The organism is Azospirillum sp. CT11-132 (assembly GCF_047302835.1).
In the GTDB taxonomy this organism is placed as follows: domain Bacteria; phylum Pseudomonadota; class Alphaproteobacteria; order Azospirillales; family Azospirillaceae; genus Azospirillum.
On record NZ_JBGLZA010000001.1, the window covers coordinates 55,049 to 110,547 of the forward strand.

The following is a 55,499-nucleotide window of genomic DNA, read 5'->3' on the forward strand; positions in this document are numbered from 1 at the left end:
GAAGATGCCGAAGCACGGCAGGATCAGGATGTAGACTTCCGGATGGCCCCAGATCCAGATCAGGTTCACGTACATCATGGGGTTGCCGCCCATGTCGTTCGTGAAGAAGTGCGTGCCGACATAGCGGTCCAGCGACAGCAGGACCAGCACGGCGGTCAGGATCGGGAAGGAGGCGACGATCAGGACGTTGGTGCAGAGCGAGGTCCAGGTGAAGACCGGCATCTTCATCATGGTCATGCCGGGGGCGCGCATCTTCACGATCGTACAGATCAGGTTGATGCCCGACAGCGTCGTTCCGACGCCCGCCACCTGCAAGGCCCAGATGTAATAGTCGACGCCGACGTCCGGGCTGGCCTCCAGACCCGACAGCGGCGGATAGGCCAGCCAGCCGGTGCGCGCGAATTCACCGACGAACAGCGAGGCCATGATCAGGACGGCGCCGCCGACGGTCATCCAGAAGCTGAAATTGTTCAGGAACGGGAAGGACACGTCGCGCGCGCCGATCTGCAGCGGCACGACATAGTTCATCAGCCCCGTCACCAGCGGCATGGCGACGAAGAAGATCATGATCACACCGTGGGCGGTGAAGACCTGATCGAAATGGTGGGAATTGAGGTAGCCCTCGCTTCCGTTGAAGGCCATGGCCTGCTGGGCGCGCATCATGATGGCGTCGGCGAAGCCGCGCAGCAGCATGATCAGGCCCAGCACCATGTACATGATGCCGATGCGCTTGTGGTCGACGGTGGTGAACCACTCCGTCCACAGGTAGCCCCACAGCTTGAAATAGCTGAGGGCGGCGACCAGCGCGATGCCGCCGAGCACGACCGCGAAGAAGGTCGCGACCACGATCGGCTCGTGATAGGGGAAGGACTCCAGGCTGAGGCGCCCGAAGAGGAAGGTCGTCAGTGTCTCAAGCATGCCGGTGTGCCCAATCAGGGATTGGCCAGCCGCTGCGGTCCGGCCGGGGTGGCGGACGCGCTGATCGGCGTGACGGTGGGGCGCTGCACGGCGCCCGAGTTTGACGCAGCGGCTTCCGCCATCGCGGCCTGGGCGGCCTCGGCGACGGTGCACAGGCCGGTCGCTTGCGTGTCCGGGAAACCGGCCAGCGTGTTGGCCCGCAGGATCGCCTCGGCGGCGGCCTTGCCGCCCGCGTTCAGCCCGCCCGCACGGTCGATGGCGGCCATGTCGCTCATGCACATGGTGCCGGGACGCACGCACATGTTGACGACGGCGTTGAACAGCTTCGGATCGACGCTGCCGTAATGCTGGACCGGAACGGCCTCGCTCGGCTTTTCCAGCGCCAGATAGGCGTTGCGGTCGAGCGACCCGCCGGCCGACTTCACCTTCGAAACCCAGCCGTCGAAATCCTGGTTCGACAGGCCGAGGAAGTTGAAGCGCATGTGCGAGAAGCCGGCGCCGCTGTAGTTGGACGAGAAGCCCTTGTAGGTCCCCGGCTCGTTGATCACGGCGTGGAGCTTCGTCTCCATGCCCGGCATGGTGTAGATCATGCCCGCCAGCGCCGGAACGTAGAACGAGTTCATCACCGTCGAGGCGGTGAGGCTGAAGCGGATCTGCCGGTCGACCGGAGCCGCCATCTCGTTCACGGACGCGATGCCGTATTCCGGATAGACGAACAGCCACTTCCAGTCGAGCGCCACCACCTGCACGTCCAGCGGCTTGGCGCCGGCGGGAACGGGCTTGTCCGCGGCGATGCGGTCGAGCGGACGGTAGGGGTCGAGCTTGTGGGTGGTCACCCAGGTGATGGCACCCAGGCAGATGATGATCAGGAGCGGGGCGGCCCAGATCACCAGTTCAAGCTGCGTCGAATGGTCCCAGTCCGGTTCGTAGCGGGCCGTGCTATTGGACTGACGATAACGCCAGGCGAACAGCACGGTAAGCGCCATGACCGGGACGATGATCAGCAGCATCAGCAGGGTGGAGATGACCACAAGGTCTCCCTGCTGGTTTGCAACGTCGCCGGCCGGGTTCAGCACGACCAGGTTGCAGCCACTCAACGCCGCCATCACTGGCAGCAGGGCGATTGCGCGATAACGGCTCAAGGCAGGACCTGTTTCATAAGGTTTGCTTTGGGGAGACAGCTAGCGGCAATAGCCTAGCTATGACATTGGACAATTTGTCCAATGCCTGACTCCTGCGCGCTTGACAGGTCACCGAAAGTTGGTGCCCCATATTGTATGATCTGCGGATCATCGCAAGCGAAATAACGCAGCCGGAGCCGACATGATGACTTCATCGATTGCGGCCGTTGAACGGGATGCGAGGCTGGTGAACGCGCGGCATCACGGGGTCAACCCCGGAGAAATTGCCATCGGCGTTATCATCGGCCGAACATCCGAGTTCTTTGACTTTTTCGTTTACGCCATTGCTTCCGTGATTGTCTTCCCGAAGCTGGTGTTCCCCTATGTCGATCCGCTGACCGGGACCCTTTGGTCTTTCGCCATCTTCGCACTGGCCTTCGTCGCGCGACCGATCGGCACCTTCATCTTCATGGCCATCGACGAGAGTTACGGGCGCAGCGCCAAGCTGACCATCGCCCTGTTCCTGCTGGGCATCTCCACGGTGGCGCTGGCCTTCCTTCCGGACTACGAGGCCATCGGCGTCGCCGCCGCATGGCTGCTGGCACTGTCGCGCATCGGCCAGGGCATCGCGCTGGGCGGCACCTGGGACGGTCTGGCCTCGCTGCTGGCGATGAACGCGCCGGAGAATCGGCGCGGCTGGTACGCCATGATCCCGCAGCTGGGCGCGCCGATCGGCCTGATCGTGGCGAGCGGCCTGTTCGCCTACATGGTCAACAGCCTGTCGGCGGAGGATTTCTTCGCCTGGGGCTGGCGCTATCCCTTCTTCGTGGCCTTCGCCATCAATGTGGTGGCCCTGTTCTCCCGCCTGCGACTCGTGCAGACGCCGGAGTTCGAACGCCTGTTCCTGAACCGCGAACTGCAGCCGGCGCCCGTGGTGGAAACGCTGCAGATGGAAGGCAAGCGCGTGGTGATCGGCGCCTTCGCACCGCTGGCGAGCTTCGCCCTGTTCCACATGGTCACCGTCTTCCCGCTGTCCTGGATCTTCCTGAATGCGAATCAGGAAACCGGTGCCTTCCTGATCATCGAGGTGATCGCGGCCGCCTTCGGCATCGCGGCCATCGTCGCATCCGGCTACATCGCCGACAGGGTCGGTCGGCGGACGCTGCTCGGCACCTGTGCCGCCGCCATCGCGGTGTTCAGTGGGTTCGCGCCGCTGCTGCTCAACGGCGGGCAGACGGGCGAACTGGTGTTCATGGTGCTGGGCTTCGTCATCCTCGGCCTGTCCTTCGGCCAGTCGTCGGGGTCGGTGGCGTCGGGCTTCAGCCAGCAGTACCGCTACACCGGGTCGGCGATGACCTCCGATCTGGCCTGGCTGTTCGGGGCTGGCTTCGCGCCCTTCGTCGCGCTGTACCTGTCCAGCCATTTCGGGCTGATCGCGTCGGGCCTTTACCTGCTGTCGGGCGCGATCTGCACGCTGGTGGCGCTGCGGATCAACAAGACGCTCTCATCCTGATGGGGTACCCCCGCCCTCCGCCATCCTTGCGGCGGGCGGGCAACCATCATGACTTGTCGGAACCAGCTTGGCCGCCAATCTTGAACGGTGCAACGAACCGGAAAAGGCGGCCCGACCCATGCGATCGTCAACCCATTCCCATCCCGCCTTCCCTGGTCGCGGGCGTCTGCTCGTGGTGACGCTGGCCGCCCTTGCGGGTCTGTCGGCCTGCGCCGGGTTCGAGCCGGAATACCGTAAGCCGGGCGCCCAGCGCCTGACCGGGCCGGAGGTGTCGACACTGCTGGGCGGCCACACGCTGAGCATCGTCAACGCGCGCGGCAAGTCCTACGTGAACCGCTTTTCCAAGGACGGGTCGATCGTCATTTCCGGCGGCAAGGGCAACGAATACGGCCATTGGACGGTGTCGGGCGACCGCTATTGCCTGACGCTGGAGATCGATCCGCGCCAGCAATGCATGGAGATCTACAAGCTTCCCGACGGCCGCTACCAGATGGTCAATGCCGACGGGTCGCTGCGCAACACCTTCACGGTGGATTGACGTCGGAATTCGTGAATTTTCAAATGCCTTCTGAGGGATGCTTCAGGTTCGAAGCCATTCGCCGTGGACCATGTCTTTTGCCTTTCTCAGCCGTCATCCCCGCGACCGCAGGGATGACGGTGAAAAGACGCTGGGTGCGGTGGACGGATTTTTCAAATCAAAGACCGTTTCATTGGGTGCTCTCATGCGATGAGCGTAAAACCGAGGGCTGTATTCACAACGCTTTTGATGGCATCCATTATCGTATCGATAGCTTTCTGTATCACCTGCAAAGTCAAATGTGTCATTGCTACAATAACGCCCATCGTGGCGGTGATCTGCATATTCAATAGAGCTTTTGCGCCTTCGGTTGTGTAAGGCGGATTTGGTTTCATCATGGATTCTTCAATTGCGACGATCTGCATCGCTATTTTTTTTAGCTCTGGCACTGCATATACCTGAATATCATGCCATAAGGTGCCGGCTATATTTTTTCCAGCGGTAATCATCGTGTTGGTCAGCTGGTCCATATCGAGCGCCATTTTTTCCTCCTGCTAAGCCATTACTGCTTCGTTGATACGGAACCACCGCTTTTTTTAGCTATTTCAATCATGATTCCAGATCGCACAAGAGATCCGATCCCACCGACAAGTATGGGGTCATGTGCATCGGCCGGTATGCCTTTTCCTTGCTGTGCTTCATGAAACACTTTCAATTGGTCAAAGCCTTGTCTGATCAAATTCAAGAGAACAACAGAACAATCATTCTCGCCAATCTGCGCGATGACTTGTTGTGGGTCAGGCAATGGGATTGGTGAAGGCTTGGGCAATGGCGGCATCGCTTTGATGACCGCCTGCTTGACCAACTGGACCGAAGGGCAGCTGTTCAGTACCTTGTGGGCCTCTGCCCGGACGACCAATGTCGCCAGCTTCGCGTCCTGCGTAACGTAAAAGTCCTTGTTGGATGAGTAGGTTCCAGCCGGTGTGTTTGCCGCTGCAATCATCCTGTTGGTAAAGGCGGTCAGGTCAGTGTTAAATTGCGTGAGGCCATGATCGATCTGTTCATCATAATCGGATACAAGATGAACGGAGCAGCCGGAAATCAGTATCGAGGAAATAACCGCAAATAATACTGGTAAAATTCTGGTGAGTCGGCTCATGTGCACATCTCCTCATTTAAAGAGTGGACATCACGCGATGATGTGACAGGATGCAGCTTCACGGATTTAACTGATATACAACGGTACGTGAAAATTGCTTGTCGCGTAACTTTCAACGACGAGTAACTTTCAATGACGAAATGTATGCCATAATTTTACTGATGTATAATGCGCGGGTTGTGCATTTTCTTGCACAGAACTCTACGCGACTGGAGGCCATCCAATCAGGCGATGACAGAAAGCTGGACGCGAACACGCCACATCCGTGCAGTCCGCCTCTGCTTTCTTTCCGATGCGCTTCCTTGTCACAATGACATTCATGGTCCACAGATAATCAAGCAAGGACAAGTATAAATCACATAGCCGACAGTCAAAAATTCAGATAATACTATGGTATGCGCGTCAATTCGCGCGTCCTGCCGACCCGGATCGGAACCGGGCTAAGGTTGAGAAAATCAACGCCTCCGACGCAACAGACCGGAGGTCAAATAGGCATTCTCAGTCGGACCCAAGCGCATTGACGGTCAGCCGTCCGGCCGGCCAGGAGCGGATGAGGCCGGCGGCGCGAAGCTCCGGCAGGACGGCGCCGACCTGCTCCGTCGACAGCCCGGTCGCCTCGACGATGGCGGGACAGGTCCGCGGTCCGCTTTCCAATGCCGACAGAACCGCACCGGCGGTCGCGGACAGAGCGTCGGCCGGGCGCGGCGGGGTGTGACTGCGGGCGGCGGCGATCATGACCGCGAGCATGCGCAGCTGACCGAGTCGCTGCATCGCCTTCCCGCCCGGATCGTCCTGCAGGGACAGTGCGGTGTGGCAGCGGGCGGCGGTCCGGGCGAGGGCGGCAAGATCGTCGGTCCGGTCGGCGACGACTGCAGCCACCGCTTCCTGGGCCAGCGTCTCCAGTTCGGCATCCGCGACCGCCCAATCCTCCCGCCCGACGGCATCGAGCAACTCGTCGCCCAATCTCCGCAACGCCTGTTCCAGAGCGCTCATTTGCCATTCTCCTCGGCGGCGCAGGCCTCCTCCGGTTCCGGGTCGGGCAGGGCGGGCCAGTTGGCCGGCGTCCAGCGGGCGCAGGCATAGCCCGGCGCCGGATCGGCGAGCGGCAGGGTCAGGCAGGCGATGCGCGGGGCGCTGGCCTGGCTCGCCCGCGGCTGGAACAGCAGGGCGACGCCGCAAGATTCGATGATCTTGTCCTCTTCGCCGTTGGCGCGGCAGTAGCGGTTGAAGCGGTGCGACAGCGCCATGCTGTTGGCGACGATCACCCGGCAATAGCCGGCGCGCGACGAGGCTCCGCCCTCCTTCGCCTGCCAGCGTTCGGTGGTCAGTCCGCTGTCCATCACCGGGGTGACCAGCCAGTCCACCATCATGCCCGAGGCGATCCAGGCGCTCGGCTCCGTCCGCCCCAGATCCTCGCAGATGGCGACGGCGAGCCGGCCGAGGTCGGGCAGTTCGAACAGGGTGAAGCGGTCGCCGGTCTCGATGTCCTCGCGGGCGCAGTCCAGCAGCCGGCCGTTGCGGTCGCGCAGATCGTAGGAGCGGCATTGGTCGCTGTCGAGGTCCCAGCAATGCAGCTTGGTCTGGTCGGCGACCACCCGGCCGCAGCGGTCGAGCAGGATCGCACGGTTGCGCGGCCGGCCCTCCCCCTCCTCTTTCACGCCCAGCAGGGCATAGCGGATCGGGCCGTCCACCGCCTGGGCGCGCAGCGCCTGCCGGATCGCCGCCAGCGTATCGGGATGGACCGAGACCTCCGGGAACAGCACGAAAGTGGCGCCCTGCTGCGCCAACCCGGCGATGGCGTCGGCGGCGCGGCGGCCAAGCTCGCGCGGGGTGGGGTCGTACCAATCCTCGCCGCCGCGGCGGAACTGGTGGATGGCAAGGTCGTCCTCCGCCTCGGCCAGCGGGACGACACCGACGATTGGCGTCCAGCCGGGGTCGCTGGGGTCCTGATCGGACACCGCGGCGATGCGCCGGTACTCCACCGCGATGCGCCGTTTCGGATCGCCCTCGCGCTCCGCCTCGATGGTCAGGCTGGGCGGCACCGCCAGCAGGTTGGTGAACAGATCGACGGGATCGAACGCCTCGGGATCCGCGCCCGGTGAAAGGGCGTTGGGCGGCGCCGTCTCGCGAATGTTCATCGCCCGGGCGAACAGGCCGGGCCGCAGGATCAGCTGCCCGTCGGCGGCATCGGCATTGAACCGCCCGTCACGGTTCAGGCGGCGGCGCGCCTCCAGCCGCTCGGCCGGAAGCGGGTGGTCGCTCCTGATGTCGTAACGGGAGGCCAGCGGCGCGAACCAAGCGTCGATGGCCTGCGCCGCCGCCAGCATCCGGTCGAGGTCCGATCCGGCCCAATCCGCCAACACCCGGACCCCGTTCCGCAGGCGCTCCGCCGCCTCGTCGGCCAACCGGCCGGCCCGGTCGTGGTCCGCCTCCAGCGCTTCGGCCAGAACGTGGACCCCGTCGCGGCGCTCCTGCAATTGGCGCCACAGACTCATGAACAGGTCGGCCGGATGCATGCGTCAGGAGGCGCCGGTTTGGCCGGTCGCCGGCTGGAACTGCAGGATCTTCGGCGTCCGCATGTCCTCGGCGATCGGGGCGTCGCTGGCCGCACCGCGCATGGCGGAGACGGGGCGGGGGAAGCCGCTGCGGCCGCTGTAATCCGGCACCGGCAGGCTGCGGTAATGGGCCTCCTCCTGGTGCAGCTTCTGGGCGCAGACGATGTCCACCGCCGTCGTCGCCAGCACGGCGCCGAAGGCGATGCCGGCATTCCCGGCGCGCGGATTGTCCCGCATACCCTCCGCCAGCGTCGCCATGTCGACGGCATCGCCGGCGATGCGGCCCCAGATCCAGGGCTTGGGATCGCCGAGAGCCAGCAGGCCGACGCCGGTGGTGATCTCCCGTACGCCATAGGCGCGGATCAGGTTGGTCTTGTCCTCCATCCCCATCCAGCGGGCGATGGTTCGGCCGGCCATCAGCTCGGCGACGCCGAGGCCGATGCTGAACCAGCCCAGTCCGCGGGCGAGGTTGTCTCCGGCCGAGGAGCGGTTGTAATAGGCCATGACGTCACCTCAGGGCTTGAGGACCACCTTGATGCAGCCGTCCCGCTTGTCGCGGAAGGTCTTGTACATCTCGGGTCCCTGATCGAGCGGAACGGTGTGGGTGATGACGAAGGACGGGTCGATCTGCCCTTCCTGGATCCGGTTCAGCAAATCGTCGGTCCAGCGGTTGACGTGGGTCTGGCCCATACGCCAGGTCAGGCCCTTGTTCATCGCCATGCCGAAAGGCATCTTGTCGATCAGCCCGCCATAGACGCCGGGGATCGACAGCGTGCCGGCCGGGCGGCAGACATAGATCATCTCGCGCAGCACATGGGCGCGGTCCGATTCCAGCATCAGCGCCTGCTTGGCGCGGTCGTACATCGAATCGAGCGTGGCGGTGGCGTGCGCCTCCATGCCGACTGCGTCGATGCATTTCTCCGGACCCTTGCCGCCGGTCAGCTCGTTCAGCCGTTCGACGACGCTCTCCTCTTCGAAATTGATGGTGATGGCGCCGCCGGCCTTGGCCATCGCCAGCCGTTCCGGCACGCGGTCGATGGCGATCACCTGCTTGGCGCCGAGCAGGATGGCGCTGCGGATCGTCATCTGCCCGACCGGGCCGCAGCCCCAGATCGCCACGGTGTCGGTCGGCTGGATGTCGCACTGGGCGGCGGCCTGCCAGCCGGTGGGGAAGATGTCGCCCAGGAACAGCACCTGCTCGTCGGTCAGCCCGCTGGGGACCTTGATGTGGGTGCGGTCGGCCATCGGCACCCGCACATATTCGGCCTGCCCGCCGGCATAGCCGCCGGTCAGATGGGTGTAGCCGAACAGCCCGGCGGTGGTGTGGCCGAAGACCTTGTCGGCCAGCGCCTTGTTGCGGTTGGAGCGTTCGCAGACCGAATAGTTGCCGCGTTTGCACTGGTCGCATTCGCCGCACCAGATGGTGAAGGGAACCACCACCCGCTCGCCGACCTTCAGCGCGCTCTTGGCCTCCGATCCCACCTCCATCACCTCGCCCATGAATTCATGGCCGACGATGTCGCCCTTCTCCATGCCCGGCATGAAATGATCGTGCAGGTGAAGGTCGGAGCCGCAGATGGCGCAGGTCGTCACCTTGACGATGGCGTCGCGCGGATGCTCGATCTCCGGATCCGGGACCGTGTCGCAGCGAATGTCGTTGGCGCCGTGCCAGACCAGTGCTCTCATCGAAGTCTCCCCGACTCTTGCCTTCGTTTGGGTTGCGTTCAGCAACAGGACCGGCGGCCGGAGCGTTCCGGTGCCGGTCCTTTATCGGAAGGCGATGGTCAGAGGATCAGTGCCTTTTCGCGGGCGACGCCGCCGGACATGATGGCGGTCTGGCCGTCGTCCAGGCTGTTGCGCAGGGCGGGAAAGTCGATCTCCTCCTCCTGCCGGATATGGCCGTCGATGATGCGCTTCAGGTCCAGTGCCACGGCGAGCCAACGCGGATCGTCCTTCGGCGTCTGTTCCAGGTCGAACAGGTGCATCTTCATCTCGGCATGCTCGCCGTAGAGATGCTTGGCGTCATCCTCCTTGCGCGCCTGATCGTGCAGCAGCGGATAGACGACGTCCTCCTCCGCCATGGCATGGGCGGCGAGCCGGCGCTTCAGGCGCAGCAGCAGCTGGGTGCGGCGGCCCGGCGCGTCCATCGGGGTCTGCACCATCTCCACCAGCAGCGACTGGATGTGGCGGTGGTCGTCGATCAGCGCATCAATGCCGTCGCGCCCGGCGGCGTGGCGGGCGGTGCCGGCCAACTGGGCCACCACCGGCGGCAGCAGCCGGCTCGCCACCAGAGCCAGCGCCGCCCCGCCGGCCATCATCGCCAGCCCACGCGCCGACAGCCAGCCCGTATCGTCTCCGTGCGAATAGCCTGCTCCCGAATACCGTGCCATGACGGGGCTCCTTCCTGCCGGTTGGGTGATCTGGCTCACCAACAGGCGCGCGAGCCCCGGCGTTCCGGCGGGCGTTCCGCTGACCGTCAGGCGGGCCGGGGCGGGGCAGAAGGTTGCCGGGACGCCCGCGGCGTGTCCGCTGTCGTCACCAGCAGGTGCAGCAGCAGCAGGGCGGTGAAGAACAGGTAGGATTGCAGGACGTTGAGGGGGGTATCGGCAAGCCCGTTCAGGGGTTGGAAGAAGTCGTTGCTCACGATCGCGAATCCGATGCCCAGCAGCAGCAGTTTGCCGAGGCCGCGGCGCCGGTCCCGGGCGGCGAGGTCGATCAGGACGAACAGCAGATAGGCGCAGACCGGCAGCAGCACGCCGTAATGCGGGATCCAGGCGATCGGCGTGCCGATCGTGAAGCAGGTGCCGGCCACCAGGAAGGAGGCGATGGGCAGCCGCCGGTTGCTCCCGTTACTGGCCCCATTGCCGCCGCCCGCCCCGTCCCTGATCCGCCACAGCAGGCCGAACAGGACGAACAGGATGCCGGAGACCAGCGTCGCGCCATGGACGAGCGCATTGTAGGCCGGGAAGGCGCTGCCCCGCCATTCGGCCTCGCCGTTGGTGTTCAACAGCAGGTTGGGACCGTTCTGCAGCAGGCGGTGCAGAAGCCCGTTCAAGGTCTGGTTGGCATAATAGCTTTCGCCATGCTGGCCCAGGAACGACAGCACGTCGAGGTAATGCAGCGACGGGCCGAAGCCGTAGAGGGCGCTGGCGGCGGCGAAGCCGGGAATCACCACCGCCGCCCAGCCGATGGCGAACCCCCATTCCCGGCGCAGCAGCGCCCAGATCAGGAAGAGCGACATCTGCGGCTTGATCAGCGTCGATGCGCCGAGCATCACGCCGGCGAGCGCCCGCTGGTCGCGCACGTAGAACAGGGTGGCGAAGACGAAGGCGGCGTTCAGCCACACCTGCATCTGGCCGACGGCGAACGCCTTGACGATCGGGAAGAAGCACAGCGTCGCCACCGCGCCGAGTGCCGCGAGCGTCAGCCGGCTGACCCCGTTGCGCACGGTGTGGTCGAAGCCCATGCGTTCCGCCAGTTCGCGCATCAGCAGCGCCATGCCGCCGGCGGTGGCGACGACCATCAGCAGGTTGATCAGGGCATAGATCCGCAGATGGAGCAGGCCGAGCGCCGACATCGCCTCCAGCACCAGCAGCGAGGTCAGCGGATATTGGAACTTCACATGCTTGGTGAAGAAGATGGCGTCGTAGACGTTGCCCTGCCCATTTTCATGCAGCCAGGTGAAGGCCGTCATCATGGGTTCCCAGGAATCGAGCGGCAGGTGTTCCGGCGACAGGCCGAGGATCAGGAGCAGGACGTCCCAGACCGTGGTGTCGAGCCCGGCATCCAGAAAGGGCCTGAGAACGACGCCGAGCAGCGTGTCGACACTGAGAACGAACAGAAACGCGACGGACAGCATCCAGGCGGCGAAGCGGTGGTTGCCGATGACGCCAACCGCCGCACCGCCACCATTGCCCAACGGCCCGTCCAATGATCCGTCTGCCGCGTTTGCGAATTCCTTCGAGTCCATCGGCGACCACTCCCTGGCGTTGTGCCCGGCTTCAACTGCCGGCAGGTCCGCGAAACTATGCCAGAGCACTGCGGATGGGGAATGTGCCCCGCCCGTGCCGGATGGGAGTAATGCCATTAAACGCCAGGCACCCGCGGCGGTAGCAAGCTACCCCGCCGCGGCGGCGCCGACGCGTTCGGAGGAAGAAAGAAGGGGCGGGAAGCAGGGGGCCTCGCGCGGAATCGCTCAGCCCGGCTTCCCCGCCTCGCGGTTGCGCGGCCGCTTGCCGGCGTCCTCCTTCGGGGTCGGCGGAGCGGCGTGCTGGTCGGGCAGGTCGCGGCGCTGGCCGGTGCCCTCGCCGACGGTGACGGTGGTCGACGGCCCGCCGCCGACGGTGTGCGGAAGGTCGTCGGAACGGCCGGTGCCGACGCCCATGCCCTGGCCGGCGCGGCCGGGAGTGACCGGTCCGCCACCCTGGGCGCCCGGATTGGGGCTGTCGGCGTTGGAGATTTTGCGGTCCTGATCCTGATTCCTGGACTTGTCCATCTGGTTCTCCCGGTTTCGGTTGCCCTTCGGCCAACATCCCGTCCCGGCCGGAGTTCCGGCACGTGCCAGACGGGCAGGGGCCGGAACGCCCGCATGCCGCCACGGTTTTCTGTCGGCGGCGGTCATGGCGACGACGGAACCGCCGCCGCAGACCACGGAGACACCATGTCGGCACAACGCCCGCCCACCTATCCGCCGCCCCAGACCGCCGGTCTCAGCGCGGTGCTGGAGCGCAACATCCAGGCGCTGCAGGCCCGCCGCAAACGGGAGGAGGTGGAGGCGACGCTGCAGGACCGCATCGCCGATACCGTCACCCGCTTCACCGGCAGCATGCGCTTCGTCTATCTGCACCTGATCCTGTTCGGTGGCTGGATCCTGATCAATCTGGGTTGGCTGCCCATCGTCAAGCCGTGGGATCCGTCCTTCGTCGTGCTGGCGATGATCGCGTCGGTGGAGGCGATCTTCCTCTCCACCTTCGTCCTCATCAGCCAGAACCGCATGGCCGCGGTTTCCGACAAGCGCGCCGACCTCGACCTGCAGATCAGCCTGCTGGCCGAGCATGAGGTGACGAAGCTGGTCACGCTGGTTTCCGCCATCGCCGACCATCTGGGGGTGGAGACGGAGGTCGACGCCGAACTGGACGTCATCCGGCAGGATGTCGCCCCCGATGCCGTGCTGGACGAAATCGAAGCGACCCAGGCAAAGAACGAACAGGAGTGAATCGCCGGCCGACGCCAGTCTTCCGGCAACCCGCCGTTGCCGAACGCATGGAGGTTATGCGTTTAGGGAATCCCTTGTTTCTGCTTGAATTATTGTTCTTGGGCCGGAAAGTATTTTAAGGTCAAACTCCCCACAATTTCGGGTCCGGCACAGGAGCCGTCCCGACAGAGACCAGCTTCAGGCCCCGGTGACCCGACGGTGATGGCGTCCTCTCACATAATCGTCGGTGGCGCCACCTGGTTCTACCTGTCGAGCCGGTACGGGATGACCTTCGACGCGGTCGCCTTCGGGGCGGCGATTCTGGGGGCGCTGGCGCCGGACATCGACCATCCGAAATCGACGCTGGGCCAGATGGTCAAGCCGCTGTCCACCGCGATCTCCAATATCTTCGGCCATCGCGGCGTCACCCATTCGGCGCTGGCCATCGCCGGCTGCCTGTGGGTCCTGCACGAACATGCGGCCTATCAGCGCCTGCTGATCCCCTTCATCGTCGGCTATCTCACCCATCTGGCCGGCGACCTGCTGACTCCGGCCGGGCTGCCGCTGCTGTGGCCGATCAAGCGGCGGCGCAATTTCGCCCTGCCGATTTTGAAGACCGGCGGCTTTTCCGAACAATTGGCGGTGACGCTGATGGCGGGCTGGATGATCTCCGGTCTGTTCGCCAACGGCTGGCCGGAATTCCCCCTGCAACGGCCCTGGCGCTCCGTCGTCGCCGCGGCGCAGACCTATCTGGGGGAGAGCGGCATGGAGAAGGCCGCACCGCCGATCCCCGTGCGCAAGCCGCCGGAAACCAGCCGGCCCAAGCCGCTGAAGGGCTGACTCCCGGCCGTTCGGGCATTCGGTCCATCAATCCGTCGAATTTGCGGAATCCTGCCGGACATTCCCCCTATGTCGTCGGCAGGAGGCGATCGCTGCCGACTTTTATTCGGTAAAAACGGATGCTCCTGCCGCTTGGTCCTGAAAACCGGCCGGATGTTCTGAGATTTTGCCGCAGTGCTCGTAATTAATTCTGCGTGAGCGCCTATATTCAGAATTTAAATCGGAGAAATGGCATAAATACCAGTTGGAAAGGATCCCGGAAAATCGGTTAACCTGACAGGCATCGGATCGGCCTCCGCAACCCGCCGGACAGGTGCCGCTCCACGCCCCCAGACCAGAGCCAGCCACGCGATGAACCAGATGACCGACCCGAGCGTTGTCCCCGCCTCCGAGCCGTTCCTGTCCACCGGAACCGGCCCCTTCGCCGCCTTCGCCCCTGTCGTTCGTCCGGCCAGCCCGTTGCGTCAGGCGATCACCGCCGCCTATCGCCGGCCGGAGCCGGAGTGCGTGGCTTGGCTGGTCGATCAGGCGACGCTGCCGGCCGAGGTGACCAATGCTGCGGCCCAGATCGCGCGCTCGCTGATTGCCGCGCTGCGCGCCAAGCCGCAGGGGCGCGGGGTGGAGGGGCTGATCCACGAATACAGCCTGTCCAGCCAGGAGGGCGTGGCGCTGATGTGTCTGGCGGAGGCGCTGCTGCGCATCCCCGACCGCGCCACCCGCGACGCGCTGATCCGCGACAAGATCGCCGGCGGCGACTGGCGCGCCCATCTCGGCAACAGCCCGTCGCTGTTCGTCAACGCCGCGACCTGGGGGCTGCTGGTCACCGGCAAGGTCACGGGGGTTCTGGGCGACGGCTTCGGCGGCGAGCAGGCGCTGTCCTCGGCGCTGACCAAGCTGATCCTGCGCGGCGGCGAGCCGCTGATCCGCCGTGGTGTCGACATGGCCATGCGGATGATGGGCGAGCAGTTCGTCACCGGCCAGACCATCGACGAGGCGCTGTCCAACAGCCGCAAGATGGAGGCCGAGGGCTTCCGCTATTCCTACGACATGCTGGGGGAGGCGGCGACCACCGCCGCCGACGCCGACCGTTATTACGCCGATTACGAGACGGCGATCCACGCCATCGGCAAGGCGTCGGCCGGGCGCGGCATCTATGACGGCCCCGGCATCTCGATCAAGCTGTCGGCCCTGCACCCGCGCTATTCGCGCGCCCAGGCGGACCGCGTGATGGCCGAACTTCTGCCGCGCGTCACCGAGCTGGCCCGGCTGGCCCGCAGCTACGATATCGGCCTGAACATCGACGCCGAGGAGGCCGACCGGCTGGAGCTGTCGCTCGACCTGCTGGAAGCGCTGTGCTTCGATCCGGACCTGAAGGGCTGGAACGGCATCGGCTTCGTCGTCCAGGCCTATGGCAAGCGCTGCCCCTATGTCATCGACTTCGTCGTCGATCTGGCCCGGCGCAGCGGCCACCGGCTGATGGTCCGTCTGGTCAAGGGCGCCTATTGGGACAGCGAGATCAAGCGCGCCCAGGTCGACGGGCTGGAAGATTTCCCGGTCTATACCCGCAAGCTGCACACCGACGTGTCCTATGCCGCCTGCGCCCGCCGGCTGCTGTCGGCGCCCGACGCGGTGTTCCCGCAGTTCGCCACCCACAACGCCCAGACGCTGGCGACCATCTATCAGATGGCCGCGCATCTGAACGGCGCGTTCAAGGTCGGCCAGTACGAGTTCCAGTGCCTGCACGGCATGGGCGAGCCGCTCTATAAGGAAGTCGTCGGCCCGCTGAAGCGGCCCTGCCGCGTCTATGCCCCGGTCGGCACCCACGAGACGCTGCTGGCCTATCTGGTCCGCCGCCTGCTGGAGAACGGCGCCAACAGCTCCTTCGTCAACCGCATCGCCGACAAGAGCGTGTCGATCGACGATCTGGTCGCCGACCCGGTGGCCCAGGCCCGCGCCGCCCTGCCGGTGGGCGAGAAGAACCCGCTGATCGCCCTGCCCAAGGACCTCTACGGCGTGGAGCGGGCGAACTCCGCCGGTCTCGACCTGTCGAACGAGACCACGCTGGCCGACCTGTCCGCCGCGATGCGCGACAGCGCCACCGTCGCCTGGACCGCCGCCCCGCTGCTGGCCGACGGTGAGCGTCGCGGAACCGCCCAGCCGGTGCTGAACCCGGCCGACCACCGCGACGTCGTCGGCCACTGCATCGAGGCCGGCCCGGCCGACATCGCCGACGCCTTCCAGTTCGCTGAGGCCGCCGCCCCGGTCTGGGCCGCCACCCCGCCGACCCAGCGCGCCGCCTGCCTGTTCCGCGCCGCCGACGCGATGCAGGCGCGCATGCCGACCCTGCTCGGCCTCATCATCCGCGAGGCCGGCAAGTCCACCGCCAACGCCATCGCTGAGGTGCGCGAGGCCATCGACTTCCTGCGCTATTACGGCGCCCGCGTCCGCGACGGCTTCGCCAACGACACCCACCTGCCGCTCGGTCCGGTGGTCTGCATCAGCCCGTGGAACTTCCCGCTCGCCATCTTCTCGGGCCAAGTCGCCGCGGCGCTGGCCGCCGGCAACCCGGTGCTCGCCAAGCCGGCGGAGGAAACCCCGCTGATCGCGGCGGAGGCCGTGCGTATCCTCCACGCCGCCGGCGTTCCCGCCGGTGCGGTCCAGCTTCTGCCCGGCGCGGGGGAGGTTGGCGCCGCCCTGGTCGGTCATGCCGGCACCCGTGCGGTGATGTTCACCGGTTCCACCGATGTCGCCCGCCTGATCCAGCGCCAACTGGCCGGGCGCCTGTCGCCGGACGGCGCGCCGATCCCGCTGATCGCCGAAACCGGCGGCCAGAACGCCATGATCGTCGACAGCTCGGCCCTGGCGGAGCAGGTGGTCGGCGACGTCATCGCCTCTGCCTTCGACAGCGCCGGCCAGCGCTGCTCGGCCCTGCGCATCCTCTGCCTGCAGGAGGATGTGGCCGACCGCACGCTGACCATGCTGAAGGGCGCGATGCGCGAACTCCGCCTCGGCAGCCCCGACCGGCTGGCCATCGATGTCGGCCCGGTCATCACGGCGGAGGCGCGCGATGGCATCACCCGCCACATCGAGGCGATGCGGGCGAAGGGCCGCCGGGTGGAGTCACTGCCGCTGCCGGCGGAGACCGCCAACGGCACCTTCGTCGCTCCGACGATCATCGAAATCGACGGCATCGCCGACCTGGAGCGCGAGGTGTTCGGCCCGGTCCTGCATGTGCTGCGCTTCCGCCGCGACGATCTGGACCGGCTGATCGACGCCATCAACGGCACCGGCTATGGCCTGACCTTCGGCCTGCACACCCGCATCGACGCCACCATCGACCGGGTGACCAGCCGGATCGAGGCCGGCAACCTGTACGTCAACCGCAACACCATCGGCGCGGTGGTCGGCGTACAGCCCTTCGGCGGCCACGGCCTGTCCGGCACCGGCCCGAAAGCCGGCGGCCCGCTGTACCTGTCCCGCCTGCTGTCCGTACGTCCGCCCCTGGACTTGCGCATGCGCGGCAGCGACGCCGTACGTGCGCCAGCCCACGCCTTTGCCGACTGGCTGGCCGACCAGGGCAAGGCGGACATCGCCACCGACGTACGGGCGCTGGCGAAGCGCTCCCCCGTCGGCGGCAGCGTCGAACTGGCCGGCCCGGTCGGTGAGCAGAACATCTACAGCCTGGTTCCGCGCGGCCGCATCCTGCTGCTGCCGCAGACGGAGGAGGGCCTGTACCGGCTGCTGGGCGCGGCGCTCGCCACCGGCAATGAGATAGTGGTGGATAGCGACGGGGGCGTCACCGCCGGCCTGAAGACCCTGCCGGCGGAGCTTGCCGCCCGTGTCCGCGTGAGCGCGAACTGGACCGGTTTCGGCCCGCTGGCCGGCGCGCTGGTGGAGGGTGACTCCGCCCGCCTGCTGGCCGCCAACCGCCGCATCGCCGAACTGCCCGGCCCCATCGTCCTGACCCAGGGCGTGCCCATGGGCGGCGAGGGGGTGGAGATCGCCTGGCTGATGAACGAGCGCTCCGTCAGCACCAACACCACCGCCGCCGGCGGCAACGCCAGCCTCGTGGCGATGAGCTGAGAGGGGGAGCTTTAATGCCCTCTCCCGCCCCGGGAGAGGGAGGGACCCGCCGAAGGCGGGAGGGTGAGGGGTTATCCGGACATGGATTTCAATCCTTGGATCACCCCTCACCCTTCCCATGCTCCGCATGGGCCCCTTCCCTCTCCCGGGGCGGGAGAGGGAGTTGCATGCGCAGCCGCTCCGCCGTTTCGGCATCGGCCGGAAAGAACGCCTCGATCGCCAGTTCCGACAGCGTGACATCCACCGCCGTCCCGAAGACGGTGGTCGTGCTGAACAGGCTCAGCAAACCAACGGACGTGTGCAGCCGCAGCGGCACCACCACGTCCGGATGATGCCCAGCCTCGCCACCGCCATCATCCAGAAACGAGGCCGGCGCCGGATACCCCTGCAACTCGCTGCGCAGAGCCACCAGCACCGGATCGGCGCTCGTCTCGATCTGGCGGGTCAGGCGGGACAGCACATGCTCCCGCCACTGCGCCCAGTTGCCGATGCGGCCGGCCAGTCCGTCGGGATGCAGGCTGAGGCGCAGCACATTGACCGGCCCCGCCAGCAGCTCCGCCGACACCCCCTCCAGCAGCGGCGCCACCGCCCGGTTCGCCGCCAGCAGATGCCAATGCCGGTCCACCGCCAGCGCCGGAAACGGTTCGTGCCCGGTCAGCACCAGATCCACCGCCTTGCGCGCCGCCTCCATCGCCGGGTTGTCCAGGCTGTGTTCGCTATAGACCGGGGCGAAGCCGGCGGCGACCAGCAGCGCGTTGCGGTCCCGCAGCGGCACGTCCAGCCGTTCCGCCAGATGGATCAGCATGCCGCGGCTCGGCTGCGACCGCCCGGTCTCCAGAAAACTGACATGCCGGGTGGAGATGTCGGCCTCGCAGGCGAGATCGAGCTGGCTGAGGCCGCGCCGCTGCCGCCAGGAGCGCAGCAGGGCGCCGACCGGCGGCCCGGCCGGTGCCCTGCCGTTGCGGCCGGTGGTCTGAGAGGTGCCATGGGCCATGGTAAGTGCTCCGAACCCATACGGACTCAATATTTTCGGCGGCCATCGTTGCCGTCATCCGCGGGCGAAGGCCAGCAGTTCCGCGTTGAACCGGTCGCGGTGGGTGATGAACAGGCCGTGCGGCGCCCCCTCATAGAAGGACAGCGTGGCGTTCGGCATCAGCGCCACCGTGCGTTCGGCGAGCGCCAGCGGCGTCGTCACGTCGTGGTCGCCATGCACCACCAGCGTCGGCACGGTGATGGCCGGCAGTTCCTTGCGAAAATCGGCCGAGGTGATGGCGCGGTTGCACTCCAGCAGGGCCAACAGCGAGGATTGCAGTGCCATTCCGGTGATCCACCCCTTCATCTCCGCCGAGGTCTCCCCGTTCACGAAGGGGTCGATGTTGTCGCCGAGCCATTTGGGAAAATCTCGCAGCAGCTGTTCCGTTCGGAACGCCTCGAACAGCGCCGGATCGACGCCATCGGGGTTGTCGTCGGTGCGCGCCATCAGCGGCGTGATGGTTCCCACCATCACCACGCCCGCCACCCGCCCGGAGCCATGCCGGGTCAGATAGCGCACGATCTCCCCCGTCGCCATCGAATGGCCGACCAGCGTTACGTCGCGCAGATCCAGCCCGTCGATCAGGGCGGCGATGTCGTCCGCCAGCCGGTCGAAGCCGTAGCCGGACGGCGACTCGTCCGATTTCCCATGGCCGCGGCGGTCGAAGGCGATGCAGCGGCAGCCCTGCTCGGACAGCGGCGCCATCTGATAAGCCCAGGCGTCGGAGGTCAGCGACCAGCTCGACACGAACAGGATCGGCCGGCTGCCCTCCTTCTTTCCCCAATCGCGGTAGAACAGGCGCACGCCGTCGTCGGTGTGGATGAAGCCCATGATCGATCTCCCTGCGAAAGAATTGCGGTTCAGGCCGTGGGCATCTGGTCGAGGAAGCCGGTCACGCTGCGCAGCCGTCCGTCCGCCGCCAGCAGGGCGAAATCGGTGCCGCGGGCGAGCGGATCGCCGCCCTCCGGCCCCAGCGCCCAGGAGAAGCGCAGCCGGTCATTGTGCCCGTCCACAGCCCCGATCAGGCTGAAGCGCAGGCCCGGGAACTGCCGCTGCACGGCGTCGATCAGGGCGTCCAGCCCGTCATGGCCGCTGACCCCCGCCAGCGGGTCGAGATAGCTGGCATCCTCGCTCCAGCCCTCAGCGATCAGGGCGCGGCGCCGCTGCGGGTCGGTCTCGTTCCAGGCGGCGATGTAGAGGTCGGCGATTGCGGCGGGGGTGTGGGTTGCGTCGGTCATCGTCAGGTCCCTTTCTCGGTCCGTTGTCCTGGTCGCCGGATTGTCCCGGCGAAGCCAGAATTGCCCGATGGCGGGAGCTGAATCGATTACGTGCCAGGTAATGCCGTACACGAACGATCCCGCGGCGCGCGCATGCCTGCCATCACCGTCGCACTGCGGTACGCATGCCCGCGATCCGGCTAAGGTCCACAACCATCACCTTTGCCGTCACCGCCGCCGTTCGGATTCTCTATGCGCCTCATCTTCCTGCTCGGCCTCGCCGGGTTTGCCAGCGCCTTTTCCCTACGCACCACCGATCCGATGCTGACGCTGATCGCCGACGATCTCGGCGTGACGGTGCGGCAGGCGGCGCTTCTGGCCTCCGCCTACACGCTGCCTTATGCCCTGATGCAGATCGTGCTGGGGCCGGTCGGCGACGCCATCGGCAAGTCGCGGCTGGTCCGGCTGGCCCTGTCGGTCCTGACCGTCGGTCTGGTGCTGTCCACGATGGCGCCGAGCTACGGCACGGTGATGGCCGGGCGCATCCTTGCCGGCGCCTTCGCCGGCGGCATCATCCCGGCGTCCATGGCGCTGATCGGCGACCGAGTGCCCTATGAGGAGCGTCAGATCGCCATCAGTCGTTTCCTGCTGGCGGTGATCCTCGGGCAGATGTCCGGTTCCGCCGTGTCGGGCGCCCTGGCCGAGGCCTTCGGCTGGCGCATGGTGTTCGGCCTGTCTGCCGGGCTGACCGCGCTGATCTGCGTCGCCGCCCTGATCGGTCTGGCGCGGGAGGTGGAAACCCGCTCCCCCCTGTCGGTGGCGGATGCGCAGCGGCGCTATGCCACCGTGCTGACCAACCCGGCCTCGCTGTTCGTCTTCGCCACGGTGGCGGCGGAAGGGCTGCTGATCTTCGGCGTCTTCCCCTTCGTGGCGCCGGTGCTGATCGAACATGGCGCGGCCGGCGCCTTCCAGGCCGGGCTGACCATCGCCGCCTTCGCCATCGGCGGCGTCGCCTACAGCGCCGTGGTGCGGCGGCTGATCGCCTCGCTCGGCCAATGGGGCATGATGAAGGCCGGTGGTCTGGCGGCCGGTCTCGCCTATCTGGTCATAGCCTTCCCGGTGCCCTGGCCGGTGGTGAGCCTGTGTTTCCTGGTCGCCGGCTTCGGCTTCTACATGCTGCACAACACCATGCAGACCCAGGCGACGGAGCTGGCGCCGACCGCCCGCGGGGCGGCGCTGGCCCTGTTCGCGTCGAGCTTCTTCATCGGCCAGGGGATCGGCCCGGTTCTGTACGGAGCCATCTCCACCCACACCGGCTTCGGCCCGCTGTTCCTCGGCGTCGGCGCGCTGACCGCCGGGCTGGGCTTCGCCTCGGCCCGGCTGATCCGGCGGGGGCGGGCTTAAAGATCCACCCTATGCCATCAGCATGACCGACATCACCATGGACTTCGAGCAGTGTATGATCGCCATCAGGCCGATCCGAGGAATGCGGGAGGAAACGACCATGGCTATTCCGAAGCGTAAGCCACAGGAGAACGGCAGCGGCGTCGATGGCGAAAGCCTGATGGCTCATCTGGATGCCAACGGTGGCCGCTTGCCCGAACCGATCGCCACTGCGGTGAACAAGTCCTGCCGTGACGCATTCCTTCGCGCCCGCGCTCTCCGTGCAGAGCCGAAGCCGTAACCGCTGGCCCGTCTTCCCCGCCGAACGGCCGGTGAGCGACAGCGCTCCCGGCCGTTTTCGTATCGGATCGGCCGACAGGCTCCCTACAAACAAGCCCGGATATAGGGCCGGTTCGCCTCCCACAGCTCGTCCAGGATGGCGACGGCTGCCGTGCTGGAGTTGATGACGGGGTCGATCAGCAGGGCCTGCAGCGCCAGTTCCTTCGACCCGTGCAGCGCCGCCTCCACCGACAATTGCTGAACGTTGGCCTGGACCGACAGCAGCTTGACGATGCCGTCGGGCAGGCGGCCGAGCGAGATCGGGTGGACCCCGGCGGCGTCGGCCACCAGCGGCACCTCCACCGCCAGTTCGTCGGGCAGGCCGGGGATGACGCCGCGGTTGATGACGATGCCCGATTCGATGAAGCGCTTCTGGTTGTGCAGTTGCCCGGCGATCACCGCCACCGCCCGCTCGCCCCAGGACGGCTTGGTCCAGTCGTCGGGGAGCGGCTTGCTGCCGTCGATGACGCCGTCCATCAGGTCGCGCAGGATGACGCGGCCCTCTTCATCATGCTTGAAGTCGAAGCCATGCTCCCCAGCCTCCCAGCCATAGGGCAGGAACTCGCCGGTGTGGTCGTCGCTGGGCGTCACCCACAGGCCGAAGGCGTGGAACAGGCGGCGCGCCAGCGGGGTGAAGGACGGGTCGTGCGTCGCCTCCTTCTCCCGCAACAGCGGGTAGAGGTCGCGCCCCGTCGCCTTCTCGCGGATCGCGGTCAGCCATTGGAAATGGTTCAGCCCGGCGCCCCAGACATCCACCTCCTTCTCCGCCATGCCCAGGATCTGGCAGATGAACCAGCGCGCCAGGAAGATGCCGTGGCAAAGCCCCAGCGTCAGCACGGAGGTGCAGCGCGCCAGGCCCAGGACGATGCGGCTTTCCGGGTTCGACAGGTTGATGAACAGCGCGTCCGGGCAGATCGCCTCGACGTCGCGGACGATGTCGACGATCAGCGGCAGGGTGCGCAGGGTGAAGAACAGCCCGCCGGGACCGCCGTTCTCGCCCAGCGTGTGGCGGATGCCGTGCTTCTTCGGCACCTCGAAATCCAGCCTCCACAGCCGGTTGCGGTCGATGGCGATGGCGCACAGCACGAAGCCGGCGCCCTGCAGGGCCGCCTTGCGGTCGGTGGTCTTCTCGATGGTGATGCCGGCGTCGCCGTGGCGGTTCATCACCTCGGCCAGCGCCGCCATGCGGTCGAGCGCTTCCGCGTTGGTGTCGACCAGCGTCAGGGTGCTGCCGGCAAGCTCGGTGGTGGAAAACAAATCCTGGAACAGGCTGAGCCCGAAGGCGGCGCTGCCGGCGCCGATGAAGACGATCTTCGTGGTGTTGGGCATGTGGGGTTTCCTCCGTGAGCGGAGCGGCTGACCGCCGTCTTATCGGAACAGGCTACGCCTTTCGGAGGAGTCCGCACAGTCCCCGCGTGCAATCGTCCCAATCTGCGCCACCGCGTCGCGCCCGCGCAGGCCGCATGCTTGTCCCATGGCGAAGACGGTCCGGCTGCGGCATGCTGGGAAAAACGAACGTCCCCGTGGGAGGATAGCAATGGACAGCTTCAGCCAGCCCGTGTCCCAGGCCGCCGATGCCAGACCGCTGAGTTTCCCGCCCGATTTCCGCTGGGGCGCGTCCACCGCCTCCTACCAGATCGAAGGCGCGGTGGAGGCCGACGGGCGCGGGCCCTGCGTGTGGGACACCTTCACCACGCAAGGGCGCATCATGGACGGCAGCAGCGCCGCCGTCGCCTGCGACCATTACCACCGCTACCCGGAAGACATCGCGCTGATGAAGGCGGCGGGCTTCGACAGCTACCGCTTCTCCATCGCCTGGCCGCGCATCCTGCCGACGGGGACGGGGGCGGTGGAGACCCGCGGCCTCGATTTCTACGACCGGCTGGTCGACGGGCTGCTGGAGGCCGGGATCACGCCGATGGCCTGCCTCTATCATTGGGACCTGCCGCAGCCGCTGGAGGATGCCGGCGGCTGGCAGGGGCGGGAGATCGTCGGCCCCTTCGCCGACTACGCCCGCATCGTCACCGCCCGGCTTGCCGACCGGGTCAAGACCTGGATGATGCTGAACGAGCCGAACGTGGTCGCCATCTTCGGCTATGGCGTGGGGGAGCATGCGCCCGGCCACAAGCTGGGCGAACAGGGCATCCTGCGGGCTCTGCACCACCAGAATCTGGCGCAGGGCGCGGCGTTGCGCGCCATCGCGGCGGAGCATTCCGGCCTGACGCTGGGCACCGTCCTGAACCTGCAGCCGAGCGTTCCCGACAGCGACCGGCCGGAGGATGTGGCCGCCGCCGCCCGCTGGGACGCGGTGTGGAACCGGGTGACGCTGGACGGGCTGATGCGCGGGCAAATTCCGGCGCTGCTGGCCGACAGGATGGCGGACTTCGTGCTGCCCGGCGACGAGGAGGCGATCCGCTATCCCATCGACCTGCTGGGCATCAACTACTACTCCCGCATGACGATGAAGCATGAGGAGGGCCGGCCCTTCGATGTCGGCTGGGGCGAGGCGCAGTGCCGGCGCTGGACCGGCATGGCCTGGCCGGTTCAGCCGGAGGGGCTGTACGACCTGCTGACCGAGTTCCGCACCGACTACGGCAACCCCGCCGTCTTCATCGCGGAAAACGGCTGCGCCTATGACGACGTGGTGACGCCGGACGGCCAGATCCACGATGCCGAGCGGGTGCTGTACTACCGCGAGCATCTGGAATCGGTGGCGAAGGCGCTGGCCGACGGCTGCAACGTCAAAGGCTATCTGTGCTGGAGCCTGCTGGACAACTTCGAGTGGGCTTTCGGCCTGTCGAAGCGGTTCGGCATCGTGCGGGTCGATTATGATACGCTGGAACGCACCCCGAAGGACAGCTATCGCTTCCTTGCCGAGGTTGTGAGAACGGGGAGGCTTTAACCCTTCTTTCGCCCCTGACCCTGTACTTTTGGCGATAGGCGTCCTATTCGTTAGCCATACGGACGTTAAGGATTGAGGGCGGGAGCCCGGGATGGGCGACATGACCGACGACACAGACGGCAAGACGGGCGGCGGCAAAACCGGCGATGACCAATCCGCCGCCAGCAGGCCGGACAATGGCGCACCGGGCTTCACCCGCCGCTTCCTGATGCTGGCGGGCGGCTATTGGTTCGGACGGACCCGGGTGACCGTCTGGGCGATGACCGTGGCGCTGGTCGTGCTGACGATCGGGCAGGTGTCGATCCCGGTGCTGATCAATTTGTGGAGCGAGCGGCTGTTCGACGCGCTCGAACAGCGCTCCATGGACCGGTTGATGACCATGATCGGCCTGGTCGGGCTGATCATCGTCTACAACATCGTCATCGTCGTGCTGCATCTGCGGGTGAAGCGCCGGTTGCAGATGGGCTGGCGCGACTGGCTGACGCGCAAGCTGCTGGAGGACTGGCTGCGCCGCGGCCGCCACCACCAGATCGCCTATCTGCCGGGCGAGCACGACAACCCCGACGGCCGCATCGCCGAGGACATCCGCATCACGGCGGAGGTCGCCATCGACCTCGGCCATTCGCTGACCTACTGCGCGCTGCTGCTGGTCAGCTTCACCAACATCCTGTGGATGCTGTCCGGCACCCTGACCGTCACGGTTTTCGGGTCCGAGCTGTCGGTGCCGGGCCATCTGCTGTTTGTGGCGTTGATCTATGCCGTGGTGGGCACCAGCATCGCCATGCTGATCGGCCAGCCGCTGGTCAACGCCGTCAACCGCCGCCAGGGCTACGAGGCCGATTTCCGCTTCGCCCTGGCCCGCATCCGCGAGAACGGCCAGACCATCGCGCTGCTGCACGGGGAATCGGCCGAGCGCGGGCATCTCGCCGGCCTCTTCGCCGGGGTGACGCGGGGCTGGAACGGCCAGACCGGGGCGCTCGCCAATATGATGGTGTTCAGCGCCAGCTATTCCGTGCTATCGGCGGCCTTTCCGATCCTGGTCGCCGCCCCCCGCTACATCACCGGCGCCATCACATTGGGCGTTCTGATGCAGACGGCGCAGGCCTTCCAGCAGACGGTGGGCGCCCTGTCCTGGCCGATCGACAACCTTCCGCGCGCCGCCGAATGGCGCGCGTCGGTGGAGCGCGTGCTGAACCTGCACGACGCGCTGGTGCGGCTCGACCGCGAGGTCTGCGACGTGCCGGACGGCCATATCCAGGTCGTGCGCGCGGACGAGCACAAGTCCCTGACCTTCGCCGGCGTCGCCATCGACGAGCCGAACGGCACGGCCGTGGTCCATTCCTTCGATCTGGAGGTGCGGCCGGGCGACCGCGTGCTGATCGGCGGCGACGCGACGGCGACCATCCGCCTGTTCCGCGCCGTGGCCGGCGTCTGGCCCTGGGGCCGCGGGCTGATCACCCTGCCGGCCCACACCCGCGTCTTCTTCATGCCCGAGCGTCCCTATCTGCCGCATGCCACCCTGCGCGCGGTGCTGGCCTATCCCGGCACGGCCTCGTCGTTGGCCGACGACAAGGCGGCCGACGCGCTGGTCAGCGTCGGGCTGCCCGACCTCGTCGACCGGCTCGACAGCCTCGACCGCTGGGACGAGGTGCTGTCGGTGCCCGAACGCCAACGCCTGGGCTTCGCCCGGCTGCTGATCCGCCGCCCCGACTGGATCTTCCTGGAGGACGCCACCGACAGCCTCGATCCCCCGGCGGAGGAAGAGCTGCTGACGCTGATGGAGCGGGAACTGCCGAACGCCACCCTGCTGACCATCGGTCACCACGCCGGGCTGGACGCCCACCACGGCCGCAAGCTGGTGCTGGAGCGCACCAACGGCGCCGTCACCCTGCGCGAGGAGGTGCGGGAGGTCCTGCCGGCGACGGAAAGCGCCGCCTGAGTCTCCCCGCTCCCGAACCTTGGAACCGATCCAAAAAGCTGCCACACTGCGCGGCGGACACCGTTCGCACCCACAGCATCGCCGCCCCGCACAACCATGGACATGAGCGTGAAGAAGACCAGCATCAACGCGGCATGGCGGGGGCTGGCGAACTGCCGGGGGTGCGGCATCCGGGAGTCGGCGCTGTTCGCCGATCTGACCGAATCCGATTTCAACCTGATCCACCTGCCGATCGACGAGATGACGGTGGCGCCGGGGGCCGCGCTCTACCATGTCGGCGACGAGCCGGCGGCGCTCTTCACCGTGCGCGGTGGGCTGGTGAAGCTGGTGCAGTATCTGCCCAACGGCGGCCAGCGCATCGTCCGGCTTCTCCGCACCGGCGACACCGCCGGTCTTGAGGCGGCGCTGGGCGAGCCCTACCGCCACACCGCCATCGCCATCCACCCCGTCCTGACCTGCCGCATCCCCCGCGCGGTGATCCAGCGCCTGTCGGAGGAGACGCAGCACCTGCACCAGCAGCTGATGCGGCGCTGGCATCAGGCGGTGGAGCGGGCCGACGCCTTTCTGGTCGAACTCGGCACCGGCAGCGCCAGGGCGCGGGTCGCCCGGCTGTTCCTGACCCTGGTGGACGACCAGGGCGAATGCGACTTCTTCGGGCGGGAGGATGTCGGCGCCGTGCTGGGCATCACCACCGAGACCGCCAGCCGCGTCGTCGCCGAACTGAAGCGGCAGGGCCTGCTGGACGAGCTGCGGCCCAACCGCTTCCGCTGCGACGTGGACGCCCTGCGGGAACTGGCGGACGGGCCGTAAACCCGGCCCGTCTCCCCGCGATGGACCGGACTCAGGCCGCCCGCATTTCCCCGACCAGCCCGTCGACCTGACCGGCCAGCGTCCGCAGCTGTTCCTGCACGGTGGAGGAGGCCGACAGCACGCGGTTGGCCGACTCGCCCGACTCGCGCGCCGCGTCGGCGACGCTGTCGATGTTGCCGCGCACATGTTGGGTGCTGTCCGCCGCCTCGCCCACGTTGCGGGCGATCTCGCGGGTGGCGGCGCTCTGCTGCTCCACCGCGGCGGCGATGGTGGCGGCGATCTCATTGACCTCGCGGATGGTGCCGGCGATGGAGCGGATGGCGTCCACCGCCTCCTGCGTCACCGACTGCATGGCGGCGATCTGGGCGGAGATGTCCTCCGTCGCCTTGGCGGTCTGGGTGGCGAGCCCCTTCACCTCGCTCGCCACGACGGCGAAGCCCTTGCCGGCCTCGCCGGCGCGGGCCGCCTCGATGGTGGCGTTCAGCGCCAGCAGGTTGGTCTGGCCGGCGATCGACTGGATCAGACCGACGACCTCCCCGATGCGGCCGGCGGTCTGGGCCAGCCCCTCCACCGTGCGGTCGGTGCGCTCCGCCTCGTCCGCCGCCTTGCGGGCGATCTGGCTGGAGGCATGGACCTGGGTGCCGATCTCCTGGATCGAGGCCGACAGCTCCTCCGTCGCCGCGGCGACCGCCTTGACGTTGCCCTCCGCCTGCTGGGAGCTGCCGGCGGCGGTCGTCGCCTCTCCGGCGGTCAGGTCGGCGCTGCGGGTCATGCGTTCGGCCATGTCCTGCATCTCACCGGCCGCCTGCGCGACGCGGTCCAGCACGCCGCGCACGCTGCTCTCGAAATTCTCCGCCATCTCGACCATGGCGCGGCGGCGTTCGCCGGCGGCCCGGCCGCGTTCAGCCTCCGCCCGCGCATTGGCGGCGTTCGCCTCATTGGCGGTGTCGCGGAAGACCATCAGGGCGCGGGTCATGTCGCCGATCTCGTCCGCCCCGGCGGCGGGGATCGGCGCATCCAGCCGGCCCTCGGCAATCTCCCGCATGGCGTCGGACAACGCGCTCAGCCGGGCGACGATGTGGCGTCCGACCACCAGCCACGCCAGCGCCGCGGCGCCGATCAGGCTGCCGACGGCGAACAGGATCAGCATCTTGCGGCCGGCTGCGATGGTGCCTTCGGTGCCGGCGACGGCAGCCTTCGCCTCGTCCCGCATGGCGGCGATTTCGCGATCGACGGTGGCGGCGAAGCGCTGGGCGAGCTGCCGGTTCTCGGCCAGCATCCGCTCGGTGTCGGCCGCCGCCGCCAGTTCGGCGCGGCGCAGGGCGATCACCCCTTCCTCGCCGCGGCCGAAGCCGATCAGCGCCTTCGCCAGCGCCGTCAGCACCTCGGTGCCGGCGCCATCGTCGCCGGACTGCCCGCGCAGTGTGCCGACGCGCTCATAGAGCGACGAGGACGCGGCGGTGAAGCGCTTTTCCAGAAGATCCAGGCGGGCGGCGTCGGGGGCCTGCGCCGCCTCGTTCAGCGCGCCGGTCAGGGCGGTGCCGTAGGTCGACAGCTCCAGGTTGGTGCGGAAGCGCTCCAGCCCGCTGCCGAGCAGATCCTGCACCGCCTCCTGCACCTGGGAGCGGATGTCGAAGTTGGCGCGCTTGATGTCGCTCTGCACCTTGCGCAGCGGCGCCTTCAGCCCGTCGAGCAGTTGGGCGGCCTGCGTCCTGGCGGCGGTCAGCCGCTCGGCCAGCCGGCGGTCGACCGCGCCGCTGCTGTTTTCGGTGCCGTCCAGGGCGGCGCGGCGCAGGTCGAAGACATTGTCCTTGCCATAGCCGAACAGGAACAGCGCATCGATCTTGCCGGCGGTGTCGGGGGCCAAGCGGTCGCCCAGCGTGCCGAGCGTCCCCGTTACCTGCGACGACGCCTCCAGATAGGATTGCTGCAGCTCGCCGATGGTCTTGGCGTCCTGCGCCGTGCCGGAGCGGTTCATGGCGTCGAGCGCGCCGGCGATGCCGCTGCGCAGATCATAGAGCGCGATCATCGACCGCACGGCGTCCGACAGCGTCCCCATGTCGCGGTCGGTGCCGCCGTCGAGCGCCATGCCCTTCTGCTGCAAAGCCTCCCCGGCGCCATCGACCAGCGGCGCCAGCGTCTTGAGGAAGCCGTCATAGGTCTGGGCCAGCCGGGTGGACGCGGCCTCGCGCCGGTCATGCACGGACAGCCGCCGTGCCACCCCGTCGTTGATGCCGTCCAGCGTGGCGATCAGCGCATTGCCGGTCTCGCGCACCTCCGTCAGCAGCGGGTCCTGCGGCCGGCGCCCGGCCAGCTCGTCGACCAGCGACAGGAAGCCGCGGGCGCGTTCCTTGGCCTCCGTCCGGATGCGTTCCCGCTCCTCCTGGCTGGCGGCGCCGTCCAGCGTCGGGGCGGCCGAGGCGATGGCGCCGCTTTCGCCGGCCAGCCGGGTCGCCAGCTCCATCTCCGGCAGGCTGGTGTCGGCGATCTGCGCCATCGGCCGCTCCACCGCGGAGAAGGACATCAGGCCGACGGCGCTGGCCGCCACCGTCATCGCCGCCATGCCGGCGAAAGACAGCATCAGCTTGGCCCGCACGCCGAGACGGCGCCCGGCTTTGGCTGCGCCGGACTGTGGGACGGCGGGTGCGGCAGTGGTCATGGCGTCGGTTTCCCCACAAAGCAGGTAAGGGTGGGCAGGTAAGGGCGGATATGGCCGCTGCCGGCCGCAAGCTCGAATTGTGTGCAATCATGGAACCGCAAGCGTCAAGACGTGCTTGCGACGATCGGCCACACCGGCCCTTGCATGATTTTCGAGACGGTGAGCGGCCGTCAATCTCTTTTCCGCTACCTCGAAAAGATAGTCCTATACCTTCCGATATGTGGAAAATCTGCCCATCGTCGGTGTGAAAATTTCTCCGATTGGAAAGTCCGTTACCCGCTTCCGAACTGCCAAGCCCAGGCCTATGCGCGTGGATCATGGCCATAGCGGGCAGCACGAAAGGCATCCCGGCCATCGACCGACCTTATCCGTGTGCTTACCCCCACCGGCGAAAAACCGATCACTTGGATAGCGGGACGGCCATACCGATGCCGAGTGGAAGCACCGGGGTGGCGTGGCTAGCTTGGGATCAGCACGTTACCCAAGGGATTTCGAGAATGCCGCAGGATGCCAGCCACCCTTTCGCCAGTTCGTCCTTTGAGGGCTCCATGACCGTTGGGACCACCGGGCTTCCCCCTTCAGCAGCCGGTGGTTCCGACGACGGGATGGTCGCCGGCATCCGCTCCGTCCTCGCGGAGTGCGGCGGGCTGGCGGTGGATGCCGGCACGCTCGCCATCGACGACGACCTCTATTCCGCCGGCCTCACCTCGCACGGCTGCGTCGGCCTGATGCTGGGGCTGGAGGAGCAGTTCGACGTCGAGTTTCCGGAAAAGCTGCTGAACCGCCGCACCTTCGAGAGCATCGCCGCGATCCGCGACGCGGTGCGCGGTCTGGTCGACGGGGGCGAGGCGTGAACGCCGCCCCGGCCGCCCTGGCCGAGCTGGCGCCAGCTACCGCTCAGGTCGCCCCCGCTCCGGTCAATGTCGCGGCCCGTGCGCGCGCCGTCGGTGCCGAGATCGCCGCGCGCCATGCCGATGCCGTCGACCGCGACGGCCGCTTCCCCACCGAGGCCTTCGACGCCCTGCGCGAGCAAGGGCTGCTGGGCGTCATGGTCCCGGCGGACCTCGGCGGCGCCGCCGCCTCGCTGTTCGACGTGGCGGCCGCCTGCCATGCGCTGGCCCGCGGCTGCGCCGCCACCGGCATGATCTATGCCATGCACCAGATCCAGGTCGCCTGTCTGGTCAATCACGGCACCAACGATTGGCACCGCGACCTGATGGCGCGCATCGCCGCCGAACAGCTTCTGCTCGGCTCCGCCACGACGGAGAAGGAGACCGGCGGCGACATCCGCAACAGCGTCTGCGCCGTTCAGGCTGAAGGCGAACGCTTCACCCTGGCGAAGAACGCCTCGGTCATCTCCTACGGCGACCAGTCCGACGTGATCCTGGTCACCGCCCGGCGCAACCCGGACGCACCGTCGTCGGATCAGGCGCTGGTGGTGGTGACCAAGGACGATTACCGGCTGGAGAAGACCTCGCTGTGGGATGCCATGGGCATGCGCGGCACCTGCTCCGACGGCTACCGGCTGGAGGCGGCGGGCGTCGTCGACCAGATCCTGCCCTTGCCCTATGCCGACCTGTCGGCCCAGACCATGCTGCCGGTCACCCACATCCTGTGGAGCAGCACCTGGCTCGGCATCGCCGCCGACGCGGTCAGCCGCGCCCGCGCCTTCGTCCGCTCCGAAGCCAAGCGCAAGCCCGGCACCACCCCGGCATCGGCCGTGCGGCTGGCCGAGGCGACGGCCAAGCTGCAGCAGATGAAGGCCGTCATCCTCGCCGCGATCCGCCAGTACGAGATGGCCTGCGGCTCGCCGGAGCAGCTGACCAGCCTGTCCTTCGCCACGGCGATGAGCACGCTGAAGGTCACCACGTCCGAGCTGGTTCGCGAGGTGGTGGAGGCGGCGATCCGCACCTGCGGGCTGGCCGGCTACCGCAACGACACCCCCTACAGCCTGGGTCGCCACCTGCGCGACGCCCATTCCGCCGCGCTCATGATCGGCAACGACCGCATCATGTCGCATGTCGCCACTCAGCTTCTCGTCCAGCGGGACGGTTTGGGGCCCTTCGAATGAACATGGTCGACATCACCGCGGCCCAGGCCGCCTACCGCGACGGGTTGGTCGAAGCCGGGCTGCTGATCCCCACCGGCGTGGACGGCCTCTATGGCCGCAGCGGCGTCTTCGAGGATGTGGTGGAGCGTTTCGACGCCCTGGTCACCCGCTGGGGCGGCCAGGACGGGGCGGAGGTCATGCGCTTCCCGCCGGCCCTGAACCGCCAATATTTCGAGGAAAGCGAGTATCTGAAGAGCTTTCCCCATCTTGCCGGCACCATCCACGCCTTCGGCGGCGACGAGAAGGCGCACCGCACCCTGCTGCGCCGGCTGGAGGAGGGGCAGGACTGGACCGAGGATCAGGTCGTGACCGACGTGGTGATGACGCCGGCCGCCTGCTACCCGGTCTATCCCACCATCGCCCAACGTGGCGCGCTGCCCGGTGACGGCAAGCTGATCGACGTCTTCTCCTACTGCTTCCGGCGCGAGCCGTCGATCGACCCCGCCCGCATGCAGCTTTTCCGCATGCGCGAATACATCCGCATCGGCACCCCCGATCAGGTCGTGGAGTTCCGCGAGCTGTGGCTGGAGCGCGGGCGCGAGATGATGGGATCGCTGGAGGTGCCGCTGGATGTCGATGTCGCCAACGACCCCTTTTTCGGCCGGGCCGGCGCCATGCTGTCGAACAGCCAGCGCGAGCAGAAGCTGAAGTTCGAGCTGCTGATCCCGATCACCAGCCGGGAGAAGCCGACCGCCTGCCTCAGCTTCAACTATCACCAGGACCATTTCGGCCATCTGTGGGACATCCACACCGCCGACGGCGGCGTCGCCCACACCGCCTGCGTCGGCTTCGGCATGGAGCGCGTGGCGCTGGCGCTGTTCCGCCATCACGGCTTCGACACCGCGCAGTGGCCGGCCTCGGTCCGCAAGGTCCTGTGGGGGTGACGGGCAGCATGTGGACTCCGCACCGGCCCGACGGCTACGACCGCCATCCCCTGCACCAGGGCGATCAGGGGGAACGGATCTGGCCGGAGACCAACTGCTACGTCGATCTGTGGATCGAGGCGCTGCACGCCCGCGGCCTGGAACCGCGGGCGATGCTGGGCTTCACCGTCACCCAGGATTTCGAAGGCGACCAGTTCACCTTCTTCAAGGTGCCGCTGGAGGATCTGGAGACTCTGTACGGCCTGCGCGTGCAGGAGCTGGCGATCTACGACAGCGTCGAAGCCCATGTGGCGGAACAGTTGAAGCGCAGTCGTGATGGCGGTCTGGTGCTGGTGGAGGTCGACGGCTTCCATCTGCCGGACACCCGCGGCACCTCCTACGGCACCACCCATGTGAAGACGACGGTCGGCATCGTCCGCATTGATCCGGGCGCCCGGACGATGGATTACTTCCACAATGCCGGCTTCTACCGGCTGGAGGGCGCCGATTACGAGGGGGTCGCCGCCGCGGCGGCCGGTCCGCTCTTCCCCTATGTCGAGTTCGTAAAGCCGGGCACGCCGGCGCTGGAGGGTGGGGCGCTCGTCACCGCCTCGCTCGACCTGTTGCGCCGCCACCTCGCCCGCCGTCCGGCCGGCAATCCGGTGACGGCCTACCGTACCGCCTTTCCGGAACATCTCGACCGGCTGCTGAGCCGGCCGATGGAGTATTTCCACCTCTACGCCTTCAACCTGCTGCGCCAGCTCGGCGCCAATTTCGAGCTGCTGGGCGCCCATGTCCGCTGGCTCGACGGTCCGGCCGACGCGGTGGAGGCCTGCCGGTCCATCGCCGAGGGCGCCAAGGCGATGCAGTTCCAGCTGGCCCGCACCGTGGCCCGGCGCAAGGCGCCCGACCTGACCGACAGCTTCGACCGGCTGGAACGGGGGTACGACACCGTCATGGGCAGTCTGGCCCGCCGATACGGGTGAGCGGCGATGGCCCGTATCCGATCCGTCACCGGACAAAGGCGGACCCTTCTGGACCAGGGATGGACGCTGACCGTCTCGGCGCCCGGCGGATCGGATGACGGGTTGGAGGGCATCCCGGCCCCGGTGCCGGGCACCGCCGCCGAGGCGCTCCAGACCGCCGGCCTGTGGTCGGGCGATGATCCCGCTCCGCTCCATGACAAGGATGTCGTCTACCGCACCCGCATCAATGGCCATGGCCCCCATACCCTGCGCTTCCAAGGCCTCGCCACCATCGCCGAGGTCCGGCTGGACGGCGAGCGCATCCTGACCTCTGACAGCATGTATCTGGCCCATGAGGTGCCGGTGACGCTGAATGGCGAGGCGGAGCTGTCGATCCGCTTCCACGCCCTGCATCCTGTGCTGGCGGCCAAGAAGGGCCGCGCCCGCTGGCGCCCGAAACTCGCCGAGCCGGCGGGCTTGCGCTTCGTCCGCACCACGCTCTTGGGCCATATGCCCGGCTGGTGCCCGCCGATCCACGCCGTTGGTCCCTTCCGCCCGGTGGAGCTGGTGGAGGAGACCGGTCCTTGCCGTGTGCTCTCCGCCGACCTGCGCAGCGGCTATGACGGGCGGGACGGCCATCTGTCGCTGCGCCTGACGTTGGAGGGGGCGGCGCCCGGCGCCACCGGATCGGTGCAGGTCGCCGGCTGGACGGCGCCGCTGGTCTTCGACGGCGTCGATGGGGTCACCGCCGACCTGACCCTGCCGGGCGTCGAGCCCTGGTGGCCGCACACCCATGGCGAGCCGGTCCTGCACGGCGTCACCGCCCGCATCGGCTCCGTCAAAATCGATCTCGGCCGCGTCGGCTTCCGCTCGCTGGAGGTCGACCATGGCCCGGACGGCACCGGCTTCACCCTGCTGGTGAACGGCGTCCGCGTGTTCTGCCGCGGCGGCTGCTGGGTGCCGGTCGATCTGGTCGGGCTGTCGTCCGACCGCGCGGCCTACGAACCCGAACTGCGGCGGATGAGGGAGGCCGGCGCCAACATGGTCCGCGTCGGCGGCACCATGCTGTATGAGGGCGACGCCTTCTTCGAGCTGTGCGACGAGCTGGGCATCCTGGTCTGGCAGGACGCCATGTTTTCCAACTTCGACTACCCCACCGATCCGGTCTTCCTCGACAGCGTGCGGGAGGAGATCGCGCAGCTGCTCGACCGCACCCAGGCGTCGCCCTCGCTGGCGGTGCTGTGCGGCGGCAGCGAGATGGAGCAGCAGGCGGCCATGCTCGGCCTGCCCCGCGCCTCCTGGAGCCAGCCGGCCCTGACCGCGGTGATCGCGGAGGAAGCGGCGGCCCGGCGGCCCGACCTGATCCGGGTCGCCAACTCCCCCAGCGGTGGGGCGCTGCCCTTCATCGCCAATGCCGGGGTGACCCATTATTACGGCGTCGGCGCCTACATGAAGCCGCTGGAGGATGCCCGGCGTGCCGGCGTGCGTTTCGCCAGCGAATGCCTCGCCTTCGCCAATCTGCCGGAGGACGATCCGCTGGGCGTCCCGGCGCTCCATCATCCCCGCTGGAAGGAGAGGGTGCCGCGCGACCCCGGCGCTTCCTGGGACTTCGAGGATGTGCGGGAGCATTATCTGGAAACGCTCTACGCCGTCGATCCGCGCCGCCTGCGCTACGAGGACCCCGACCGCTACCGCCGCCTGTCGCGCGCCGTGACCGGGGAGGTGATGCAGGCGGTGTTCGACGAGTGGCGGCGCCCCGGTTCGACCTGCGCCGGCGGGTTGGTCTGGCAGTGGCGCGATCCCTGGCCCAGCGGCGGTTGGGGCGGCGGTTGGGGCGCAGGCTGGGGTGTCGTCGCCGCCGACGGCACGCCGAAACCGGCCTGGCACGCGCTGAAGCGCGCCTTCCGCCCGCTGCGGGTGATCCTGACCGACGAGGGCGTCAACGGGCTGGCGGTGCATCTGGTCAACGACACCGCCCAACCGGTGGAGGCGTTGCTGCGGCTCACCGCATGGCGGGACGGGGCGGTTCCGGTGCTGAAGGCGGAGCGGCCGGTGACGCTGCCGGCGAGGGATGCCATATCACTGCCCGCCGCCGAATTGTCCGACCGCTTTTTTGACACGACCTACAGCTACAGGTTTGGGCCTATCCCACACGATGTGGTGACGGCGCAATTGCTGTCGGCCGAAAGGGAAGCGGAACCAATTGACGAGTCTCATTATTTCCCCAAGGGGCGCTCGCTGCCACGGTCCGATCTCGGTTTGACCGCGGTGGTGGAGGGCCAGGAAGGGGACTGGGCGTTGCGGCTCGCCACGGCGCGGTTCGCCTGTTCGGTGCATGTGGAGGACGAGCGGTTCCAGGCGGAAGACGCCTGGTTCCATCTTCCGCCCGGCGTCGAGCGGGTCGTCCGCCTGCGGCCGCGGGCAGGTCCGGGGGTTACGGACGGGACGGCATCGGCCGGACGATTGGTGCCGAACGGCGAGGTCCATGCGCTGAACGCGCTGGCGCCCGTCCGCTACAGGGGGAACGCATGAAGCCGACACCGGTGGTGTTCGATGGTTGTTTCGGATGGCTGCATCCGGCGCAGGGCCTGCGCGGGGTGGTCCTGTGCGGTGCCTACGGCTATGAAGAGCTGTGCGCGCACCGCGCCTGGAGAAGCTTCGCCGAAGGGCTGGCCGCGGCCGGGTTGCCGACATTGCGTTTCGATTATCCCGGATCCGGCGATTCGGCCGGGGAAGACAGCGACCCCGACCGGGTGCGCGCCTGGGTGGACGGCGTCAAGGCGGCGGTCCGCCGCCTGCGCGAGGACACCGGCGTCACCGAACTGACCCTGGTCGGCTACCGCATGGGCTCGCTGCTCGCCACGGCGGCGGCGCAGGAACTGGCGGAAGAGGGGCAGGGCGTCGATACGCTGGCTCTGGTGTCGCCGATCACCTCGGGCCGCAAGGCGCTGCGTGAACTGCAGACCCTGGCGGCCATCGTGCTGCGTCCGGTCTGCAATCCGGAGCCCCCGGAACGCGCCTCCTGGCTGAACGTGATCGGCATGCCGGTGACGCCCGAAACGGCGCTGGCGCTGGGTGCCCTCAACCCGTTCGACCGGCCGGCGCTGCCCGCCCCGCGCATCCTGATCGCCGACCGTCCGGAGGGGAAGACGCCGGTGAAGCTCGCCACCCGTTGGCGCGCCATGGGGGCGGTGGCGGAGCCGATGGGCGTCAGCGGCGTGATGGAACTGGTCCAGCAGCCCCAGGGCGCCCAGGCCGCCGCGGTGCTGGACCCGGTCCTGCGCTGGATCGCCGCCGGCCCGATAGCCAGCGGCGCCACCCCGCCGCCGGACCGCCCGGCCGGCCTGATGATGCCGACCGCGGTCGAACGTCCGGTCTTCTTCGGGTCGGCGCCGGAGCTGTTCGGCATCTATTGCACCCCGGTCCTGGCCGATCCCGCCGGCAACCGGCCCGCCATCCTGTTCCTGAACAGCGGCGCCACCCACCATGTCGGCTCCGGCCGCGCCACCGTGGTCCAGGCGCGGCGGCTGGCGGCGCGCGGCTATGCTTCGCTCAGGATCGACGCGGCCGGCATCGGCGACAGCCCCGACCGGCCCGGCTTCCCGGACAATCTGCTCTACAACAAGGAGGTGATCACCGACGTCCGCGCCGCGCTGAACTGGCTGGAGGGGCAGGGGCACGAGCGCGTCGTCGTCATCGGCCTGTGCGCCGGCGGCACGCCGGCCCTGCATGCCGGCCTGGGTGACGACCGCGTGGTCGGGCAGATCGTGCTGAATCCCGGCCGGTTCGAGCTGGGCGGCGGCATCGCCGTCATGGATCTGATGCGGTCGGTGGCCTTCCGCTCCACCAAGGAATATCTGCTGGAGGCGCTGAAGCCGGCCCGGCTGCGCGCCAGCATCCGCAAGCCCGCCCGCACGATCGGGCTGGCCAAGCGTCTGACCGGCCGCTTCGTCCGCAAGCTGCTTCTCCGCACCGGCCTGACCCGCCACGCCCTGCGCATGTTCCGCCGCCTGTCGGCGGAAGGCCGGCGGGTGCTGGTGGTCTACAGCAGCGGCGACATGACGCTGGCCGAATTCTACCTGCATCTCGGCGAAGGCGGTCGCGCCCTGGACGGCCTGCCCGGCATCGAGGTGGTCTATCTCGACCGCTCCGACCACAGCCTGACGGTGTGGGAAGCGCGCGACCGTTTGGACCGCCTGATCGACCGCCATCTGACCTGCCTGGAAACCGCCGCCCACTCAGATCCCGCCGCCTGCGGCCTCGCCGGCTGGAGCCTTGGCCTGCCATCGGGGGGCCTGCCGTCCGGCGAGCGGGTGGGGTAGGGGCGGGGTTAAAATACCGCTAGTCCGTCCGGCGCACGGCCCCAGCACGGCGCGCCTTGACGAGTGCGATGAATTTCTGGCGGAGATCGTTGAAGAAGCGGGCGGGCAGCAAGCCATAGGCGACGCTGCCTGCATCGTCCGGACGCGCCGGGCGTAGATCCGGACCGGGCCACACGAACCGGTTCGCTTCCGTCAGCACCACCCAGGATCGTTCGGTGTCGAGGCCGAGCCGGACTTTCGTCGCAGCAGGGATTTCAACAGCTGAAGCCAAGTCCGCTGGCGGGGAATGCGTGATTGGCAGGACCGTCACGCAAAGATCGCCCTCTTCCGTCATGATCGTCAGGACGACGGCGCAGGGGCGATCCTTGACCCCTTCCTCCTGTCCGCGCAGATGCTCCGCCCGCCAGAGATAGCTGTAGCGGATGACGAGACCGGGGACAGGGTTTGGGAACGGCACGGCTTTTACGATATCGGGGGAAGCTCGTCGTCGAAGGCGCCTGCGTCGGCCGGAGGGTGGGCGGATTCAAGCGCAGCAATGTCGGCTTCGGTGAAGTCCTCCGGCCCCATGACACGTCGTTCCCGCCGCTTCAAGCGACGGTACTCTTCGGTCGAGATCAGCACCGTGCTTTGCCGCCCATCACGTGTGACGGTGACAGGCTGGCTCAAAGCAATGTCCTGGTATCGGCTGATGTCGCGTTGGAACTCGGCGTCCGACACCCTGATGACGGCCATGGCACTTACCCTCTGCAGACCTCAAAAAGTTAGAGGTGCTGCGTGAGTTTGTCCAGTTCGCCTCCGCCTACCCCAGCAGCTCCGCCAGCGACCGCGCCACCACCTGGGTCGCCCGGCGCAGGTCCTCCAGCACCAGCTTCTCGTCGGCGCGGTGGCCGTTGGCCTCCAGCAGGTCGCGCGGGCCGGCGCCGTAGAGGATGGTGGGGATGCCGGCTTCCGAATAATGGCGGGCGTCGGTGTAGAGCGGAATGCCGTTCTGGCCGACCGGCACGCCCAGCACCTCCTGCGCGTGCGCCGCGAACAGCGCGGCCAGCCGCGGCGCGTCGCCGACCGAGCGGAAGGGGCGGGCCAGCAGGATGCGGCGGATGGTGACGCGGATGCCCTCCCGGCCGGCGGCGGCGCGCTCGATCAGGCTGCGCAGCTCGGCCTCCACCTCCGCCGGATTCTCCTCTGGGATCATGCGGCGGTCGAGGCGGAAAGTGACGCGGTCGGGCACCACGTTGGTGTTGATGCCGCCCTGGATCAGCCCGACGGTCAGCGACGGGCAGGTGATGCCGGTGACGGCGGAGCGCCGCGTCGCCAGCTCCGGCCGGTGGGCGTAGAGCGCGGTCAGGATGCCGGTCGCCGCCTCCAGCGCGTCATGGCCGGTGTCGGGGCGGGCGGCATGGGCGGACTTGCCGTCGACCTGCACCTCCAGATGCAGGCAGCCATTGTGCCCGGTCACCACCGAATAGGCGAAGCTGGCCGACACCGCATAGTCCGGCTTGGAAATCCCCTGGTCGAGCAGCCATTTCGGCCCGATCTCGCCGCCTGCCTCCTCGTCATAGGTCAGATGCAGCTCGACCGTGCCCTTCAGCGGCGTGTTCGAGGCCATCAGTGCCTGCAGCGCGAAGGCGTAGGTGGCGAAGTCCGACTTCGACACCGCCACGCCGCGGCCATACATCACGCCGTCGCGGATCTCGGCGCCATACGGATCGCTCGACCAGCCCTCACCCGGCGGCACCACGTCGCCATGGGCGTTCAGCGCCACGGTCGGCCCATCGCCGAAGCGATGGCGGATCACCAGATTGGTGGCGCTGATCATGCCGTTGGCCCGCACCAGCTCGGCCGGCACCGGGTGGCGTTCCACCGTGAAGCCCATCGCCTCCAGCAGGTCTGCGGCGCGGACGGCATGGGGGGCGCAGTCGCCGGGGGGATTGTCGGACGGCACCTTCACCAGCTCCGCCAGGAAACGGACCTCGTCGTCGAAGCGGGCATTGACCGCCTCATCCAGAGTGGCGGCGAGGGAGGGGGACAGGTCGGTCATGGCAGGCGGTCCGTCACGGGATGGAGGGGGAGGTTGCGGGCTGGAAATGGTCGACGAAGCGGGCGAGCACGCGGACGCCGGCCTCGGCATCGGCGGCGGTGATGCGTTCGGCCGGGTTGTGCGATATGCCGCGTTCGCAGCGCACGAACAGCATGGCGATGTCGGTCAGCGCGGCCATCGCCATGGCATCGTGGCCGGCGCCGCTCGGCAGCTCCGGCGCGTCCACTCCTTCGGCTGCGGCCGCGTCGGCGAACTGCGCCATCAGCGCAGGGTGACAGGCCACCGCCGGGCTTTCATGCAGCGTCTCGAAGCCGATGGCGACGCCGCGCGCATCGGCGATGGCCTCCAACCGGGCGCGGACGGCGCCGACCCGCTCCAGCCGCAGTCCATCGCGGTCGGCGCGCAGGTCGATGGTGAAGCGGACCTTGCCGGGAATGACGTTGGTGGCGCCGGGCGACGCCTCGATCCGGCCGACGGTGCCGACCAGCCGCTCCTGCCCGGAGCAGAGCTGCTCCACCGCCAGGATCATCTCGGCGGAGGCGGCCAGCGCGTCGCGCCGCAGGGTCATCGGCACGGTGCCGGCATGGCCGGCCATCCCCTCCACCGTCACCGCCAGCCGGGTGGCGCCGGCGATGGCGGTGACGATTCCGACCGGCCGGCCCAGCGCCTCCAGCACCGGCCCCTGCTCGATGTGCAGTTCGACATAGGCCAGCACGGCGTGCGCCTCGTAGGCGGCGCTCGCCCAGGCGGCGGGGTCGAGCCCGAAGGCGGCCATGGCGTCGGCCAGCCGCGTGCCGGCCGCATCGCGCGCGCCCAGCACCGCCGGGTCGAAGGTGCCGGCGATGGCGCGGCTGCCGATCAGGGTCGACTGGAACCGCGTGCCCTCCTCGTCGCCGAAGCCGATCACCTCGACGGCGAAGGGCAGGCGCCGGCGGCGGGCGTTCAGGTCGGCGACCACGGCGATGCCGCTCAGCACGCCCAGCATGCCGTCATAGCGCCCGGCATCGCGCACGGTGTCGAGATGGGAGCCGATCAGCAGGGCCGGCAGTCCCGGCTGATCGCCCTCATAGCGGCCGATGACGTTGCCGACCGCATCCTCGCGCACGCTCATCCCCGCCTCGCGCATCCAACCGGCGACGAGGTCGTTGGCGCGGCGGTGTTCCGGCGTCAGGTAGAGGCGCGACAGCCGGTCATCCTCGGCGCTGACCGCCGCCAGCGCGTCGATGCGGTCGAGAAGGGCCGGTCCAGAGAGCGGGGATTCGGGCATCGGCGGGTCCGGACTGCGCTGGGGAAACGGGACGATGCCCCCGGTTATACGCCGAAGCCACCGCTCCGCCCTAGCCCCCGGCCGGTGAAGACAGTTTCAAAGAATCCCGGAAAGGGGGGCATCCGGCGCCTTCCGATCATGCCGCAGCGCAAAAAGACAGGAGAAAGATCGTTGGGGGTGCCGAATATTGCCTACCACCCTCTGGAAGGCCGGTGGCAGACTTCATAAATGAAGCGGAACAAAATCTGCCGATATCCCTGTGATTTTGCTGCGAGTGCGAAAGAAACTGCTGAGGGGAGGTGCGTCCATGACGTCGTTCGATCCCGATATGCCTTTCGAAAACACAACGCCGATTGGTCGCCCAATCGACCGATCTCTGGCTGGCCGAAAAGGTGGCGGCCTTTGGTTCAACGACCGGACCGAACTGGCCCAAGCCCGCACGCTGGCGGGATGGATCATGATTCTGGCGGAAGACCGCGGGCTGGACGACCGCCAGCTGGCCGTCGCCACCGGACTCGACCTTGAGGATGTGCGGGCGGTGCGGGAGGGGGCCGTGGCGATGCTGCCGCCCCGGCTGCTGAACGGCGCGCTGGCAAGGCTGGAGGGCCGGAACGACGAAGGGCGGCTGCAATAGCTGCAAGCCGCCCTTCCGAACGCTGAAAAAGCCGAGACGTCGCGTCAGGCGACGGCCAGCACGTCCACATACATGTTGGCCGGGGCCGACAGGTGGATGCGGTACAGCATGCCGGACTGGTCGACGATGATGTCGGCGACCGGGTTCTTGGTCGACAGGTCGGTCACCGCGGCGCGAACGTTGCGCGGCAGTTGGTCCAGCGCGACGTCGCGGTAGCCGGACTTGTCGGAAAGCTTGATGGTCTTGTTGCCCATGATGGCAGCTGCTCTGTTCCAGAAGGCTTGAGAGGGGATACTCGATTGGCCGCGGGACAATGGTCCCAGCCGGTTAACCAACGGTTAAGTATCCCCTCCGGTCTCACGGCCCTCCGCGCAGGGCAGCAGCGCTTCCGGTGCAGGAGGGGCGGGCGCCCCTCCCAAGCCGTTGAGTCAGCGCCGGTCGCGCCGCTCGCTGCCGGCCATGGCGTCACCGCGCCGCAGGGTGTCGTCCTCCGGCAGCGCCTGCTTGCCCAGCACCATGGAACTATTGTCAAGCGCGGCCACCATCGCATCCCGTGCCGGGGCGCCGGGGCCGGTCACGCTGCCCTCGCCTTGCGGGGCCGCTGGTTCCACCCGCTCGCCAATCCCGACGGCGGTGGTCCGGCCGGCGACCCGCAAATCGTTCTGCACATGGCCGACGCCCGACACGCTTTCGGCGATGTCCTCCGCCCGGCGGCGGGCGGCGCGGTCCTCCACGGTGCCGGACAGCGTCACCTCGCCGCCCTCCACCTTCACGCCGATGTCCGAGGCGTCAATGTGGTGGTCGTCGGTCAGGCGTTCGTTGATGTCCTCCAGGATGCGTTCGTCGGAGCGGCGGTAGTTGCGCGGGCCGACGCCGCGATAGCGGGCCTGCGGGCTCATCTTGACGAACTCTTCGCTCCAGGGATGGCGGTGCATGGCGGCCTCCGTTTCATGGTTTGGGGATCGTTGGCCGTTCAACAGCCGGCGCGCGCGGCCCGTTCCGAAACCTTGCCGGAAGACGGCAGCGCGCCGCGCATGACGGCTACCGCTCAAAAAAGCCGCAACCAAGTCAACGGTCGGGAGTTGGGTTCGAAAAGGGCTTTGGCTGAGGACGTGCCATGACACATTCAAAACGAAGCGTCGCCCTCTGGGCGATGGTCATCCTGCTGGCGTTGCTTGGGCTCGGCTCGCTGGGCGGCGGGCTGTGGCTGATCCTGCTGGGCGGGTCCTGGTACTACGCCATCGCCGGCGTGCTGTTTCTGGCCACCGCCGTGCTTCTGGCGAAGTGCTCGCCGGCGGCGCTGTCGATCTATGCGCTGCTGGTGATCGGCACGCTGATCTGGGCGCTGTGGGAGGTCGGGCTGGATTGGTGGCCGCTGTCGGCGCGCGGCGACGTGGTCGCGGTGATCGGCTTCCTGCTTCTGCTGCCCTGGGTCACCCGCCGTCTGGGCGAGCGTGAACCGATGGCCGGCGAACGGGCGCCGGGCGCCTATCCCGTCGGCGTCTTCCGCGGCACCGGCATCCCGCTGACCGCCTCGCTGGTGATCGTGCTGCTGGTTGGCGTCGCCTCCTGGTTCACCGATCCGCACCGCATCGACGGAACGATCCCGACGCGGCAGCAGACCGCTTCAGCCTCGGATGCAGGCGCCGGCTCCGGCCCCGCGATCCCGGACGGGGAGTGGCAGGCCTACGGCCGGACCGGCTACGGCCAGCGCTATTCGCCGCTGACCGGCATCACGCCGGAGAATGCCGACAAGCTCCAGGTCGCCTGGACCTATGAGACCGGCGACCTGCGCGGCCAGCCCGGCGATCCCAAGGAAACCACCTTCGAGGTGACGCCGCTGAAGATCGGCAACCGCCTGTTCCTGTGCTCGCCGCACCAGCATGTGATCGCGCTTGACGCCACCACCGGCAAGGAGGTCTGGCGTCGCGACCTGAAGATCGACCAAAAGCAGCTGGCATTGCAGCACCTGACCTGCCGCGGCCTTTCCTATCATCCGGCTCAGCAGGCGGCCCAGCAGACCGCCGGTTCCGGCTCTCCGCCTTCCGCTTCGCCGGCGGGCGGCGCCTGTGCCGCCAAGCTGTTCATGCCGACCGCCGACGGCCGTCTGGTCGCGCTGAACCCGGAAGACGGGTCGATCTGCACCGGCTTCGGCCAGGACGGCCAGATCAACCTGTGGGCCAACATGCCGAATGTCCGGCCCGGCGCCTATTATTCGACCTCCCCCCCGGTGGTGACGGCTAATCTCGTCATCGTCGGCGGCACGGTGCTGGACAATGTGTCGGTCCACGAGCAGTCGGGCGTGATCCGCGCCTTCGACGTGAATGATGGCCATCTGGTGTGGAACTGGGATTCGGCGAAACCGGACCAGACCGCGCCGATCCCCGACGGCCAGACCTACACCGCCAACTCGCCCAACAGCTGGTCGATCTCCAGCGTCGACGAGGCGTTGGGCATGGTCTATGTGCCGCTCGGCAACCAGCCGCCCGACCAGTTCGGCGGCAACCGCAGCCCGGCGGTGGAGCGCTTCTCCTCCTCCGTCGTGGCGCTCGATCTGGCGACGGGGCAGGTGCGCTGGGTCTTCCAGACCGTGCATCACGATCTGTGGGACTATGACGTGCCGGCGCAGCCCAGCCTGATCGACCTGACCGTCGACGGGCAGACCGTTCCGGCCCTGGTCCAGCCGACCAAGCAGGGCGAGCTGTTCGTGCTGGACCGCCGCACCGGCAAGCCGATCCTGCCGGTGACCGAGAAGCCGGCGCCGCAGGGTGCCGCCGAGGGCGATCATGCCGCCCCGACCCAGCCGGTCTCCGCCCTGTCCTACGATCCGCCGCCGCTGACCGGGGCGGACATGTGGGGGGCGACGATGTTCGACCAGCTCGCGTGCCGCATCGCGCTGAAGCGCCTGCGCTATGACGGCCGCTTCACCCCGCCGTCGCTGCAGGGCTCGCTGGTCTATCCCGGCAATTTCGGCGTGTTCAACTGGGGCAGCGTCGCCGTCGACCCCAAGCGCCAGATCGCCTTCACCACGCCGGCCTATCTCGCCTTCGTCTCGCAGCTGGTGCCGCGCAAGAATGACACCGAGCTGTATGTCCAGGGCGGCGAGCGGCCGAAATTCAGCCTGCCGGCGCTGAACGAGAATTTCGGCGCCCCCTATGCGGTGAAGCTCGCCCCCTTCGTCTCGGTCCTGGGCCTGCCCTGTCAGGCGCCGCCCTGGGGCTATGTCGCCGCGGCCGACCTGACGACCGGCAAGATCGTCTGGAAGCACAAGAACGGCACCACCCGCGACGCTTCGCCGGTGCCGCTGCCCTTCCGCATGGGCGTGCCCAACCTGGGCGGCCCGATCATGACCGCGGGCGGCGTGGCCTTCCTGTCCGGCACCATCGACTACTACGTGCGGGCCTACGACGTTTCCACCGGCAAGCAGCTGTGGGAAAGCCGCCTTCCGGCCGGCGGTCAGGCCACCCCGATGACCTACCAGGGCGAGGACGGCCGGCAATATGTGCTGGTGGTGGCCGGCGGGCACGGTTCGCTGGGGACCAAGGCGGGCGATTCGGTGATCGCCTATGCATTGCCGAAGTGAGGGGGTGTCGGCTTCGATTGCCCCCACCTAACCTCCCCCGCTGGGCGGGGGAGGGACTGCCGCCGCTCTCCCGCATCAGCACTTGCTCCCTCCCCCGCCCAGCGGGGGAGGGTTGGGGTGGGGGCAAGTGCTGTTGGGGCAATCTAAGCCAACCCCTCCCCAACAATGCCAACAAAAAAGCCCGCCCCGGTTCCCCAGGGCGGGCCTTCAAACAAACCCAGCAAATCCTCAGCGCGTCGGCACCGGCGGCGTCTGCGAGTAGTCGTAAAATCCGCGGCCGTACTTCTTGCCGATCCAGCCGGCCTCGACATACTTCACCAGCAGCGGGCAGGGGCGGTACTTGCTGTCGGCCAGCCCTTCATACAGAACCTGCATCACCGCCAGACAGGTATCCAGGCCGATGAAGTCGGCCAGTTCCAGCGGGCCCATCGGGTGGTTGGCGCCCAGCTTCAGCGCGGTGTCGATGGCCTCGACGCCGCCGACGCCCTCATAGAGGGTATAGACGGCTTCGTTGATCATCGGCAGCAGGATGCGGTTGACGATGAAGGCCGGGAAATCCTCGGCCACCGCGGCGGTCTTGCCGATGGCGAGCGTCAGTTCCTTGATGGCGTTGAAGGTCGGCTCGTCGGTTGCGATGCCGCGGATCAGCTCGACCAGCTGCATCACCGGCACCGGGTTCATGAAGTGCATGCCCATGAACTTGGCCGGACGGTCGGTCGCCGCCGCCAGACGGGTGATCGAGATCGACGAGGTGTTCGTCGCGATCAGCGCCTCCGGCTTCAGGTGCGGGACCAGCTTCTTCAGCAGGTCGCGCTTCAGCGCCTCGTTCTCGGTCGCGGCTTCGATCACCAGATCGGACTCGCCGAACACAGACAGGTCGGTGCCGGTCACGATCCGGCCGAGGGCGGCGGTCTTCGCCTGCTCCTCCATCTTGCCCTTCTGGATCTGCCGGTCGTAATTCCGGCCGATGGAGGCGAGCGCCTTTTCCAGGACCGCGTCGCTGATGTCGGACAGGACGACATCATAGCCGGCCTGGGCGCAGACCTGGGCAATACCGCTGCCCATCTGGCCGGCGCCGATGATGCCAATCTTCTTGATCGTGGTCATGGAGGCTGTCCCGCGAAGGATGTGGGTAAAATGGTCCACCGCGGCGGGCACCGGGTCATGCCGGTGACCGCCGCGGCGGTCCGGATCAGCGCGCCTTATCCAAGCTTTTCCGTCAGCTCCGGCACGGCCTTGAACAGGTCCGCGACGAGGCCGTAATCGGCGACCTGGAAGATGGGCGCTTCCTCATCCTTGTTGATCGCGACGATGACCTTGCTGTCCTTCATGCCGGCCAGATGCTGGATCGCACCCGAAATGCCGACGGCGATGTACAGCTCCGGCGCCACGATCTTGCCGGTTTGCCCGACTTGGTAGTCATTCGGCACGAAACCCGCGTCCACGGCGGCGCGCGAGGCACCCACCGCGGCACCCAGCTTGTCGGCGAGAGCCTCCAGCATCGGGAAATTGTCGCCCGACTGCATGCCGCGGCCACCCGACACCACCACGCGGGCGGCGGTCAGCTCCGGACGCTCCGACTTGGTCAGCTCGGCCGAGACGAAGCTCGACAGGCCGGCCGCACCGGCGCCCGCGACCTGCTCGACGGCGGCCGAACCGCCTTCGGCGGCGGCGGTCTCGAAGGCGGTGGTGCGGACGGTGACGACCTTCACCGCATCGGCCGACTGCACGGTGGCAATCGCGTTGCCGGCATAGATCGGCCGCTCGAACGTATCGGCCGACACCACGGCGGTGATGTCGGAGATGGCGGCGACGTCCAGCAAGGCGGCGACGCGCGGCAGAAGGTTCTTGCCGACCGAGGTGGCGCCGGCCAGGACATGGCCGTAACCTCCCTTGGCGACGGAAACCACCAGCGGGGCGACGTCTTCCGGCAGCTGGTGCTCGTAAGCGGCATCGTCGGCCAGCAGCACCTTGGCGACGCCGGCGACCTTGGCGGCCGCATCGGCGGCGGCCTGCGCGCCCTTGCCGGCGACCAGGATGTGGATGTCGCCACCGACCCCCTTGGAGATATGGGAAGCGGCGGTGACGGCGTTCAGGGTGGCGGGCTTCAGCGAGGCGCCGTCGTGTTCCGCGATGACGAGAATGTTGGCCATGGTCAGTTCATCCCCCTCAGATCACGCGCGCATCGTTCTTGAGCTTGTCGACCAGCGTGGCGACGTCCGGCACCTTGATGCCGGCCTGACGCTTCGCCGGCTCGGTGACCTTCAGCGTGGTCAGGCGCGGAGCGACATCGACGCCCAACGCATCCGGGGCGACGGTCTCCAGCGGCTTCTTCTTCGCCTTCATGATGTTCGGCAGCGAGGCGTAGCGCGGCTCGTTCAGGCGCAGGTCGGCGGTGACCACCGCCGGCAGCTTCAGCTCGACCGTCTCCAGACCGCCGTCGATCTCGCGGGTCACCGCGACCTTGCCGTCGCCGGCAACGATCTTGGAGGCGAAGGTGCCCTGACCCCAGCCCAGCAGCGCGGCCAGCATCTGGCCGGTCTGGTTGCAGTCGTCGTCGATCGCCTGCTTGCCGAGGATGACGAGGCCGGGGGCCTCCTTCTCGACCAGGGCCTTCAGCACCTTGGCGACGGCGAGCGGCTCGGTCGTCACGTCGGTCTGCACCAGGATGGCGCGGTCGGCACCCATGGCGAGAGCGGTGCGCAGGGTCTCCTGGGCCTGGGTCGGGCCGACGGAGACCACGACGATCTCGGTCGCCTTGCCGGCTTCCTTCAGGCGCACGGCTTCTTCGACGGCGATCTCGTCGAAGGGGTTCATGCTCATCTTCACGTTGGCGGTCTCGACGCCGCTGCCATCCGCCTTGACGCGGATCTTCACGTTGTAGTCGACCACTCGCTTAACGGGGACGAGGACTTTCATAACTCACCCTGGCTGCTGAGCGCGCGCCTGTTACGGCGAACACCGCGAAAATTGCTGTGGTTGCGAACGGACCATAGGATCTGGCATTACCACTGTCAATGACGCGCCGGATGCGCGGGCCGCGTCGTGTCGTGGCCTCTTTGTCGCGGTCCGGACGTGTGGGCACCGCAACAGCTCAGCGGTTGGCGCCGGGCACCCACAGCACGTCGTCCGCCCCGTTGCGGTTCACCACCCGGCTCAGCACGAACAGATGGTCCGACAGCCGGTTGACGTATTTCAGCGCCGCCGGCGTCACCGGCTCGTGCCGCGCCAGATCGGTCATCAGCCGTTCCGCCCGGCGCACGACGGTGCGCGCCAGATGCAGATGCGCCGCCGCCGGAGAGCCGCCGGGCAGGATGAAGGAGGTCAGCGGCGCCAGATCGGCGTTCATCGCGTCGATCTCCGCCTCCAGCCGGTCGACCTGGGCCTGGACGATGCGCAGCGGCGGGTATTTCGGCTCCTCCTCCTCCGGCGTGCAGAGGTCGGCGCCCAGATCGAACAGGTCGTTCTGGATGCGGCCCAGCATGGTGTCGGCTTGCGTCAGGCCGGCGGTGTGCAGGCGCGCCATGCCGATGACGGCGTTCGCCTCGTCCACCGTGCCATAGGCGGCGACGCGGCGGTCATGCTTCGGCACCCGGCTGCCATCGCCGAGCGAGGTTTCGCCGGCGTCGCCGCCGCGCGTGTAGATCTTGGTCAGCTTCACCATGGGGAACCGTCAGCCTTTGGTCAGGATGGCGAGAACGAACAGCAGCAGCGCCGCACCCTGCAGCATCACGCGCAGCCGCATCGCCTTGTTGGAGCGGCGGGGATCGCCCCGGCCGCCGCGGGCCATGAAGAAGAGGCCGACGAACAGCGAGCCGACCACCGCCAGCATCGCCATGACCATCAGGATGGGGAAAAGATTTTGCATGGCCCCACTATATCCCAGCATCCGGCCCGCGCCTATGGCGACGCGGGCCCTTGAAATCGGTGTTCCGGGTAATCCCCCGGTTGCCAACGCCGCCGGACCGCATAGAGTGCGCGGCGTCGGGATCGGCGGATAGAGTGGAGATGCAGGCGATGCGGCGGCGGACTTTCCTGAAGACGGCCCTGAAGGCGACCGCGGTCGCCGCGGCCGGCACCGGCGCCTTCACGGCGCTGAGCCGCAAGCCCGTCCAGGCGGCTCCCGGAACGGCGGCGCCGTCGATGTCCTTCCCCGACGACTTCCTGTGGGGTGTCTCCACCTCCAGCTACCAGATCGAGGGCGCCGTCGCCGAGGATGGGCGCGGCCCCAGCGTCTGGGACACCTACAGCCATTCCTACGGGCGAATCGCCAACGGCGACACCGGCGACGTGGCCTGCGACCATTACCACCGCTATGCCGAGGATGTGGACCTGATGGCGCGGGCCGGGATGAAGGCCTACCGCTTCTCCATCGCCTGGCCGCGGGTGATGCCGCAGGGCACCGGTGCGGTGAATGCCAAGGGGCTGGACTTCTACGACCGGCTGACCGACACGCTGCTGGCGAAGGGCATCCAGCCCTGGCCCTGCCTGTTCCACTGGGACCTGCCGCAGGCCCTGCAGGACCGCGGCGGCTGGACCAACCGTGACATCGCCGGCTGGTTCACCGATTACGCGCTGGCGGTGACCGCCCGTCTGGGCGACCGCGCCAAGCACTGGGTGATGCTGAACGAGCCGTCGGTGGTCGCCATCTTCGGCCACGGCACCGGCGGGCATGCGCCGGGGCTCACCGGCCGCGAGAATTGCCTGAAGGCGATCCACCACCAGAATCTCGCCCAGGGCACCGCGCTGGCGGCGCTCCGCAAGGCGGGCGGCAGGAACTGGCAGCTCGGCACCGTGCTGTCGCTGCAGCCGTCCTGGCCGGTCGGCGGACTCGACTCGAACTATCCGGCCTCGCTGATGTGGGATGCGGTGTGGAACCGCTCCTGCCTCGACCCGCTGTTCAAGGGCCGCTTCCCGGAGTTGCTGGAGGCCGATTTCGCCCGCATCGCCCGGCCCGACGATCTGGCGCGCATCAAGCAGCCGGTCGACTTCCTCGGCGTCAATTACTACAGCCGCATGCACCAGCAGCCCGATCCGCAGGGGCTGTTCGGCACCGGCTACGGCTCGGCGCCGGAGGGCACGCGCAAGACCGGCATGGACTGGCCGGTGGAGCCGGACGGGCTGAGCGAGATCCTGGCCGAACTGCAGGAAAACTACGGCAATCCGCCGGTCTATGTGACGGAGAACGGCGCCGACTATCCCGACAGCATCGGCCCGAGCGGCCGTGTCGAGGACCGCGACCGCATCGCCTATCTGCGCGACCATCTTCTGGCCGCCGGCAAGTCGATCGACGAGGGCTGCAACCTCAAGGGCTATATGACCTGGACGCTGCTGGACAATTTCGAATGGTCGGAGGGCTACCGCCGCCATTTCGGTCTGGTCCAGGTCGACCGCAAGACGCTGGCCCGCACCCCCAAGGCCAGCTACGACTGGTACGCGTCGGTCATCCGCAACAACGCCGTTCCACTGGCCTGAGGGCGGCGCTAGACTGCGGCCATGCCGTCCCCCCGCCCGCCCCAGCCGACCCGATTCGCCATCCAGAAGGCGCGTGGCAAGGGGTGGAAGACTCTGGAGGTGGGCGAGGAGCTGGCCCACGCCAAGGCGCGCTTCGACCGGATGGTCGGCGTCAACCCGCGGGCCTATTTCCGGCTGATCCAGCTCGATTACAACGCCGATTCCGCCTATGAGGGGATGGAGTTCAACTGGACGCTGATCGAGCTGTACGACCCCTCCAAGGGCGGAAGCGTCCGGCCTCCACCGAAGCCCGCTCCCTCGACGGCGGGCAAGCCGAAGGGCAAGCGCAAGTCCGCTGAACCGGTCGCCCTGCCGCTGCGCATCTATCTGACGGTGATCCTGATCGGCACGCTGGCGGGCGCCCTGGCCTACCTGCATTTCGCCGGCGGGAAATAACGGCTGGGCGGCAAGGCGTCACTCCGCCGTATAGCCCTTGCGGCGCATGCACAGCGCGAACATCTCCCTGCGATAGCCGAACTGCGGCGTTTCCGGCAGCGGGCGCAGGGGATAGCCGCGCAGGCGCATGGTGTTGTCAACCTGCTCGGTGCATTCGTCATAGGCGACGGTCGGCACCTCCGGGCTGGCGGTCCATTCGCGGTAGGATGGCGGGCTGCTGCAGCCGGACAAGAGGGCCATGGCGGACAGGGCCGCAAACAGGCAGGTCACCCCCGGCAAAACCGGCAGGAGTCGCGGGCGTGCGGTGTCGGTCCCGGTCATGGCTTGCGTCTCGCTCCTTTTTCGCCCCCGATTTGACGCTACCACGGCCGGGGCTTTCCGATCCATTTTCGCGCACCATTTCCGGGAACGCGCCTTTTCGGCAACGCTGCGCGGCGGACAACGCAGACGCACCAAAATCGCCGCCGGAAATGCGACGCAATCTGGTAACACGATCCAGTTTCCCCGATTCGGGGGGAGTGTCGTGGCTCTGAAGTCGGTCTGGCGTCACGGACGGAGGGAGAGGCAATGTCTGGGATTTCGCGGCGGGTGCATGGTGGCGCCGCGGTGGCGGCTGTCGCGGTGGTGGTGTCGGCTCTGACCATGGGAACGCCCGCTCCGGCAAGGGCGGAGGCATCGGTCGCCGACATCCAGTGGGCGCAGACCATCCTGAAGGAAAAGGGCTTCAACATCGGCGGCCGGGCCAAGGGCCAGATGACGCCGGAAACCCGCTCCGCCCTCAGCGCCTATCAGAAGTCGGTCGGCCTGCCCGCCACCGGCAACCTCGACCAGGCCACCATCGCCAAGATGATGGGCGAGCGCGAGAAGAAGGCCTCGCCGACCATGGGCAGCCTGTCCAAGAGCCAGGTCGGCCAGACCCGCCACGAGAAGGAGGTGACTCCGCGCGCCGCCCCGACCGGCCGGGTCGAGTCGGGCAACGAGAGCGTCGGCGGCATGGCCCAGTTCGGCGGCGCCCCGGTGTCGTCCTCGTCGTCCTCTTCCTCTTCGGCCAGCCACAGCGCGCCCACCACCGCCCCGGCGGCGCGCCCGTCGGCGAGCGCCCCGGCGTCCGCTGCGGCGCCTTCCGTCCCGACGCCCCAGAGCGCGTCGCGCCCGTCGGCCAGCGCATCGGCCAGCGCGTCCGAGGGGCCGGTCCCGCAAGCCGCGCCGCGCGGGGCGGTGTCGGCGACCACGCCCGACGGCAAGCCGGTCCCGGTGGAGGAGCCGGTTGCGGTCGGCGCGGCCCCCTCGGTCTGGCAGTCCAACGCGGCGCGCGCCGGTGTCGCCGGGCTGATCGCCGCGACGCTGGGCGGGATCGGCTTCGCATGGTGGCGCAGCGGCCGGGGCGTCGACCCGCTCAGCCGCACACCGGCCGGCGACGACCGCCCGCGCGACACCCGCGTCGAGCCGAGCTTCGGCAGCCCGCGCCGCCGGGAGGAACTGACACCGGGTCCGCGGCTGACGGCAGAGGCGCGGCGGCGCTGAGCTTCGGCCCCCTCCCTCCCGCTCTTGCGAGCGGGTCCCTCCCTCCCCGCTTCGCGGGAGAGGGTGTATTTGCCCCCTCTCCCGCGAAGCGGGGGAGGGTTGGGGAGGGGGCAATGTACGCTCCGCCCCCCTCACATCATCATCGGACAGCCGCCCCCGCCGCAGCCGCCCGGCGCGCAGGCGGGGGCGGGCGCCGGCTTCGACTTGCCGACGCGCGGTGCCATGATGGCTTTGGCGACCTCGGTGCCGCCGCAGGACGGGCAGGGAATGCCGGCTGCCTTCTTGGCGTCGTAATCGGCCATGTTGTCGAACCACTGGTCGAAATCGTGGCCGCAGGCGCAGTGCAGGGCGTAGACGATCATGGTGAAGCCTCGGAAAGCGGAAACCCGGCCGTCTTCTAGCCAAGCCTCCGGCGTCCCGCCAGGATCTGCATCAATCGGACCATCACCGTGACTCGGTCACCCCCACCCGCGCGCACATCGACAGCAGCGGGCAGTCGGAGCAGCGCGGCCGTTCGCCGGTGCAGATCCATTTGCCGAAGGGCACCAGCCGTTCGTTGATCTCCACCCAATAGCGCTTCGGCAGTACCGCCAGCAGCGCCGCCATCGTCTTCTCCGGCGTGCGTGCCGACACATAGCCCCAGCGGTTGGTGACGCGGTGGACATGGATGTCGACCGCCAGCGCCGGAATGTCGAAACCGACCGCCAGCGTCAGCGCCGCGATCTTCGGACCCACCCCACGGAAGCGCATCAGCCCGTCCGGCGTGTCGGGCACCTCGCCGCCATGCTCCGCGACGATGCGGCGTGACAGCTCGTGGATGTCGCGGGCCTTCGGCTCCGGGAAGGTGGCGCCGTGCAGCAACTCGACCAGCCGGTCCTCCGGCAGGGCGGCCATGGCGGCGGGGGTGGCGGCCACCGCGAACAGCCGCTCGGAAACCACCAGCGTCGTCTCGTCCCGCGTCCGGGCGGAGATCAGGCTGGCGACCAGCTGCTCGAAGGGGGAGGCATGGCCGCGGTCGCGCAGCTCGAACATCGCCGCCTTGGGATAGGGGGCGACGGCGATCCGCAGGCGGCGGAACGCCTCGTCGATGTCGAAGGTCTGGGACGCCGCGGACTGCAAACTCACGGGAGCCGTCTCCGGGAACGGGCTGAACGGACCGGGCGTCACGCAGGACCCCCATCCGACAACTCGCGACTCCCGGCGATGTTCCGGTCAGAGCGCCTTGATCTGCATCTTGATCGGCCCGTCCGCCCGGCCATGGACGAACTGGTCGACATAGGCGTTGCCCGAACTGTCGATGTCGCGGGCGTGGCCGGTCCAGATGATGCGGCCCTGATAGATCATGGCGACGCGGTCGGCGATCTTGCGGGCCGACGCCATGTCGTGGGTGATGGTGACGGCGGTGGCGCCGAGATCCTTCACGCACTGCACGATCAGCTCGTTGATGACGTCGGCCATGATCGGGTCGAGGCCGGTCGTCGGCTCGTCGAAGAAGATGATCTCCGGCTCGTCGGCGATGGCGCGGGCAAGGCCGACGCGCTTCTGCATGCCGCCCGACAGCTCCGCCGGCGACAGCTCCGCCACGTCGGGGGTGAGGCCGACCGCGCCCAGCTTGGCGATGGCGATCTCCTTGGCCTGGGCACGCGGCATATGCTCGCCCTGGATCAGGCCGAAGGCGACGTTTTCCCAGACCGGCAGGCTGTCGAACAGGGCGGCGCCCTGGAACAGCATGCCGAACTTGTGCAGCATCTTCTCCCGCTCGCGCGAGCGCAGCCGGGTCGTCTCGACGCCATCGACCTGGATCGAGCCGGAATCCGGCGTCAGCAGGCCGAGAATGCTCTTCAGCATCACCGACTTGCCGGTGCCCGACCCGCCGATGACGACCAGCGACTCTCCCTTCGCCACCTCCAGATCGATGCCGTTCAGCACCTTCTTCGGGCCGAAATGCTTGTAGACGTTCTTGAGCGCGATCTTGGGAACAGTGGTCATGAACTGGCGCTCACTTGGTCGAGAAGAAGAGGCCGGTGATGAGATAGTTCCACACCAGGATCATGATCGACGCCGACACCACCGCGTTGGTGGTCGCAGCACCCACGCCCTG

General features: G+C 67.9%; 53 protein-coding genes (2 of these 53 running past the window's edge). 21 read left to right on the plus strand and 32 right to left on the minus strand.

What is annotated here, in order from left to right; genetic code table 11:
* Both cyoB and cyoA read right to left on the minus strand, forming a co-directional pair.
* Positions 1-918, minus strand: partial view of a cytochrome o ubiquinol oxidase subunit I gene (gene cyoB / locus ACCD06_RS00295; protein ID WP_413337918.1) — the 5' portion only. Its footprint begins 1,080 nt before the window's first position; only the first 918 of its 1,998 coding nucleotides appear in the window; it begins with the start codon at positions 916-918; the stop codon falls past the left edge of the window.
* Between the two features lie 14 nt (positions 919-932).
* Positions 933-2,060 (minus strand): ubiquinol oxidase subunit II, encoded by a 1,128-nt coding sequence (gene cyoA, locus ACCD06_RS00300; protein ID WP_413337920.1) that lies wholly within the window; start codon positions 2,058-2,060, stop codon positions 933-935.
* A 184-nt stretch (positions 2,061-2,244) separates the two neighbouring features.
* Here cyoA and ACCD06_RS00305 point away from each other — a divergent pair, with 184 nt between their 5' ends.
* Positions 2,245-3,552: an MFS transporter gene (locus tag ACCD06_RS00305; RefSeq protein ID WP_413338357.1), complete on the plus strand. Its 1,308-nt coding sequence runs from the start codon at positions 2,245-2,247 to the stop codon at positions 3,550-3,552.
* A 118-nt stretch (positions 3,553-3,670) separates the two neighbouring features.
* Positions 3,671-4,090 carry a WD40 repeat domain-containing protein gene (locus tag ACCD06_RS00310; RefSeq protein WP_136702137.1) on the plus strand — a complete coding sequence of 140 codons (420 nt, stop codon included), beginning with the start codon at positions 3,671-3,673 and terminating at the stop codon, positions 4,088-4,090.
* A 182-nt stretch (positions 4,091-4,272) separates the two neighbouring features.
* On the opposite strand, the gene ACCD06_RS00315 is transcribed toward ACCD06_RS00310, so the two are convergent.
* The 9 genes from ACCD06_RS00315 to ACCD06_RS00355 form a co-directional block, all read right to left on the minus strand.
* On the minus strand, positions 4,273-4,611 hold the full coding sequence (locus ACCD06_RS00315) for a hypothetical protein (protein WP_109073618.1): 339 nt from the start codon (positions 4,609-4,611) through the stop codon (positions 4,273-4,275).
* Positions 4,612-4,631: 20 nt separating this feature from the next.
* The gene (locus ACCD06_RS00320; protein ID WP_146205327.1) at positions 4,632-5,228 is read right to left on the minus strand and encodes a hypothetical protein; all 597 of its coding nucleotides are present in this window, start codon (positions 5,226-5,228) and stop codon (positions 4,632-4,634) included.
* Positions 5,229-5,726: 498 nt separating this feature from the next.
* The gene (locus ACCD06_RS00325) at positions 5,727-6,221 is read right to left on the minus strand and encodes a hypothetical protein (RefSeq protein ID WP_109073617.1); all 495 of its coding nucleotides are present in this window, start codon (positions 6,219-6,221) and stop codon (positions 5,727-5,729) included.
* Positions 6,218-7,744, minus strand: a complete 1,527-nt coding sequence (locus tag ACCD06_RS00330; protein WP_413337923.1) for a nitrilase-related carbon-nitrogen hydrolase — start codon at positions 7,742-7,744, stop codon at positions 6,218-6,220. Before ACCD06_RS00330 ends, ACCD06_RS00325 begins: the two co-directional genes overlap by 4 nt.
* 3 nt (positions 7,745-7,747) lie before the next feature.
* Positions 7,748-8,287, minus strand: coding sequence for a cyclase dehydrase (locus tag ACCD06_RS00335; protein ID WP_136702139.1), 540 nt, complete (start codon positions 8,285-8,287; stop codon positions 7,748-7,750).
* A 9-nt stretch (positions 8,288-8,296) separates the two neighbouring features.
* Positions 8,297-9,469, minus strand: a complete 1,173-nt coding sequence (locus ACCD06_RS00340) for a zinc-dependent alcohol dehydrogenase (RefSeq protein WP_413337926.1) — start codon at positions 9,467-9,469, stop codon at positions 8,297-8,299.
* Positions 9,470-9,567: 98 nt separating this feature from the next.
* The gene (locus ACCD06_RS00345) at positions 9,568-10,173 is read right to left on the minus strand and encodes a hemerythrin domain-containing protein (protein ID WP_413337927.1); all 606 of its coding nucleotides are present in this window, start codon (positions 10,171-10,173) and stop codon (positions 9,568-9,570) included.
* A gap of 86 nt (positions 10,174-10,259) precedes the next feature.
* Positions 10,260-11,753 carry a glycosyltransferase family 87 protein gene (locus ACCD06_RS00350; RefSeq protein WP_413337929.1) on the minus strand — a complete coding sequence of 498 codons (1,494 nt, stop codon included), beginning with the start codon at positions 11,751-11,753 and terminating at the stop codon, positions 10,260-10,262.
* Between the two features lie 225 nt (positions 11,754-11,978).
* Positions 11,979-12,278 (minus strand): hypothetical protein, encoded by a 300-nt coding sequence (locus ACCD06_RS00355; protein ID WP_413337930.1) that lies wholly within the window; start codon positions 12,276-12,278, stop codon positions 11,979-11,981.
* 165 nt (positions 12,279-12,443) lie between these two features.
* Here ACCD06_RS00355 and ACCD06_RS00360 point away from each other — a divergent pair, with 165 nt between their 5' ends.
* The 3 genes from ACCD06_RS00360 (at position 12,444) to putA (ending at position 17,900) form a co-directional block, all read left to right on the plus strand.
* Positions 12,444-12,998, plus strand: coding sequence for a DUF1003 domain-containing protein (locus tag ACCD06_RS00360; protein ID WP_413337932.1), 555 nt, complete (start codon positions 12,444-12,446; stop codon positions 12,996-12,998).
* 201 nt (positions 12,999-13,199) lie between these two features.
* Positions 13,200-13,817, plus strand: a complete 618-nt coding sequence (locus ACCD06_RS00365; protein WP_109073610.1) for a metal-dependent hydrolase — start codon at positions 13,200-13,202, stop codon at positions 13,815-13,817.
* 360 nt (positions 13,818-14,177) lie between these two features.
* Positions 14,178-17,900 carry a trifunctional transcriptional regulator/proline dehydrogenase/L-glutamate gamma-semialdehyde dehydrogenase gene (gene putA / locus ACCD06_RS00370; protein ID WP_413337934.1) on the plus strand — a complete coding sequence of 1,241 codons (3,723 nt, stop codon included), beginning with the start codon at positions 14,178-14,180 and terminating at the stop codon, positions 17,898-17,900.
* A 100-nt stretch (positions 17,901-18,000) separates the two neighbouring features.
* On the opposite strand, the gene ACCD06_RS00375 is transcribed toward putA, so the two are convergent.
* Genes ACCD06_RS00375 through ACCD06_RS00385 form a run of 3 tightly spaced genes read right to left on the minus strand, consistent with a single transcriptional unit; the run spans position 18,001 to position 20,171 of the window.
* A complete protein-coding gene (locus ACCD06_RS00375; RefSeq protein ID WP_413337936.1) occupies positions 18,001-18,894 on the minus strand; it encodes a helix-turn-helix domain-containing protein in 894 nt (297 codons plus the stop codon).
* Between the two features lie 54 nt (positions 18,895-18,948).
* Positions 18,949-19,764, minus strand: coding sequence for an alpha/beta fold hydrolase (locus tag ACCD06_RS00380; RefSeq protein ID WP_413337938.1), 816 nt, complete (start codon positions 19,762-19,764; stop codon positions 18,949-18,951).
* A gap of 29 nt (positions 19,765-19,793) precedes the next feature.
* The gene (locus ACCD06_RS00385) at positions 19,794-20,171 is read right to left on the minus strand and encodes a nuclear transport factor 2 family protein (protein ID WP_413337940.1); all 378 of its coding nucleotides are present in this window, start codon (positions 20,169-20,171) and stop codon (positions 19,794-19,796) included.
* Positions 20,172-20,402: 231 nt separating this feature from the next.
* On the opposite strand from ACCD06_RS00385, the gene ACCD06_RS00390 reads away from it, so the two are divergent.
* Together ACCD06_RS00390 and ACCD06_RS00395 are read left to right on the plus strand one after the other, a co-directional pair.
* Positions 20,403-21,554 (plus strand): MFS transporter, encoded by a 1,152-nt coding sequence (locus ACCD06_RS00390; RefSeq protein ID WP_413337942.1) that lies wholly within the window; start codon positions 20,403-20,405, stop codon positions 21,552-21,554.
* A 22-nt stretch (positions 21,555-21,576) separates the two neighbouring features.
* On the plus strand, positions 21,577-21,834 hold the full coding sequence (locus ACCD06_RS00395) for a hypothetical protein (protein ID WP_413337944.1): 258 nt from the start codon (positions 21,577-21,579) through the stop codon (positions 21,832-21,834).
* Positions 21,835-21,917: 83 nt separating this feature from the next.
* Here ACCD06_RS00395 and ACCD06_RS00400 read toward each other — a convergent pair whose 3' ends face one another.
* The gene (locus ACCD06_RS00400) at positions 21,918-23,201 is read right to left on the minus strand and encodes an alpha-glucosidase/alpha-galactosidase (protein WP_413337946.1); all 1,284 of its coding nucleotides are present in this window, start codon (positions 23,199-23,201) and stop codon (positions 21,918-21,920) included.
* 208 nt (positions 23,202-23,409) lie between these two features.
* Here ACCD06_RS00400 and ACCD06_RS00405 point away from each other — a divergent pair, with 208 nt between their 5' ends.
* From ACCD06_RS00405 to ACCD06_RS00415, 3 genes are all read left to right on the plus strand, one after another.
* Positions 23,410-24,774, plus strand: coding sequence for a GH1 family beta-glucosidase (locus ACCD06_RS00405; protein WP_413337948.1), 1,365 nt, complete (start codon positions 23,410-23,412; stop codon positions 24,772-24,774).
* Between the two features lie 100 nt (positions 24,775-24,874).
* Complete coding sequence (locus tag ACCD06_RS00410; RefSeq protein ID WP_247871124.1) at positions 24,875-26,713, plus strand: ABC transporter ATP-binding protein/permease; 1,839 nt, start codon at positions 24,875-24,877, stop codon at positions 26,711-26,713.
* Positions 26,714-26,815: 102 nt separating this feature from the next.
* Positions 26,816-27,523 (plus strand): Crp/Fnr family transcriptional regulator, encoded by a 708-nt coding sequence (locus ACCD06_RS00415; RefSeq protein ID WP_246457956.1) that lies wholly within the window; start codon positions 26,816-26,818, stop codon positions 27,521-27,523.
* A gap of 31 nt (positions 27,524-27,554) precedes the next feature.
* Here the strand turns inward: ACCD06_RS00415 and ACCD06_RS00420 are convergent, their stop codons facing one another.
* Positions 27,555-30,182 carry a methyl-accepting chemotaxis protein gene (locus ACCD06_RS00420; RefSeq protein ID WP_413337950.1) on the minus strand — a complete coding sequence of 876 codons (2,628 nt, stop codon included), beginning with the start codon at positions 30,180-30,182 and terminating at the stop codon, positions 27,555-27,557.
* A 548-nt stretch (positions 30,183-30,730) separates the two neighbouring features.
* On the opposite strand from ACCD06_RS00420, the gene ACCD06_RS00425 reads away from it, so the two are divergent.
* From ACCD06_RS00425 to ACCD06_RS00450, 6 genes are read left to right on the plus strand one after another with little or no spacing between them, the layout of a single operon-like run.
* Positions 30,731-31,036 carry an acyl carrier protein gene (locus ACCD06_RS00425; protein ID WP_282183564.1) on the plus strand — a complete coding sequence of 102 codons (306 nt, stop codon included), beginning with the start codon at positions 30,731-30,733 and terminating at the stop codon, positions 31,034-31,036.
* Complete coding sequence (locus ACCD06_RS00430; protein WP_413337952.1) at positions 31,033-32,253, plus strand: acyl-CoA dehydrogenase family protein; 1,221 nt, start codon at positions 31,033-31,035, stop codon at positions 32,251-32,253. Before ACCD06_RS00425 ends, ACCD06_RS00430 begins: the two co-directional genes overlap by 4 nt.
* Positions 32,250-33,176, plus strand: coding sequence for an amino acid--[acyl-carrier-protein] ligase (locus ACCD06_RS00435; protein ID WP_413337954.1), 927 nt, complete (start codon positions 32,250-32,252; stop codon positions 33,174-33,176). The genes ACCD06_RS00430 and ACCD06_RS00435 overlap by 4 nt, the downstream gene beginning before the upstream one ends.
* 8 nt (positions 33,177-33,184) lie before the next feature.
* On the plus strand, positions 33,185-34,141 hold the full coding sequence (locus tag ACCD06_RS00440; RefSeq protein ID WP_413337956.1) for a DUF1839 family protein: 957 nt from the start codon (positions 33,185-33,187) through the stop codon (positions 34,139-34,141).
* Positions 34,142-34,147: 6 nt separating this feature from the next.
* Positions 34,148-36,652 carry a glycosyl hydrolase 2 galactose-binding domain-containing protein gene (locus ACCD06_RS00445; RefSeq protein ID WP_413337958.1) on the plus strand — a complete coding sequence of 835 codons (2,505 nt, stop codon included), beginning with the start codon at positions 34,148-34,150 and terminating at the stop codon, positions 36,650-36,652.
* Positions 36,649-38,442: an alpha/beta fold hydrolase gene (locus tag ACCD06_RS00450; protein WP_136702251.1), complete on the plus strand. Its 1,794-nt coding sequence runs from the start codon at positions 36,649-36,651 to the stop codon at positions 38,440-38,442. The genes ACCD06_RS00445 and ACCD06_RS00450 overlap by 4 nt, the downstream gene beginning before the upstream one ends.
* Positions 38,443-38,461: 19 nt before the next feature.
* Here the strand turns inward: ACCD06_RS00450 and ACCD06_RS00455 are convergent, their stop codons facing one another.
* The 4 genes from ACCD06_RS00455 to ACCD06_RS00470 form a co-directional block, all read right to left on the minus strand.
* Positions 38,462-38,899, minus strand: a complete 438-nt coding sequence (locus tag ACCD06_RS00455; RefSeq protein ID WP_413337960.1) for a growth inhibitor PemK — start codon at positions 38,897-38,899, stop codon at positions 38,462-38,464.
* 5 nt (positions 38,900-38,904) lie between these two features.
* Complete coding sequence (locus tag ACCD06_RS00460) at positions 38,905-39,174, minus strand: type II toxin-antitoxin system Phd/YefM family antitoxin (protein WP_413337962.1); 270 nt, start codon at positions 39,172-39,174, stop codon at positions 38,905-38,907.
* A 67-nt stretch (positions 39,175-39,241) separates the two neighbouring features.
* The gene (locus tag ACCD06_RS00465) at positions 39,242-40,480 is read right to left on the minus strand and encodes an ArgE/DapE family deacylase (protein ID WP_413337964.1); all 1,239 of its coding nucleotides are present in this window, start codon (positions 40,478-40,480) and stop codon (positions 39,242-39,244) included.
* 13 nt (positions 40,481-40,493) lie between these two features.
* Positions 40,494-41,747, minus strand: coding sequence for an allantoate amidohydrolase (locus ACCD06_RS00470; protein ID WP_413337966.1), 1,254 nt, complete (start codon positions 41,745-41,747; stop codon positions 40,494-40,496).
* A gap of 457 nt (positions 41,748-42,204) precedes the next feature.
* Between ACCD06_RS00470 and ACCD06_RS00475 the strand changes: the two genes are divergently transcribed.
* A complete protein-coding gene (locus ACCD06_RS00475) occupies positions 42,205-42,381 on the plus strand; it encodes a hypothetical protein (protein ID WP_247871127.1) in 177 nt (58 codons plus the stop codon).
* 44 nt (positions 42,382-42,425) lie between these two features.
* Here ACCD06_RS00475 and ACCD06_RS00480 read toward each other — a convergent pair whose 3' ends face one another.
* Positions 42,426-42,635, minus strand: coding sequence for a hypothetical protein (locus tag ACCD06_RS00480; protein WP_109073591.1), 210 nt, complete (start codon positions 42,633-42,635; stop codon positions 42,426-42,428).
* Between the two features lie 174 nt (positions 42,636-42,809).
* Positions 42,810-43,316 carry a BON domain-containing protein gene (locus ACCD06_RS00485; protein ID WP_413337968.1) on the minus strand — a complete coding sequence of 169 codons (507 nt, stop codon included), beginning with the start codon at positions 43,314-43,316 and terminating at the stop codon, positions 42,810-42,812.
* A 182-nt stretch (positions 43,317-43,498) separates the two neighbouring features.
* On the opposite strand from ACCD06_RS00485, the gene ACCD06_RS00490 reads away from it, so the two are divergent.
* Positions 43,499-45,964, plus strand: coding sequence for a glucose/quinate/shikimate family membrane-bound PQQ-dependent dehydrogenase (locus tag ACCD06_RS00490; protein WP_413337970.1), 2,466 nt, complete (start codon positions 43,499-43,501; stop codon positions 45,962-45,964).
* Between the two features lie 228 nt (positions 45,965-46,192).
* Here ACCD06_RS00490 and ACCD06_RS00495 read toward each other — a convergent pair whose 3' ends face one another.
* From ACCD06_RS00495 to ACCD06_RS00515, 5 genes are all read right to left on the minus strand, one after another.
* A complete protein-coding gene (locus ACCD06_RS00495; RefSeq protein ID WP_109073588.1) occupies positions 46,193-47,071 on the minus strand; it encodes a 3-hydroxybutyryl-CoA dehydrogenase in 879 nt (292 codons plus the stop codon).
* A 95-nt stretch (positions 47,072-47,166) separates the two neighbouring features.
* On the minus strand, positions 47,167-48,117 hold the full coding sequence (locus ACCD06_RS00500; protein ID WP_413337972.1) for an electron transfer flavoprotein subunit alpha/FixB family protein: 951 nt from the start codon (positions 48,115-48,117) through the stop codon (positions 47,167-47,169).
* Positions 48,118-48,133: 16 nt separating this feature from the next.
* Positions 48,134-48,883: an electron transfer flavoprotein subunit beta/FixA family protein gene (locus tag ACCD06_RS00505; RefSeq protein ID WP_109073586.1), complete on the minus strand. Its 750-nt coding sequence runs from the start codon at positions 48,881-48,883 to the stop codon at positions 48,134-48,136.
* Positions 48,884-49,058: 175 nt separating this feature from the next.
* Positions 49,059-49,628 carry a cob(I)yrinic acid a,c-diamide adenosyltransferase gene (locus ACCD06_RS00510; protein ID WP_109073585.1) on the minus strand — a complete coding sequence of 190 codons (570 nt, stop codon included), beginning with the start codon at positions 49,626-49,628 and terminating at the stop codon, positions 49,059-49,061.
* Positions 49,629-49,637: 9 nt separating this feature from the next.
* Entirely contained in the window at positions 49,638-49,832 is a 195-nt protein-coding gene (locus ACCD06_RS00515) for a twin transmembrane helix small protein (protein ID WP_109073584.1), read from the minus strand.
* 149 nt (positions 49,833-49,981) lie between these two features.
* On the opposite strand from ACCD06_RS00515, the gene ACCD06_RS00520 reads away from it, so the two are divergent.
* Together ACCD06_RS00520 and ACCD06_RS00525 are read left to right on the plus strand one after the other, a co-directional pair.
* Entirely contained in the window at positions 49,982-51,439 is a 1,458-nt protein-coding gene (locus ACCD06_RS00520) for a GH1 family beta-glucosidase (protein WP_413337975.1), read from the plus strand.
* A 21-nt stretch (positions 51,440-51,460) separates the two neighbouring features.
* The gene (locus ACCD06_RS00525; RefSeq protein WP_413337977.1) at positions 51,461-51,874 is read left to right on the plus strand and encodes a hypothetical protein; all 414 of its coding nucleotides are present in this window, start codon (positions 51,461-51,463) and stop codon (positions 51,872-51,874) included.
* 18 nt (positions 51,875-51,892) lie between these two features.
* Here ACCD06_RS00525 and ACCD06_RS00530 read toward each other — a convergent pair whose 3' ends face one another.
* Positions 51,893-52,195, minus strand: a complete 303-nt coding sequence (locus tag ACCD06_RS00530) for a hypothetical protein (protein WP_109073582.1) — start codon at positions 52,193-52,195, stop codon at positions 51,893-51,895.
* 246 nt (positions 52,196-52,441) lie between these two features.
* On the opposite strand from ACCD06_RS00530, the gene ACCD06_RS00535 reads away from it, so the two are divergent.
* Entirely contained in the window at positions 52,442-53,398 is a 957-nt protein-coding gene (locus tag ACCD06_RS00535; protein ID WP_413337979.1) for a peptidoglycan-binding domain-containing protein, read from the plus strand.
* Between the two features lie 131 nt (positions 53,399-53,529).
* Here the strand turns inward: ACCD06_RS00535 and ACCD06_RS00540 are convergent, their stop codons facing one another.
* From ACCD06_RS00540 to ACCD06_RS00555, 4 genes are all read right to left on the minus strand, one after another.
* Entirely contained in the window at positions 53,530-53,760 is a 231-nt protein-coding gene (locus ACCD06_RS00540; RefSeq protein ID WP_109073580.1) for a DUF1178 family protein, read from the minus strand.
* An 82-nt stretch (positions 53,761-53,842) separates the two neighbouring features.
* Positions 53,843-54,523 (minus strand): endonuclease III domain-containing protein, encoded by a 681-nt coding sequence (locus ACCD06_RS00545; RefSeq protein WP_413337981.1) that lies wholly within the window; start codon positions 54,521-54,523, stop codon positions 53,843-53,845.
* 87 nt (positions 54,524-54,610) lie between these two features.
* Entirely contained in the window at positions 54,611-55,387 is a 777-nt protein-coding gene (locus ACCD06_RS00550; protein WP_413337983.1) for an ABC transporter ATP-binding protein, read from the minus strand.
* 10 nt (positions 55,388-55,397) lie between these two features.
* Positions 55,398-55,499 carry the end of an MlaE family ABC transporter permease gene (locus tag ACCD06_RS00555; protein ID WP_109073578.1) on the minus strand. 675 nt of this gene lie beyond the right edge of the window, so 102 of the gene's 777 nt are visible here — the last part of the coding sequence; its start codon lies beyond the right edge, outside the window — the gene reads right to left on this strand; it ends in the stop codon at positions 55,398-55,400.

Bases quoted from the DNA above. Each gene is read 5' to 3' on its own strand.
- ACCD06_RS00355 (WP_413337930.1), bottom strand. From the start codon at position 12,278: ATGGACAAGTCCAGGAATCAGGATCAGGACCGCAAAATCTCCAACGCC.
- ACCD06_RS00415 (WP_246457956.1), top strand. From the start codon at position 26,816: ATGAGCGTGAAGAAGACCAGCATCAACGCGGCATGGCGGGGGCTGGCG.
- ACCD06_RS00325 (WP_109073617.1), bottom strand. From the start codon at position 6,221: ATGAGCGCTCTGGAACAGGCGTTGCGGAGATTGGGCGACGAGTTGCTC.
- ACCD06_RS00320 (WP_146205327.1), bottom strand. From the start codon at position 5,228: ATGAGCCGACTCACCAGAATTTTACCAGTATTATTTGCGGTTATTTCC.
- ACCD06_RS00425 (WP_282183564.1), top strand. From the start codon at position 30,731: ATGACCGTTGGGACCACCGGGCTTCCCCCTTCAGCAGCCGGTGGTTCC.
- ACCD06_RS00420 (WP_413337950.1), bottom strand. From the start codon at position 30,182: ATGACCACTGCCGCACCCGCCGTCCCACAGTCCGGCGCAGCCAAAGCC.
- ACCD06_RS00305 (WP_413338357.1), top strand. From the start codon at position 2,245: ATGACTTCATCGATTGCGGCCGTTGAACGGGATGCGAGGCTGGTGAAC.
- ACCD06_RS00480 (WP_109073591.1), bottom strand. From the start codon at position 42,635: ATGGGCAACAAGACCATCAAGCTTTCCGACAAGTCCGGCTACCGCGAC.
- ACCD06_RS00405 (WP_413337948.1), top strand. From the start codon at position 23,410: ATGGACAGCTTCAGCCAGCCCGTGTCCCAGGCCGCCGATGCCAGACCG.
- ACCD06_RS00505 (WP_109073586.1), bottom strand. From the start codon at position 48,883: ATGAAAGTCCTCGTCCCCGTTAAGCGAGTGGTCGACTACAACGTGAAG.
- ACCD06_RS00525 (WP_413337977.1), top strand. From the start codon at position 51,461: ATGCCGTCCCCCCGCCCGCCCCAGCCGACCCGATTCGCCATCCAGAAG.
- ACCD06_RS00310 (WP_136702137.1), top strand. From the start codon at position 3,671: ATGCGATCGTCAACCCATTCCCATCCCGCCTTCCCTGGTCGCGGGCGT.
- ACCD06_RS00400 (WP_413337946.1), bottom strand. From the start codon at position 23,201: ATGCCCAACACCACGAAGATCGTCTTCATCGGCGCCGGCAGCGCCGCC.
- ACCD06_RS00465 (WP_413337964.1), bottom strand. From the start codon at position 40,480: ATGACCGACCTGTCCCCCTCCCTCGCCGCCACTCTGGATGAGGCGGTC.
- ACCD06_RS00350 (WP_413337929.1), bottom strand. From the start codon at position 11,753: ATGGACTCGAAGGAATTCGCAAACGCGGCAGACGGATCATTGGACGGG.
- putA (WP_413337934.1), top strand. From the start codon at position 14,178: ATGACCGACCCGAGCGTTGTCCCCGCCTCCGAGCCGTTCCTGTCCACC.
- ACCD06_RS00495 (WP_109073588.1), bottom strand. From the start codon at position 47,071: ATGACCACGATCAAGAAGATTGGCATCATCGGCGCCGGCCAGATGGGC.
- ACCD06_RS00375 (WP_413337936.1), bottom strand. From the start codon at position 18,894: ATGGCCCATGGCACCTCTCAGACCACCGGCCGCAACGGCAGGGCACCG.
- ACCD06_RS00520 (WP_413337975.1), top strand. From the start codon at position 49,982: ATGCGGCGGCGGACTTTCCTGAAGACGGCCCTGAAGGCGACCGCGGTC.
- ACCD06_RS00365 (WP_109073610.1), top strand. From the start codon at position 13,200: ATGGCGTCCTCTCACATAATCGTCGGTGGCGCCACCTGGTTCTACCTG.
- ACCD06_RS00335 (WP_136702139.1), bottom strand. From the start codon at position 8,287: ATGGCCTATTACAACCGCTCCTCGGCCGGAGACAACCTCGCCCGCGGA.
- ACCD06_RS00485 (WP_413337968.1), bottom strand. From the start codon at position 43,316: ATGCACCGCCATCCCTGGAGCGAAGAGTTCGTCAAGATGAGCCCGCAG.
- ACCD06_RS00435 (WP_413337954.1), top strand. From the start codon at position 32,250: ATGAACATGGTCGACATCACCGCGGCCCAGGCCGCCTACCGCGACGGG.
- ACCD06_RS00475 (WP_247871127.1), top strand. From the start codon at position 42,205: ATGATTCTGGCGGAAGACCGCGGGCTGGACGACCGCCAGCTGGCCGTC.
- ACCD06_RS00440 (WP_413337956.1), top strand. From the start codon at position 33,185: ATGTGGACTCCGCACCGGCCCGACGGCTACGACCGCCATCCCCTGCAC.
- ACCD06_RS00445 (WP_413337958.1), top strand. From the start codon at position 34,148: ATGGCCCGTATCCGATCCGTCACCGGACAAAGGCGGACCCTTCTGGAC.
- ACCD06_RS00315 (WP_109073618.1), bottom strand. From the start codon at position 4,611: ATGGCGCTCGATATGGACCAGCTGACCAACACGATGATTACCGCTGGA.
- ACCD06_RS00515 (WP_109073584.1), bottom strand. From the start codon at position 49,832: ATGCAAAATCTTTTCCCCATCCTGATGGTCATGGCGATGCTGGCGGTG.
- ACCD06_RS00360 (WP_413337932.1), top strand. From the start codon at position 12,444: ATGTCGGCACAACGCCCGCCCACCTATCCGCCGCCCCAGACCGCCGGT.
- ACCD06_RS00510 (WP_109073585.1), bottom strand. From the start codon at position 49,628: ATGGTGAAGCTGACCAAGATCTACACGCGCGGCGGCGACGCCGGCGAA.
- ACCD06_RS00385 (WP_413337940.1), bottom strand. From the start codon at position 20,171: ATGACCGACGCAACCCACACCCCCGCCGCAATCGCCGACCTCTACATC.
- ACCD06_RS00490 (WP_413337970.1), top strand. From the start codon at position 43,499: ATGACACATTCAAAACGAAGCGTCGCCCTCTGGGCGATGGTCATCCTG.
- ACCD06_RS00535 (WP_413337979.1), top strand. From the start codon at position 52,442: ATGTCTGGGATTTCGCGGCGGGTGCATGGTGGCGCCGCGGTGGCGGCT.
- ACCD06_RS00450 (WP_136702251.1), top strand. From the start codon at position 36,649: ATGAAGCCGACACCGGTGGTGTTCGATGGTTGTTTCGGATGGCTGCAT.
- ACCD06_RS00500 (WP_413337972.1), bottom strand. From the start codon at position 48,117: ATGGCCAACATTCTCGTCATCGCGGAACACGACGGCGCCTCGCTGAAG.
- ACCD06_RS00410 (WP_247871124.1), top strand. From the start codon at position 24,875: ATGACCGACGACACAGACGGCAAGACGGGCGGCGGCAAAACCGGCGAT.
- ACCD06_RS00345 (WP_413337927.1), bottom strand. From the start codon at position 10,173: ATGGCACGGTATTCGGGAGCAGGCTATTCGCACGGAGACGATACGGGC.
- ACCD06_RS00340 (WP_413337926.1), bottom strand. From the start codon at position 9,469: ATGAGAGCACTGGTCTGGCACGGCGCCAACGACATTCGCTGCGACACG.
- ACCD06_RS00380 (WP_413337938.1), bottom strand. From the start codon at position 19,764: ATGGGCTTCATCCACACCGACGACGGCGTGCGCCTGTTCTACCGCGAT.
- ACCD06_RS00470 (WP_413337966.1), bottom strand. From the start codon at position 41,747: ATGCCCGAATCCCCGCTCTCTGGACCGGCCCTTCTCGACCGCATCGAC.
- ACCD06_RS00540 (WP_109073580.1), bottom strand. From the start codon at position 53,760: ATGATCGTCTACGCCCTGCACTGCGCCTGCGGCCACGATTTCGACCAG.
- ACCD06_RS00395 (WP_413337944.1), top strand. From the start codon at position 21,577: ATGACCGACATCACCATGGACTTCGAGCAGTGTATGATCGCCATCAGG.
- ACCD06_RS00460 (WP_413337962.1), bottom strand. From the start codon at position 39,174: ATGGCCGTCATCAGGGTGTCGGACGCCGAGTTCCAACGCGACATCAGC.
- ACCD06_RS00530 (WP_109073582.1), bottom strand. From the start codon at position 52,195: ATGACCGGGACCGACACCGCACGCCCGCGACTCCTGCCGGTTTTGCCG.
- ACCD06_RS00330 (WP_413337923.1), bottom strand. From the start codon at position 7,744: ATGCATCCGGCCGACCTGTTCATGAGTCTGTGGCGCCAATTGCAGGAG.
- ACCD06_RS00390 (WP_413337942.1), top strand. From the start codon at position 20,403: ATGCGCCTCATCTTCCTGCTCGGCCTCGCCGGGTTTGCCAGCGCCTTT.
- ACCD06_RS00550 (WP_413337983.1), bottom strand. From the start codon at position 55,387: ATGACCACTGTTCCCAAGATCGCGCTCAAGAACGTCTACAAGCATTTC.